39 protein-coding genes and 1 tRNA gene (2 of these 40 only partly in view) are annotated in these 57671 nt (G+C 47.3%); 16 read left to right on the top strand and 24 right to left on the bottom strand.

Features of this window, described 5'->3' with window-relative positions; translation table 11 throughout:
• Positions 1-39, top strand: partial view of an SDR family NAD(P)-dependent oxidoreductase gene (locus tag MYF79_RS25745; protein ID WP_247810757.1) — the 3' portion only. 330 nt of this gene lie to the left of the window's left edge; 39 of the gene's 369 nt are visible here — the last part of the coding sequence; the start codon falls outside the window, past its left edge; it ends in the stop codon at positions 37-39.
• A gap of 548 nt (positions 40-587) precedes the next feature.
• Here MYF79_RS25745 and MYF79_RS25750 read toward each other — a convergent pair.
• Positions 588-672 (bottom strand) — tRNA-Ser (locus MYF79_RS25750).
• 144 nt (positions 673-816) lie between these two features.
• Here MYF79_RS25750 and MYF79_RS25755 point away from each other — a divergent pair.
• Positions 817-2856, top strand: coding sequence for a gliding motility-associated C-terminal domain-containing protein (locus tag MYF79_RS25755; protein ID WP_247810758.1), 2040 nt, complete (start codon positions 817-819; stop codon positions 2854-2856).
• Positions 2857-2872: 16 nt separating this feature from the next.
• Here MYF79_RS25755 and MYF79_RS25760 read toward each other — a convergent pair whose 3' ends face one another.
• From MYF79_RS25760 to MYF79_RS25775, 4 genes are all read right to left on the bottom strand, one after another.
• The gene (locus MYF79_RS25760; RefSeq protein WP_247810759.1) at positions 2873-3541 is read right to left on the bottom strand and encodes a MerC domain-containing protein; all 669 of its coding nucleotides are present in this window, start codon (positions 3539-3541) and stop codon (positions 2873-2875) included.
• A 137-nt stretch (positions 3542-3678) separates the two neighbouring features.
• Entirely contained in the window at positions 3679-4536 is an 858-nt protein-coding gene (locus MYF79_RS25765; protein ID WP_247810760.1) for an SDR family oxidoreductase, read from the bottom strand.
• Between the two features lie 115 nt (positions 4537-4651).
• The gene (locus tag MYF79_RS25770) at positions 4652-5230 is read right to left on the bottom strand and encodes a Crp/Fnr family transcriptional regulator (protein ID WP_247810761.1); all 579 of its coding nucleotides are present in this window, start codon (positions 5228-5230) and stop codon (positions 4652-4654) included.
• Positions 5231-5385: 155 nt separating this feature from the next.
• Positions 5386-6228 carry an alpha/beta fold hydrolase gene (locus tag MYF79_RS25775; protein WP_247810762.1) on the bottom strand — a complete coding sequence of 281 codons (843 nt, stop codon included), beginning with the start codon at positions 6226-6228 and terminating at the stop codon, positions 5386-5388.
• A 145-nt stretch (positions 6229-6373) separates the two neighbouring features.
• Here MYF79_RS25775 and MYF79_RS25780 point away from each other — a divergent pair, with 145 nt between their 5' ends.
• The 3 genes from MYF79_RS25780 to MYF79_RS25790 all read left to right on the top strand — a co-directional run bounded on the left by MYF79_RS25780 (position 6374) and on the right by MYF79_RS25790 (position 10215).
• Positions 6374-7360 (top strand): GlxA family transcriptional regulator, encoded by a 987-nt coding sequence (locus MYF79_RS25780; protein ID WP_247810763.1) that lies wholly within the window; start codon positions 6374-6376, stop codon positions 7358-7360.
• A 251-nt stretch (positions 7361-7611) separates the two neighbouring features.
• Positions 7612-8538 (top strand): S1C family serine protease, encoded by a 927-nt coding sequence (locus tag MYF79_RS25785; protein WP_247810764.1) that lies wholly within the window; start codon positions 7612-7614, stop codon positions 8536-8538.
• A gap of 150 nt (positions 8539-8688) precedes the next feature.
• Positions 8689-10215, top strand: a complete 1527-nt coding sequence (locus MYF79_RS25790) for a TolB family protein (RefSeq protein WP_247810765.1) — start codon at positions 8689-8691, stop codon at positions 10213-10215.
• Between the two features lie 3 nt (positions 10216-10218).
• Here the strand turns inward: MYF79_RS25790 and MYF79_RS25795 are convergent, their stop codons facing one another.
• On the bottom strand, positions 10219-12036 hold the full coding sequence (locus tag MYF79_RS25795; RefSeq protein ID WP_247810766.1) for a glycoside hydrolase family 15 protein: 1818 nt from the start codon (positions 12034-12036) through the stop codon (positions 10219-10221).
• A gap of 117 nt (positions 12037-12153) precedes the next feature.
• On the opposite strand from MYF79_RS25795, the gene MYF79_RS25800 reads away from it, so the two are divergent.
• Entirely contained in the window at positions 12154-12789 is a 636-nt protein-coding gene (locus MYF79_RS25800; protein WP_247810767.1) for a hypothetical protein, read from the top strand.
• Between the two features lie 341 nt (positions 12790-13130).
• Here MYF79_RS25800 and MYF79_RS25805 read toward each other — a convergent pair whose 3' ends face one another.
• Together MYF79_RS25805 and MYF79_RS25810 are read right to left on the bottom strand one after the other, a co-directional pair.
• Complete coding sequence (locus tag MYF79_RS25805; RefSeq protein ID WP_247810768.1) at positions 13131-13898, bottom strand: basic secretory family protein; 768 nt, start codon at positions 13896-13898, stop codon at positions 13131-13133.
• Between the two features lie 130 nt (positions 13899-14028).
• Positions 14029-14814, bottom strand: coding sequence for a patatin-like phospholipase family protein (locus MYF79_RS25810; protein WP_247810769.1), 786 nt, complete (start codon positions 14812-14814; stop codon positions 14029-14031).
• A gap of 62 nt (positions 14815-14876) precedes the next feature.
• Here MYF79_RS25810 and MYF79_RS25815 point away from each other — a divergent pair, with 62 nt between their 5' ends.
• A complete protein-coding gene (locus tag MYF79_RS25815) occupies positions 14877-16634 on the top strand; it encodes an amidohydrolase family protein (protein WP_247810770.1) in 1758 nt (585 codons plus the stop codon).
• Positions 16635-16814: 180 nt separating this feature from the next.
• On the opposite strand, the gene MYF79_RS25820 is transcribed toward MYF79_RS25815, so the two are convergent.
• Complete coding sequence (locus tag MYF79_RS25820; protein WP_247810771.1) at positions 16815-17417, bottom strand: hypothetical protein; 603 nt, start codon at positions 17415-17417, stop codon at positions 16815-16817.
• 302 nt (positions 17418-17719) lie between these two features.
• Here MYF79_RS25820 and MYF79_RS25825 point away from each other — a divergent pair, with 302 nt between their 5' ends.
• Entirely contained in the window at positions 17720-18298 is a 579-nt protein-coding gene (locus MYF79_RS25825) for a hypothetical protein (RefSeq protein WP_247810772.1), read from the top strand.
• A gap of 314 nt (positions 18299-18612) precedes the next feature.
• On the opposite strand, the gene MYF79_RS25830 is transcribed toward MYF79_RS25825, so the two are convergent.
• Positions 18613-19014 carry a hypothetical protein gene (locus MYF79_RS25830; RefSeq protein ID WP_247810773.1) on the bottom strand — a complete coding sequence of 134 codons (402 nt, stop codon included), beginning with the start codon at positions 19012-19014 and terminating at the stop codon, positions 18613-18615.
• A 173-nt stretch (positions 19015-19187) separates the two neighbouring features.
• Here MYF79_RS25830 and MYF79_RS25835 point away from each other — a divergent pair, with 173 nt between their 5' ends.
• Positions 19188-22604, top strand: coding sequence for a glycosyl hydrolase (locus MYF79_RS25835; protein WP_247810774.1), 3417 nt, complete (start codon positions 19188-19190; stop codon positions 22602-22604).
• A 117-nt stretch (positions 22605-22721) separates the two neighbouring features.
• On the opposite strand, the gene MYF79_RS25840 is transcribed toward MYF79_RS25835, so the two are convergent.
• Positions 22722-26675 (bottom strand): caspase family protein, encoded by a 3954-nt coding sequence (locus tag MYF79_RS25840; protein WP_247810775.1) that lies wholly within the window; start codon positions 26673-26675, stop codon positions 22722-22724.
• Between the two features lie 386 nt (positions 26676-27061).
• Here MYF79_RS25840 and MYF79_RS25845 point away from each other — a divergent pair, with 386 nt between their 5' ends.
• Positions 27062-27301, top strand: a complete 240-nt coding sequence (locus MYF79_RS25845) for a hypothetical protein (RefSeq protein ID WP_247810776.1) — start codon at positions 27062-27064, stop codon at positions 27299-27301.
• A 133-nt stretch (positions 27302-27434) separates the two neighbouring features.
• Positions 27435-28967 (top strand): serine hydrolase domain-containing protein, encoded by a 1533-nt coding sequence (locus MYF79_RS25850; protein ID WP_247810777.1) that lies wholly within the window; start codon positions 27435-27437, stop codon positions 28965-28967.
• Positions 28968-29028: 61 nt separating this feature from the next.
• On the opposite strand, the gene MYF79_RS25855 is transcribed toward MYF79_RS25850, so the two are convergent.
• Positions 29029-30120: a hypothetical protein gene (locus MYF79_RS25855; RefSeq protein ID WP_247810778.1), complete on the bottom strand. Its 1092-nt coding sequence runs from the start codon at positions 30118-30120 to the stop codon at positions 29029-29031.
• A gap of 291 nt (positions 30121-30411) precedes the next feature.
• Positions 30412-31335 carry a helix-turn-helix domain-containing protein gene (locus tag MYF79_RS25860; RefSeq protein ID WP_247810779.1) on the bottom strand — a complete coding sequence of 308 codons (924 nt, stop codon included), beginning with the start codon at positions 31333-31335 and terminating at the stop codon, positions 30412-30414.
• A 382-nt stretch (positions 31336-31717) separates the two neighbouring features.
• On the opposite strand from MYF79_RS25860, the gene MYF79_RS25865 reads away from it, so the two are divergent.
• Entirely contained in the window at positions 31718-32605 is an 888-nt protein-coding gene (locus MYF79_RS25865) for an AraC family transcriptional regulator (protein WP_247810780.1), read from the top strand.
• A 335-nt stretch (positions 32606-32940) separates the two neighbouring features.
• On the opposite strand, the gene MYF79_RS25870 is transcribed toward MYF79_RS25865, so the two are convergent.
• The 6 genes from MYF79_RS25870 to MYF79_RS25895 form a co-directional block, all read right to left on the bottom strand.
• Complete coding sequence (locus MYF79_RS25870) at positions 32941-34371, bottom strand: efflux transporter outer membrane subunit (protein ID WP_247810781.1); 1431 nt, start codon at positions 34369-34371, stop codon at positions 32941-32943.
• Between the two features lie 33 nt (positions 34372-34404).
• Complete coding sequence (locus tag MYF79_RS25875) at positions 34405-37575, bottom strand: efflux RND transporter permease subunit (protein WP_247810782.1); 3171 nt, start codon at positions 37573-37575, stop codon at positions 34405-34407.
• A gap of 100 nt (positions 37576-37675) precedes the next feature.
• A complete protein-coding gene (locus MYF79_RS25880; protein ID WP_247810783.1) occupies positions 37676-38860 on the bottom strand; it encodes an efflux RND transporter periplasmic adaptor subunit in 1185 nt (394 codons plus the stop codon).
• A gap of 340 nt (positions 38861-39200) precedes the next feature.
• Complete coding sequence (locus MYF79_RS25885; RefSeq protein WP_247810784.1) at positions 39201-40082, bottom strand: AraC family transcriptional regulator; 882 nt, start codon at positions 40080-40082, stop codon at positions 39201-39203.
• Between the two features lie 282 nt (positions 40083-40364).
• Positions 40365-40805 (bottom strand): MarR family winged helix-turn-helix transcriptional regulator, encoded by a 441-nt coding sequence (locus MYF79_RS25890; protein WP_247810785.1) that lies wholly within the window; start codon positions 40803-40805, stop codon positions 40365-40367.
• Positions 40806-40980: 175 nt separating this feature from the next.
• The gene (locus MYF79_RS25895; RefSeq protein WP_247810786.1) at positions 40981-43104 is read right to left on the bottom strand and encodes an endonuclease MutS2; all 2124 of its coding nucleotides are present in this window, start codon (positions 43102-43104) and stop codon (positions 40981-40983) included.
• A 204-nt stretch (positions 43105-43308) separates the two neighbouring features.
• Here MYF79_RS25895 and msrA point away from each other — a divergent pair, with 204 nt between their 5' ends.
• The 4 genes from msrA to MYF79_RS25915 all read left to right on the top strand — a co-directional run bounded on the left by msrA (position 43309) and on the right by MYF79_RS25915 (position 46607).
• Positions 43309-43959: a peptide-methionine (S)-S-oxide reductase MsrA gene (gene msrA, locus MYF79_RS25900; RefSeq protein WP_317233093.1), complete on the top strand. Its 651-nt coding sequence runs from the start codon at positions 43309-43311 to the stop codon at positions 43957-43959.
• Between the two features lie 161 nt (positions 43960-44120).
• Entirely contained in the window at positions 44121-44873 is a 753-nt protein-coding gene (locus MYF79_RS25905; protein WP_247810787.1) for a hypothetical protein, read from the top strand.
• A gap of 69 nt (positions 44874-44942) precedes the next feature.
• Positions 44943-45824, top strand: coding sequence for a hypothetical protein (locus tag MYF79_RS25910; RefSeq protein ID WP_247810788.1), 882 nt, complete (start codon positions 44943-44945; stop codon positions 45822-45824).
• A gap of 57 nt (positions 45825-45881) precedes the next feature.
• Entirely contained in the window at positions 45882-46607 is a 726-nt protein-coding gene (locus MYF79_RS25915) for a hypothetical protein (protein ID WP_247810789.1), read from the top strand.
• Between the two features lie 139 nt (positions 46608-46746).
• On the opposite strand, the gene MYF79_RS25920 is transcribed toward MYF79_RS25915, so the two are convergent.
• From MYF79_RS25920 to MYF79_RS25940, 5 genes are all read right to left on the bottom strand, one after another.
• Positions 46747-47232: an SMI1/KNR4 family protein gene (locus MYF79_RS25920; protein ID WP_247810790.1), complete on the bottom strand. Its 486-nt coding sequence runs from the start codon at positions 47230-47232 to the stop codon at positions 46747-46749.
• A gap of 122 nt (positions 47233-47354) precedes the next feature.
• Entirely contained in the window at positions 47355-53555 is a 6201-nt protein-coding gene (locus tag MYF79_RS25925) for a fibronectin type III domain-containing protein (protein ID WP_247810791.1), read from the bottom strand.
• A 26-nt stretch (positions 53556-53581) separates the two neighbouring features.
• Positions 53582-55369: a hypothetical protein gene (locus MYF79_RS25930; RefSeq protein WP_247810792.1), complete on the bottom strand. Its 1788-nt coding sequence runs from the start codon at positions 55367-55369 to the stop codon at positions 53582-53584.
• 34 nt (positions 55370-55403) lie between these two features.
• Positions 55404-57476 (bottom strand): fibronectin type III domain-containing protein, encoded by a 2073-nt coding sequence (locus tag MYF79_RS25935; protein WP_247810793.1) that lies wholly within the window; start codon positions 57474-57476, stop codon positions 55404-55406.
• Between the two features lie 5 nt (positions 57477-57481).
• On the bottom strand, positions 57482-57671 hold the 3' portion of the coding sequence (locus MYF79_RS25940) for a hypothetical protein (RefSeq protein ID WP_247810794.1). The gene runs 4223 nt beyond the window's last position; 190 of the gene's 4413 nt are visible here — the last part of the coding sequence; its start codon lies beyond the right edge, outside the window; it ends in the stop codon at positions 57482-57484.

The following is a 57671-nucleotide window of genomic DNA, read 5'->3' on the forward strand; positions in this document are numbered from 1 at the left end:
GGACGTTTGGGTCGCGCACGGAGGATATTGCTAAGGTAGTAGTACTGATTGCTTCCGACGCTACCGGATGGCGGGAGATCGCATTAACGTTTCCGGAGGATTGTTTTTCTAAGCAACAGGCTACTTCAGGCAAGCTACTTACTTGTTGTAAGTGGCGGAAAAGTGACAGGTGTTAGGATCCTTACTTTCAGACAACGAACCTATTTACTTACGATTCCTTTATGAATGAAGACGATGAATGGCCTTCTTACATAAAGAAAGCTGGTATAATTAAGACCACTTTTGCTTAATTATACCAGCTTTTACTCGGATGCGGAGAAAGAGGGATTCGAACCCCCGACCTGTTACAGTCAAAATCATTTCATGCAGAGACTGCGCATCGATCACTCACAAACAAAAAAGCCTTCAGACGTTTTATCTGAAGGCGCGGTTTATTTAGCGGAGGAAGAGGGATTCGAACCCCCGGACCTGTTACAGTCAAAATCATTTCATGCAGAGACTGCGCATCGATCACTCACAAACAAAAAAGCCTTCAGATTATTCATCTGAAGGCTTTTAATTTCTTGCTAAACGCTCGGTTTATTTAGCGGAGAAAGAGGGATTCGAACCCCCGGACCTGTTACAGTCAACAGTTTTCAAGACTGCCGCAATCGACCGCTCTGCCATTTCTCCGCTGCAAAAGTATAAAACTGATTTAATTTTCAAAAAAAAACTTTTCCATACTCGCTTTCATTCCGGTAAAATCCTTTGTGTTGTTGGGTTTGCTCGTAAAAAAAAACTATTTTTAGGTATTACTGATACCCAGTACGGAATAACATGCGATCAAAATTCATCTTCCTGTACCCGCTCCTTTGCCTGATGTTTATACACATTGATACTATTCAGGCGCAGCAATCCACCTGCACTGCGATCGGGCAGAACCCATCCACTGCGTTCCCGGTTTGCGGCACCAAAGTATTCAGCCAGGAGTCAGTGCCCAAATGCGGCGGACGCTCCGTTATAGGTCCCCCTTGTCCGGGAGGACAGGACGGCGGACTTACAGACGTTAACCCCTATTGGTATAAATTCACCTGTTACAAAGCAGGAACATTAGGATTTAAGATCACCCCTAAAGTATTATCTGACGATTATGACTGGCAGCTCTTCGATGTAACGGGTCATTCGCCCGATGATGTATTTACTGACCGCAGCCTTTTTGTTTGCCGGAACTGGTCCGGTGAAGGTGGCGTGACAGGCGCATCCGGGGCAGGAACTTCCCTGCAGGAATGCGGAGGGATGGGAGTCCCCCTGTGGAGCGGCATGCCCAATCTCATACAAGGCCACGAATACCTGCTGTTGCTAAGTCACTTTACACCAGAAGGACAGTCAGGATATGACCTGGAATTTACAGGAGGCACTGCGGACATTACCAGTCCTGGCATCCCCGCTATTCAATCAGCCACTTACAATTGTCTGAACAGCACCATCGGCATAAAACTCACCAAGAAAACACTTTGTAAAACATTGACCTCCCAGGGAACGGAGTTCATTTTCATAAAAGGTACAGGTACCATCACAGGTGCAAGCGGCGTGAATTGCTCCAATGGCTTTGATAGTGATTCACTGCTCGTACAATTAAGCGCACCATTGGCGCCCGGTGATTATACCATCGCCGTCAGGAATGGCTCCGATAGCAATACCGTCCTGGATGTATGTGGTAATGCCCTGGCGGAGGGAGAAAGCGCCAATTTCAGTATTGCAGTCCCTCCTCCGGTAGAACTGCGTGGCGTAGCCCCTGTAGGCTGTGCGCCCGACCAGATCAGGATAGGGCTGTCTGTACCTGTACGTTGCGGCTCTATTGCCGCTAATGGAAGCGATTTCAGGATAACAGGAACGCCACTGGCATCCATCCGCGGAGCTACCGGCAATTGTAATGCAAATAACCTGACCGATACCCTGATCATTCAGCTGTCACAAGCATTGGTAAGGGACGGCAACTATACCATCACACTAACTACCGGCACCGACGGCGATCCGATACTGGGAGAATGCGGCCAGCCAGCCGTTATCGGACAGACAGTCACCTTTCATACAGCCGACACCGTTTCAGCTGATTTTGACTTTGGCCTGAACAGAAACTGTAAGGTGAGTACGCTGGACCTCACACATGATGGCGCCAACGGTGTGAATTACTGGCGCTGGACATTTGATAGCACAGATAACCGTTATACGCAAAGTGCCACTAAAATATATGGCGACTTTGGAATGAAACACGTCTTCCTGTTTGTATCCAATGGCACCTGTACAGATTCTGTTGCCAGGGACATCAATCTTGAACGGACAATGGCCGCATTATTCAATGTGGATCCGGGGCCTTATTGCCCAATGGATGTCATCTCGCCTAAGAATGAGAGTTACGGCAACCTTGTCTCTTATCTGTGGGACTACGGGAACGGGGTTGTCACTGTTGGCCCCGACGCTGTACCTCAACGATATTATCCCACCCGTAAGGAACAGGACTACCGGATCAGGTTAATCGTAGAAGACAATCTTCATTGTATGGATACAGTAGACCATATCATTAAAGCAGTAACAAGCTGTTATATTGATGTGCCCTCTGCATTCTCTCCTAACAATGACGGAGTGAATGACTTCCTCTATCCATTAAGTGCTTATAAGGCAACAGACCTGGAATTTTCCGTATATAACCGCCTGGGCCAACTGGTGTTCCAGACTACGGACTGGACCAAAAAATGGGATGGTACTGTAAAAGGAAAGCCGGCCGATATCGGCACTTATGTGTGGATGCTCCGCTATACTATAAAAGATAGCGGTAAGAAAGTATTCCGTAAAGGAACCGCCGTACTGCTGCGTTAGCAGTACGGCCGCTTATTTATGCAATTGATGAGGTATGAGCTTCACAATCCCGGCAGCCTCTCCAGTTCCTGATGTGCGCGGTGACCAGTAGTATAGCACCGGAAATTTTAAGCGCCATTTCCAAGGATACAATGTTTACAAAATTGCCCCCAATCATCAGCAACAGCCCTGCTGCAAAATATACCAGTACTGCCTTCTGCCGGTGCAGGCGCATATACCCCTTCCAAATGGCCCAGCCGCCCGCTGTCATGGACACCGATACCGTCAAGACTTCCAGGAAGGTATTCTCCAGTATTTCTATCCCAAACAGGCTGAAGGTGGTAAAAATAACAGGCAATAACACACAATGAACAGCACAGGCTAGTGATGCGCCTATGCCGATGGCATCCCATTTTACCTGGTATGCGGGCCTCATTCCGGTAATTCTGTCAGTTTTCTCCATGGTTTCCTCTTTTCTGTCAAAAATTCCTTTATCAACGGGTGTGCATTTACTTTCTCCGGGGAACAAAAGTAAATAATTGAAACAATGCTGCAAAAAGTATTTGGAATAATTAGCGGCTGGATAAACATATTTGGCCTCCCCCTGGCAGGGGTATTCAGATCGGAAGATCATTGGCGGATGATGCTGCTCAGTCACATGTACCTTACAGATATGACGGTCCCGGGCATTATTACCGTGTTCCATGCAAAAAGATATGACCAGAACATGCCTACATTCTTCTGACGTTAAAAGGGAAGAATGTAAGTATATCCTGGTCGTATTACTATGTATTTGAAGGGCGGGCTTACATATATAAGTCACATATTCAGTTCAACTAACGATCAGTTATTATACTTAGCCAGCCATCTTTCCTTTATTTCCGCACGGGCATTGATAAACTCGATATCAGTACCTTGTGCCACGGCATCCAGCGGGAAACGTAAAGGACGGGTACCTGCCTTCATATTCACCAGCTCCAGTATACCGTCAGCAATGGTTTGCGGGTTCATTTTAAACGCCTCCATCTTGCCAAACAGCGCCGCGCCCATGGCATTAAAGTGCTCGGTTGCTACCGGGTCATATTCTTTTGCAATGGCAGCCTTATCTGCATACACGCCGGCTTTACTGCCATTGTTCATTTCTGTAGGATAAACACCCGGCTGAATGGAGACATTCTCAATACCGAATTGTTTCAGTTCATCCTGCACCCCTTCAGTAATACTTTCCACGGCAAATTTGGAAGCCAGATAGGGCACCATAAAAGGCAGGGTATGGCCACTTGCGCCCGATGTAATGTTAATGATCAGGCCACTTTTAGCCTTACGCATGGCAGGCAGTACAGCCTGGTAAGTCCTAATCACCCCATAAAAATTCACTTCAAACATCTGGCGTATCTTGTCTATGCTATATGCTTCCAGCAGCCCGAAGCCCGACACCGCGGCATTATTCACTAGCACATCTATATTTCCATATTTGGCAAGCGTCTGCTCAAAAGCACGTGTTACGGATGCATCGTCGGTCACATCAATCTCTGTCACGTCTACATTAGGCACAGCGGCCAACTCTTTGGCAACATCCGCGTTTTTACCTTTGATATCGCGCATCCCTGCTATTACAGTATGTCCTGCATTTGCTAAAGTGATAGTAGTAAGTTTACCAAAACCTGTGCTTGTTCCTGTAATGAAGATTACTTTGCTCATCGTTTAAGATTTTATGTTATTGATGAAGCAAAGTTACCTCCCTGGGGAGGCCTCTTCCATTGACAAAAACACGAAAAAAAAGCAAACAAATGTCAATGGAATTGACGGAATGATCTCATTTTTTCGCGGCATTCCTTCTGATACGCGTAAGTGTCTCGGGAGTAATACCCAAGTAGGAAGCGATCATATGCTGCGGTACACGGCTGGCAATAAAGGGATATCTATCCAGGAAGTCCTGGTATTTTTCTTCAGCAGATAAGGTGATACTGGCATGGATGCGGTTTTGGGATACAATAAAGCTCTTTTGTATGATGGCATTGACCAGGTCATTCAGCTGGGGTATCTTCCGGCAGAGCTCTTCAAAATTACCCTTGGCGATCAGGATGACCTCTGAATCCTCTATGGCGTCAATATTAAAACGGGAAGGCGTCTCATTGGTAAGACTTTCACGATCGCCCGTCCAGTAGTTCTCGGGTGAGAAGTTCATAATATGCTCCTGCCCTTTGCTGTCAATCGAGAAGGTTTTCAGCAAACCTTTGGCGACAAATGCATTATATCTCCATACATCTCCTTCCTGTTGCAGGAACTGGCGTTTGCGGAGTTTCTTCAAAATACTTACAGAACGGATCATCTCCACTTCTTCCTCAGAAAGCGTGATCTTGTCCCTGAGGTATTGTATAAATACGTCGAACATTTATTGCTGTAGATTATCAGCAAAGATAACATTTTCGACTGCGTTCCTGACTATTTCTATTCGCAGACAGCAATGATCCACAGGAGTCACAGGAAACACAACTTAATGCGGTTTCCGCAGCTCCTGTGGATGAAGGTGCACAGTCCCGGACAGACCTATCCACCGATGGCCATCCTTATCTGCTTTATAGTTTCTTCCGGCTGCTCTTCAGGCACATAATGTCCGCAATCTTTTATCACCACTACCTTTGGCGTTGTGACAGCCTTTAGTGCGTTACCGATCTGTTCTCCCAGTGCATATTGGCCGCCGATGGCCAGCACGGGTATCGACAACCGGTGCTGGATTTCCCTGTTGTGCTGTGCACTCAGGTTAAAAGCCCTGTAGTACTCAAAACCACGACCCAGCCTTTCCTTTCCCCTATAAGCCTGTACATATACATCCCTGTCTTCCTCGTTAATGGCAGATGCAATGAATGACTTGTTCGAGAAGTACCAGTTAAGATATCCTTTTTCCCTGCCCACCACCAGCAACTCCGGTATATCGGCTACTGCATGAAAGTAGAATTGCCATATCTTCTTTGCATTATCCGGCTTAAACACCTCGTCAGACATCAACCCCGGAACAGCAGCATCTATAACTGTCAGGGTATGCAACTGTTCTTCGTGCTGCAATGCAAATGCAACGGCTACCCAGCTGCCCACATCATGAGATACCAGGTGTACCTTCCCTGCTTTCAGTGTAGTGATGAATTTACTGATGATATCTGCCACTGTCCTGGTATCATAACTTTCTGCAGCGCTGCTGTTTCCCAGACCGGGAAGGTCTACCGCAATCACCCTGTTATTTTTTGCCAGCTCCGGCATAACCTTACGCCATACATAAGATGTTTGCGGCCAGCCATGTAACAGGAGTATCACATCCCCCTGCCCTTGCTCATAATAACAAAGCTTTGTACTTTCGATCTGTATGAATTTTGCATCCGGCATTTGTGCTTGCATGTTCTTAGTGAATAGAAAAATAAACAGTGATAATAATATTGTTCTTTGTCTCATGAAAACAAAATTAGTCTCACGACATTTTGCACAGGAAGACAAAAAACAGGTAATTCCTGCCAATGAGGAATTACTCATGCTATCTTAAACTATGTCAAAGGAAGAGAAACACATCGTCATACTGGTGCCGTCCAATTCCGCATTAATGGATATGGCCGGACCACTGGAAGTATTTAACAGGGCCGCCTTACTGGCCCAACGCGGGGAAAGGGACACGCGTTACATCGTACATACGGTATCGGGCGAGCAATCCCGCCAGATCATCACTTCTTCTTTTCTACCTATTCTTTGCGAATCCACTTTTGAAGAAATTGATTACCCGATCGATACGCTCATTCTTTCCGGTATCCCGGCAGATGAACACCAGCCACTGGACAAACACCTGATCCCCTGGATAGCCAGGCAGGCGGAACAGGTACACAGGATCTGCTCTGTATGTTCCGGCACTTTCATGCTGGCACAGGCGGGCGTGCTGAACGGGAAACGCGCCACTACACACTGGCGGCTTTGCCAGCAACTGGCAGACAGGTTCCCGGAAGTGAAAGTGGAGAGCACCCCTGTTTTTGTAAAGGATGGTCACGTCTATACATCTGCCGGCGTAACCACCGGTATGGACATGGCACTGGCACTGGTAGAAGAAGATATGGGCAGATCTTTTGCACTGGATATTGCCCGGCAGATGGTACTTTTCCTCAAACGTCCCGGCAACCAGTCGCAATACAGTACCATGCTTGAAGCACAGGAAACAGACTATGAACCTGTGAAGGCGGCGTTGGCCTGGTTGCACAGGCACCTGCATGAGGAGATCACGGTAGAACGATTGGCACAGCAGGCAGCCATGAGCCCCCGCAATTTTGCCCGGGTATTTGTACAGGAACTAAAGATCACACCTGCCAGGTACGTAGAAAAACTGCGGCTGGAACAGGCCTGCAGGAGCCTCACGGAAAAGAAACTGACACAGAATGAAATAGCCACGCAAACAGGATTCGGTAATGCAGAGAATATGCGAAAAGTATTTCTGAGAACGATGGATGTTACACCATCACAATACCGGAAAAGATTCAGAAGCTCATTTTAAGGTCCGGTTCACATTCCTGCCCAGCCAAACGCTGGTAATATTGCTACAGATGACGATACCATGGTTTCATGTCCCTGCGTCCCATTATTCAGTAACATGGTCAGACGTACATATCATCTGCTCATTTTACAGCCTGATTGACAGCCGGCGATCTTTCTGACAGATTACATCCACCTGCTCCTGCCAGTCTGTCCAGATTCACTTGAGGTAAGGTATTTGATGCATCTAAAAAAATCGATACAATTTTAATTATGGATGCATACTCTCAAGTGATAATTGACGCTGTGGACAAAGCTAGTCCGGCAGTTGTCAAAATAGAAAGACTTAACGCCAGCGGTAACCAGGAAACCGTGTCCGGGACAGGTTCGGGGTTCCTGTTCTCTTCCGACGGCTACCTGTTCACCAACAGTCATGTTGTAAACGGGGCCGACAGCCTGAAAGTAATGTTGCAGGACGGTCGTATATACCCCGCCAGCCTGGCTGGCCAGGACCCCGCTACAGACCTGGCGCTGTTGAAAATCGATGCCCGGGAATTCAGTGCCGTGAAACTGGGCGATTCCGACGAGCTCAGGATCGGCCAGATGGTCATTGCCATCGGTAATCCCCTCGGATTCCAGCATACCGTTACCGCGGGCGTGATCAGTGCTTTGGGCAGATCATTACAGGGACAGGACGGTATGATGATGGATGCTATGATACAGACAGATGCTGCGCTGAATCCCGGCAATTCCGGTGGTCCGCTCATTAACAGCGACGGGGAGGTCATTGGCGTCAATACAGCAGTCATTCGCGGAGCACAGGGTCTTTGTTTCGCTATCAGCATTAATACCGCCAAGGCGATCGCCAACCAGCTGATCCTCTATGGTAAAGTCAAAAGGGCCTATATCGGTGTTGCCATGCAGCAGATCGATCTCGTACCCAGGCTGCGTACCATTCACCAGCTAAAGAACAAACAGGCTTTATTTATTTCCAAAGTAGAACGCAACAGTCCTGCGGCTAAAGCCGGTATACTCAATGGAGACATCATCTACCAGTTCAATGATCAGCCGGTAGAAACCACCGATCAGTTCTTTAAAATGATGACGGCGGATAAAATAGGTCAGTTCCAATATATCAATGTGATACGGAACAATGAAAAGCATGAACTGCGCATCACACCAATAGAAAGAGGAGATTGAGTGCAGTAACATCCGCCATCATTACTATGTAAATTAATAGCGCCTGCTACCAGCTGAAGGCTTTCATTCCCGGGGAAACATCTGTAAATTAGACAGTATAAGATTCCACGGCTCACCTGCCTTCAGTTATTCACGTTATACTATTTACATATGGGCAAGAAATTGCTGTTATTCACCATTAGCCTGCTGGCCTTCTGCCAGCTAACCAGGCTCTCTGCACAGACAGCAGGCATTTTCGACGGACAAACAGATGTGGGGAAGGTAAAACACGCCGGCAGCACCCGGTACGACCCGAAGACGCAGCAATACACCATCAGCGGCGCAGGTAAGAATATGTGGTTTGGCAGTGATGAGTTTCACTTTGCCTGGAAAAAGATGAAAGGAGATTTTATTCTCCGTACCAATGCCCGTTTCATCGGCAAGGGAAAAGAAGCACACCGCAAATGGGGCCTGATGATACGCAGCTCGCTGGATACCAGTGCCACCCACGTGAATGGCGTTGTACATGGTGATGGTTTAACCTCCCTCCAGTTCAGGCGCACTACCGGGGGAAATACAGAAGAAATAAAATCATCGCTCACTGCTGCCGACGTTGTGCAACTGGAGCGGAAGGGAAATACATTCACCTTATCCGTGGCCAGAAACGGACAAACATTCATCAGCGAAAAACTGGATCAGCTTTCACTGGGCGATGAAGTATATGCAGGGTTGTTCGTCTGCTCGCACAATGCTGATGTTGTTGAGAAAGCGGTGTTCAGTAATGTACGCATCACGGTACCTGCACCAGACACACTGGTGCCCTACCGCCAGTATATAGGCAGCCTGCTCGAAATACTGGACATCAACACGCAAAACAGCACTATTGTGTACCAGGTTCCCGGTTCCATACAGGCGCCTAACTGGAACAAAGATGGCAGATCGCTGATCTATAATGCTGACGGATTGCTGTACCAGTTTGACCTGGAAAAGAAAACGCCTTCCCTGATCCACACCGGAGAAGCGAAGAAGAACAATAATGATCATGTATTATCCTTTGACGGAAAGATGCTTGCCATCAGCAGTGGTGACGGGGAAAAAGGCGCTTCAATAGGTTATGTAGTGCCGCGTACGGGAGGCGATCCTACACGGATCAACAAAACAGGTCCCTCTTATATGCATGGCTGGTCGCCGGATGGAAAGTACCTGGTGTTTACCGGACAGCGCAACGGAGAGTTTGATATTTACCGTGTGCCCGCTGCCGGTGGAGAGGAAGTCAGGCTGACCACCGCCACTGGATTGGATGACGGTCCGGAGTACACGCCGGATGGGCAGTACATTTACTTCAACTCCGCGCGTAACGGATTAATGCAGCTGTGGCGGATGAAAGCCGACGGTTCTGAACAGACGCAGATCACGGATGATGGTTTCAATAACTGGTTCCCGCATATTTCCCCGGATGGTAAATGGATCGTATTCCTTTCCTTCCTGAAAGAAGAAGTAGCACCCTCAGATCATCCGTTCTATAAACATGTTTATTTACGGTTGATGCCTGCAACTGGCGGTCCCGCAAAAGTGATTGCCTACCTGTACGGCGGGCAGGGAACGATCAATACGCCTTCCTGGTCGCCCGATAGTAAGCGCATTGCATTTATCAGCAATACCAGTTTGCTGTTTCCTGTATTTCCTTCGGGAAAATGACCTTTACACACGACTCATCTGCTTGTTGAGCTCAACGGCAGCACTAATCAAAGCAAGGTGCGTGAATGCCTGGGGAAAGTTCCCCAGGTGCTCGCCCTTTTTTCCCAGCTCTTCACTAAAAAGCCCCAGGTGATTGGCATAACCGATCATCTTTTCAAAACTCTCTATTGCCAGATCCAGTTCACCGCATTTGGCAAGGGCCTCTATATACCAGAATGAGCACATATTGAAAGTCCCCTCCTCCCCATCCAGTCCGTCAATCTTTTCCAGGTGGTTCCGGTAACGGTAAATGAGTACATCCAGGCGCAGTTCCCTGTCTATCACTTTCATGGTGGAAAGCCATCTCGGTTCCAGGGGAGTGATGAAGTGGGTCAACGGCATCAGCAAAGCGGCGGCATCTACTGTTTTGGCGCCTTTGTACTGTACCCATGCCTGTAGTTCCTCATTCCAGAAATTATGGTAAATGTCGTTATAGATCTCGTCACGAACGGTCTGCCATTCCGTTTCGGGATAGGGAAATGAGCGATGCTGCGCAATTTTAATGGCCCTGTCCATGGCCACCCAGCACATTAAACGGGAATGCAGGAATTCCCGTTTCTCGTTCCTGATTTCCCAGATGCCATGATCAGGCGTTTTCCAGTCACTGATGACACACTCCACCTGTTTCCTGATCAATGCCCAGAATTCGAAGGTAATGGGCTCGTAAGATTTATTGTAGATGTAAACTGTATCGATCAACTCTCCATAGATATCCGTCTGACGCTGCCCCGCCGCAGCATTCCCGATGCGGACAGGTTTGGAGCCCTTATATCCGTCCAGGTGCTTCAGCACCTGTTCACTCCCTGCTTTACCACCATCAATATTGTACAGCAGTTGCAGTTTGTTCTCTGTGCAGAGGTTAAATATCCAGTTCATGAAGGCAGTGGCTTCGTCGTAAAAGCCCAGTTTCAGGAAAGCATACATGGTAAAGGCGGCATCCCTGATCCAGGTGAAACGGTAGTCCCAGTTACGGTTGCCCCCCAACGTTTCGGGAATACCGAAAGTAGGCGCCGCCACTACGGAACCGAACTTCATGGAGGTCAGTAATTTCAATGTGATGGCCGAGCGTTGTATCAACTCCCCATAATGTCCCCTGTAAGTCGATTTCCCTACCCATTCCCGCCATTTCGTGATGGTTTCGTGGTAGATATCCGTATAATACCCAATGCCGGCTAAAGGCTCCTTATTATCTTTTTTAACTGCCTGCAACACGATATGCGCTACTTCCGATTCCCGGAGCGTAAATTCTGCATATCCATTCTTGTGTTTCAGCCGCAGGGGCACATCTGCTATCAGGCGGAGCTGCACATTCCCATCGTTGACAGGGGTAAAAATGATCTCGTTCTTTTTCTTTCCCAATACTGCTTCATGTCTGGCGGCTGCATAATCAAAACGGGGCACACAATTCACCTTGAAAGTGATATCTCCCCGGATGGTTTTGATCTTTCGGACGATCGTACAATCTGTCTCCTTTTTCACGTCAGCAATGGGCATATAATCCGTCAGCTCAGCAATACCCTGGTCGGAGAAATAGCGGGTAAGCAGGATGGCAGTACCGGGGATGTACAGTTGTTTGGAGGTATAATCCTTCAGCTCCGGCTCAACAGAAAAATAACCACCTTTGGTAGCATCCAGCAGGGCGGCAAAGATGGTAGGAGAATCGAACCGGGGAAAACACATGAAGTCAATCGACCCTGTCAGGGAAACCAGGGCGACTGTCTCCAGGTTGCCGATAATACCATAATTTTCAATGCGTTGATATGGTCTTTCCTGATGCTTCATACTGGTATTTATCATGAACCATGCCTAAAGCATCCCGTTTCCGTTACCGCCAGGTGGCGCACAGGGAATTCCGTTACCATCCAGCTTCCGCAGCTCCTGTTCCCTTATCTTTACAGTATGATAGAACTGCCCGTTACCGTCCGTATTCCCTCAGATGAGGAAATAGATTACCGGCCGGACATCGATGAGATCCTCTTTAAAAGAAGGAAAGCGAAGATCGTGGAAGGGTATTCCCTTACCCTTAATGAAAATCCGCGCCTGCCCTACCGCTTCCAGGCCATGATCAATATCAACAACAGCCGTTTATGGGCTTTGTTCCAGGCGCTGGCAGCCACATTGCCGGATAAGGTTTGTTGCGTATATGGCATGTATGAGGAAGACCAGGTTACCACTCCCTTGCTGCAGAAGCAGTTTGTACTCAAAGAACTGGAAAAATACAGGGAGGAGCTCACGCAGGACTGCCAGCTGGAAGCCGGACTGCTGTTCCAGATAAAAGATATACTCATAGAACTCAGCATCAGCGAAAGTAAATACATCCGGTACTGGGGCGCAGAGCTGGAACGATTCCGCTTACTGATGCAATCATTTCAGCTGGCACAGGTAGAAGGACTGGAATTTATTGATGAATATCCGAAGATAGTCACTCCGCTACGTGAGCTGGTACGCACAGCCAAAGCGCCGGAAACGGTGCTTTATTACCTTGACCAGGCCTTTCATATTGACAGGAGAGCACCCGATCCCTTTTTTGACTGATAAAACATGAAGGTGTCAAAGGCATAACACAAGCGGAGGATCATTCAAACCATTGTCCAGCTTCATGGTATCTGAACGTAAAGAGCCTGGAGTAAAAATGGAACTTCACTGAAGTACATAAAAAATGACCCGGGGCAGGAAAGAGGGATATACGCAAATAAGCCCCTGAAAATTACACAAAAACCAGTGTTTTCCGGCAGGTATCCGAATTAAAGAGAGCATGCATCAAAAGCTGATACATGCTCTCTTATTGTACAGCATTGCATGAACGCAGATCTCCGTTCATCCCCTCCCGGTTATTATTCAATTATGGCAATGCTACGAGCGGAATGAATGGACTGCTACAATGCAGGATTAGCGGAATAATCTGCCCACAGCTGGTCAACAGTTTTAGTGGTCAGGCTTACCCAGGTATTGGCCGTGTAGGTCCTGTTACGTAATGCAGTGTTCAGATCTGTCACGATCGTGCTGCGTACGTGCAGTTCCAGCCAAACCAGAAAACGTGCGGTAACACGGTAGGCATCGGTATATGACTGGGAAGACGACCAGTTAGGCAGTGACCATCCGGCAGGGCCGTTATTCACGCCATACTTATAACGGACATAATCAGCAATACCCTCAGTCAGCCAACCGGGAGCGCCGCCGGTATATGCCTGTACCACGTGCATGATCTCATGCGTTACAACATCTACATCCTGCGGATGGCTATGGAACCATGCAGAACTGTAGGTAATGGTAGTACCGGAAGTATAGGCTACGCCGCTATAAGCGGGGTCTATCACGAACGTAACCGATTTAACGGCGCCGGTATTGAACCTGCTTACCAGCTGTGGATAAACACTAAAAAAAATGTCTACAAATTTCTGACGTACAGCGTCATCGAAGGTAGCATCCTTGTTGGTGATGGTCACTTTGTAACCATTACTGGTGTACACAACGGTGCCAACAGGTGTAGTGGCAGCGGCCGTCACATCGCCTGCGATGTTGGCTGTTTCATTGATGGCTTCTCTGGACGGGTCAGGAGTAAGGAGCTCAGATTTGCTACAGGCGGACAGTAAAAAGATACCAAGGGTACCAATAATCATGGAATAATTTAGCGAGTGTCTCATTTTGTGAGTGGGTTTACATAGGAGGCAGATGAACAGTGATCTCATAAAATTAAACGCAATAAGCGCCATTTTCGTACGTCTGTACCTCTACTGTATTTCCCGCTCACATTATTGAATGACAAACAAGGTTTTATACTTCAAGCGGCTCAGGGCTTTCCTGCAGTATCCGGCGGGTGTATTCCAGTCCTACGGTATAAATAGCGTCGAAACGTTTAAAATCGAACATACCGAAGCGCCCTAACTCCTGCGGCTCAATGAAGCGGCTGCACAGCAGTTGATTCTTCAATACCGGTTCGTGGATAGCCATGTGCAGGGTCCGCTCAATATTGGCCCGGAGGCCACTCGCAGGATTGTAAGGTGTGAGGGGATTGACGTGCACACCGATAATAGATGTATATTTTCCCAGCAAAGGTTCTACAGGCAGGTTTCCGGAAATGCCGCCATCCACATACGGAATGCCCTCAATGATCACCGGCGGGAACAGCATGGGGATGCTCGAAGCCGCCAGTATAGCGGGGATCAGGGAGCCTTTGTTGAAAATGGTCTGCTGTCCTGTAGAGAAGTTGGTAGCAGTGACATACAAAGGAATGGGCAATGATTCGAAAGTTGTATGGCGTAAGGTCTGTGTCAGTACCTTTTCCAGGAGCTTCAGGGACAGGAATCCGTTCTTCAGGTTCTTCCAGTCGACCGTCAGGCCCATTTTCGTATGCAGAAAGATCTCTCTTACCTCATCAGTAGTGTACCCATCACAGATGAAGGCTGCTGCTATAGAGCCGGCGCTGGTAGCTGCAATGGCTTCGGGAAAGATGTTGTGTTCTGCAAAGGCTTTTAATACACCAATGTGGGCATAACCACGGGCGCCACCACCGGATAGTACAAAGGGACGCTGTATAGGGACGTTCAACTCCTGATTCATGTGTCTAATATATATAAAGAAAGTAAAATCTACTATCTTTAATACCGATCAAATTTAACCCGATGAAAAAAATCCCACTGTTATGGGCAGCTGCGTTGGTCGCATATGCACTGCCGGGTTACACACAATCCACCACTACACCGCCTGCAAACAATGCGCCTTCTGCCCTGTGCATCACACATGCAAACCTGATAGATGTGAACAGCAATAAGACACTGGCAGATCAGACCATCGTTATTGAGCATGACCGTATACTGGCCACAGGATCTTCAAAGAAACTAAAGGTACCTGCCGGCGCTGTTGTTATAGATGCAACAGGCAAGTATGTTATGCCAGGCATGACGGATGCGCATATCCATTTCTTCCAGACCGGCGGCCTCTATACCCGGCCTGACGGCCTGAACCTCATGGCTGTATATCCTTATGAAAAGGACCAGCAGTGGGCGAAGGAACATCTGGCCGATATGATGGCCCGTTACCTCGCATGCGGTATTACTACTGTAGCAGATGTAGGCGGACCATTCAGCAACTTTGCCATCCGAGATAAAGTGAATGCCGATCCCCTGGCGACCAATGCCTGGGTAACAGGGCCGTTGATATCCACTTATCTTCCTCCTAACCTGGACAAGAAAGACCCTCCTATTGTGAAAGTCACCTCGCCGGAGGAGGCCCGGGAACTGGTACAGAAGCAATTGCCCTATAAACCTGACTTCATCAAGATCTGGTACATCGTAGTACCCGGTATGCCGGCTGAAAGTACTTTACCTATTGTAAAGGCCACAATAGATGAAAGTCATGCACACGGGCTAAAGGTAGCCGTACATGCTACCCAGTATGAAACCGCTAAACTGGCGGTTACCGCGGGCGCAGACATCCTGGTGCATAGTGTGGACGACAAGGTGCTGGACAATGAAATGCTGCAGTTACTGAAAAACAAGCATACGGTGTATATTCCTACCCTGACCGTCATGCATGGTTATAAACGGGCATTTACACAGCAATTCGATTTCCCCGCCCATGACCTGGCCTATGGGGATCCTTTTATGCTGGGCACATTGACAGACCTTCAGCATATCGACAAGAAAGTGACTGGCTTTGATTATAAGAGTTTACGCAGCCGACATGTCATTCCTTCAAAAGAAGATACCGTTATGCGTACTAACCTGCAACTGGCGCAACAGGCCGGTGTGAATGTAGTAGCAGGCACAGATGCAGGTAACATCGGTACACTGCATGCATCTTCCTTTTTTACTGAATTGCAGGCCATGCAACGGGCAGGATTGAGCAACCGGGAGATCATCCGTAGTGCGACTATCAATGCGGCAAAGGGTTTCGGAAAAGACGGGGATTATGGCAGTATAGAGAAAGGAAAGATTGCCGACCTGCTGATACTGGATAAAGACCCTGCACAGGATCTGAACGCACTGGCAGATGTACAAACTGTCATACACCGTGGCATACAACTACAGCCAAAGGAACTGTTGAAGCCTACGCCGGCAATACTGGTACAGCAACAGCTGAACGCTTATAACGCGAGGAATATTGAAGCCTTCCTGGCGCCGTATAGCGATAGCATTGCCATCTATGACCAGGCCAGCGGCAAATTGCTGATGCAGGGCAAAGAACAAATGCGCCAACGGTATGCAGGCATCTTTGACAGGACAAAAGAATTACACTGTCAGCTGGTGAACAGGATGCTGCTGGGTAATACCGTGATAGATCAGGAAAGCATAACAGGTATGGGGGAAAAGCCAGTTGAAGCGATCGCTGTTTATACTATTGAAAACGATAAGATCGTGAAGGTTGCCTTTATCCGTTAACTTATAAATATCCGGAACCTGAAAACGGTACCATGAGCAAACCAATGATCTTCTAACGCCAGGCGGTACTCGAATAAAAGGGGCTGAACGCAAAGATGATACACCTCCTTTCGTACGGATACCGCCTGGAACAGTTGAGTAACTTATAGAAAAAAAATTTAGTCGTTGATATGTCAGTCATTAACGCACGATGCGGATCAGATGCACAACAGGCGGATTCATCATCTTCAGTGTTGTTCGCGTACCCGCAATGGCTATCAGGGCGCCATACACCATTAAAACCTTATTGACGCCCAGCGAAGCAATTCCTAACAGCAGCCCGCCGATACGCCCTCCCGCCATCACGCTTTCGCCCGCATCCAGCCTCAGGGCTACATTCAGGCTGTAGAGGAACAGTACTGCCACAACTGCCAGCGCAATCATTGGCTTCTTAGCTGCCCTGAACCTGGTATAGGTATCTACCAGGTAGGAGGCGCCCGGTAAATGGTCTTTCAGGAAATCAAATACTTCCTGTCTCGTCGCCTCATCCTTAATTTGCAGGTGTTCTTCTGAATCTTTACCGAACATCACCTGGATATAATCATTCCCCTCCTGCAGGCGGATTTCCCTGATATAGTCTGCAGGAATACCAAAGAGGCCAGGCGCCGCAAAATTATTCATCTGCATGTCCCTGACTATATTGTCTATTTCATCCGGTTTAGGGTTTGCCTTGTACAATGTTCCATTTGCGAAAGCTATCAGTTTGTCCCCTTTGTTGTCGTAGTTTGTCCAATGCCTGGTCATAATGCCTGTTAAACAGGCAAGATAGATCACATTATTTTAATTATCAATATAACATATGTGTTAACAGGCGTTGGTGGCCGCAGCCGAGGCAGATAACGCTATGGAGGCACTTAAATCACTCATTACCAATACTTCTTCATAAAGCAGGACAATTGACCGCCGGTTGACCATACCGCTCAGGATGCAGTAAGACCGTTGTTATAAAATAGCGGGTCAACTGAATGGTGAGGAGTACTGATATTGAAAATATTTTTTGTATCTTTCAACGTTATACTTAATCAGCTATCCCTAACCAGACCTACATGAAAACTAAAATGCTATCACTGATAACAAGTGCTGTTATCACCTTTTTCTGTACGGGTTCCACGACCGTACTGGCGCAAAAAAAAGTGCTTAATCCGGGTACCTTTAACATTGAAAAGAATGGCGACGTTATTTCCTCTCACGATATCAGGGGAAATGCCACCATTGGTACCAGTAAAATGGCTATCATGAACCTGGAATGTACACTTCGCGATGGAAACAGGACATTGTCCATTAAATTTGATCTGAAGAAGATCGGGGAATTCAAACCTGTTACAGTTTCACTGGAGGAATCCACAGCTGACGATGGATCGGGCAACTTCGCACAATACCTGAACTATCCGAAAGATGAATCTGCAGAAACTGCAGATGATGCTACAGGTAAAGATGTGTCATGTAATGCACAAAAAGGTAGCTTCACCCTGACAGAGATCAGGTTTGATGATGTGAAAGCCTTCATCTCAGGTCATTTTGAGTTTACGGGCAGCAATGACATTGAATCAGGTACTGAAAAAACGATCAGCCTGAAAGGTACATTCAGCGGTGTACAGATCGTTTGTATGGGACCACATCCATAAATTGCTGAAAAATAATGCTGTTGTTGTGACGCTGCCGGAGCTCCTGATGCAGGGACCTGCTTTGTTGCATCCCGGCATCCTGCCGCTTTATTAGGGCACTGGCAATGATATTCGATGATGTGCAGCTTTTACCTGCGCCTCCATCCATAAGTCATTGAAAAAATAACACTGTTGTTTTCATTTGCCAGGTATCTGCTCACACAATAAAGCGTTGTTGGGCACAAACAATATGCTGATCATAACATGGGAGCAGGAATTATCAGAAAGGAAAACGAGCATCGGGAGCCTTCATTTATGCTGATACATCCCTTTCTTTATAATTCCTGCCCCGTCAGGCAGTAAAACAGGTTCTGCAGCTGATGTACATGCACGACGGGTTGCCCATACGGCACCAACAGTCCCGGGGCGGCAGCCAGGAACTGAAAGGCATAACCTTCGTCCCTCACATACACACTGTCATTGCGGTTATACTTATAGGAGTAAACATTTTCATCTTCTCCATGCGCCCTGTCTCCCCTTACAAATCCAAGGCTGCGCAGGTAGCCTGTGTCTAAAGACAGGGGATGTACATTGGCCAGCGACAACTTACTTTTGGGCAGTGTTGAACTATAGATGAAGCCATCCAGCATCCCCTCCACCTCAAACACCGTTTCATTCATATACAGATCATAATACCATACCAGGTTGCCCGGACGCACATCGTTTGCTTCGATCATAATACAATAATTCTCCTGCAAGTATAACGGTATATTCCTATTATTTGACCTTTACACTGCCCTCAATTTAGTATATTTGAAAGGACAGCGCCCTTATGCCTGGACATTCCACGTTATAGTGTCAACAACTTTTCAGTCGCTTTTTTTTATAAACTCAAAATAACCTGGTAACTATGAAAAGCCTTTACTTGTCAGCATTGCTGCTGGCTGCAAGTGCATTAGAACTGCACGCACAAACGCCCGTTCCCGTTGGCGCCGGAAGTTATGCCTCATTTCCGCCGGCTACAGAAAACACCGTCGATAACAACAAAGATGGTCTGGGAGATCTGTATCAGTTTGTATATGACCGGCCCATTTATGTTGCAGCCGATAAACTGAACAAGCCCATTCCAACCAACGACTGGTGGACAGACCTGGTAGTATCGCAGTATGGCGGCATGATGTGGGCCTATCCACTGGCGGCCGATCCGGAAGATTACGGCGTTAAAATGTATTACCCGAACAGCTTTGTGGCAGATGGTTCCAACATTGCTTACGGCGGTAGTATGATGATCAGGGCCGCAGGATATACTCCTTCCAGGGCCATTGCAAAAGACTGGTCAGACTGGGGAGTGGTCATGTCATTGCCTGACAGCGTTCATAACAGGAACATGGATGTAACAATGGTGCATGGTATTCCTTTTATGTGGCTGGAAACACAGGGTATTAACCCGGAGTTTTCCTTTGAGAAAGGCGCTTCCTATCTCACCCAAAGTGGCGCGGCCGTACAATTTCCTACCACGGGATCTTTTGTGATACAAACTGATGGCCGCTATTTTGGCGTTCATCTTAACGGTTCGAATACAGCAGCTCTACAGGGACAACAATATGTGAGTATTGACCTTGGTACTGTACAAAGCATCACCAAAGTGAAACTAAACTGGGAAACAGCGTTCGCAAAAGGATACTCCATACAGGTATCGGGCAATGGCAGCACCTGGAGCACCGTCGCTTCTGAGGCAAATGGCAATGGCGGACTTGATAGTCTAAGCATTAATACTACTGCCAGATATGTGAAACTGGCGCTCGCAGAAAAAGGTACTATCTATGCCTACTCTCTATGGGAAATGGAGGTATACAACGGCAACACGCTGCTTTCCGGGAACAAACCCGTAGAGGTATCTTCCGTACAGGGCGCATTTACCGGCAACAATGTCAATGACGGCAATACCGGTACCCGCTGGGCGTCTGACGGCAACCAGGCAGAGCGGCTGGTGCTGAACACCAATAATGGTAACGCTTACTTTGTCATTTCTGCACTCCCCTCTCCCGCCGACCTGGGGACCTATGAAAACTATGCATTTAACAAACCATCCAATACGACCGTAACATACGACTATGACGCAGCCCTGGGCAAAGTGTATGTGAACTGGAATATCACCACCGTCAACCTGAAAGGACAGACCGCCGGCAACACCATACAAGGTTTCCTGCCTCACCTGTATCAGAACGCGGCAAATAATATTGCCTTCACTGCGGTTAATTATGTAACGCCGAGAGGATCCATGAAAACAGCAATAGGAAAGTCGTTCTCTTTTACCTACGATTTCAACGGCATATTGCCTACCTACAATGCCCCTTACAGGAACGCAGCGGACGCTAATCCATATGATGCCAATGTGCTGTTTGACCTGCTGACCAGATTCGCCAAGAAACAGGGTTATGGTGGAGATACCTACTGGGGTGGTAAAGACCTGGTGAACTATGCCAAGTATACCCTGATGGCCAAAGAACTGAATCATCAGGCATACCAGTCATTGAAAGCGAAAACACGGGAGGCACTGGTGAACTGGCTCACCTATACGCCTGGTGAACAGGAAAAATTCTTCGCCCGCTATGATCGCTGGGGCGCTATAGTCGGTTTTAATGAATCATACGGTTCTTCCGAGTTTACCGACAACCATTTCCACTATGGTTACCTCATCTATGCCTGTGCGCTTTATGGCATGACCGATCCTGACTTCCTGACCCAGTATGGCCCCATGATCAAACTGGTGGCTAAACAATATGCCAACTGGGATAAAACAGATAATTTCCTGCCTTCATTCAGAACTTTTGACCCCTGGATAGGGCACAGTTACGCCGGCGGCACCAGTTCCTCTACCGGCAACAACCAGGAGTCTACATCTGAAGCCATGCAATCGTGGATAGGTTTATTCCTGTTGGGAGATATGCTGAACGATGAAGCTATCCGCGACGCAGGTGCATTCGGTTATATCAGTGAATCTTACGCCACACTGGAATACTGGTTTGACTGGAAGAACAGGAACCTGCCCCCAGTATATCCGCATAATGTAGTGGGCATCCTCTCTAATCAGGGTTTTGCCTATGGCACTTATTTCAGCGCCAGCCCTGTACACATACACGGCATACAATACCTGCCTGTAAATCCCGGCTTTAAATACCTGGCAAGAGATACGGCCTGGGCAAGACGGGAATACAATGATATGCTGGCAGAATCCGCAGCAATAGACGGACATACCAATGAAACACAGTTTGGCGACGACTGGGCGCATGTAGCACTGGGCTTTAAATACCTGTCCGATCCTAAGTATGCGGCTGCCTTTATGGCCAACAACCTCTTGCTTCCTGTTACCGACAACCGTTATGTCATGGATTATGAGGTGGCGGGCATGACTTATTTCTATACACATGCCAACCAGAACCTGGGCTATTTTTCGTTTAACTTCCGTACTAACTTCCCTTCCAGCAGCGTGTTTGAAAAGAACGGGGCATTCAGCTATGCGGTGGCATATAATCCAGGCGCCAGTGCCAGGACATGTAATGTATATAACAACGCAGGCGTAGTGGTGGCATCTTTTAATGTGCCTGCCAGAACGCTGGTTACGTATCCCACATTGCCGGCCAACGGACAACAGCCCAGCGGCTGTTACGGACTGTTGCCATCTACCGCTACCGCTTCAAGCGGCAATGCAGCAGCGGCTATTGATGGCAATCCGGGCTCCCGCTGGGAAAGCGCTTTCACAGATCCGCAACAGCTCACGGTCGACCTGGGCGTTGTGTCTGCTGTGAACAAGATCACCATCACATGGGAAGTGGCAAATGCAAAAGACTATACCCTGACCGGGTCTGTAGACGGTAATACCTGGCTGCCTATTGCGACGAAGACCAATATGCCTTCCGGCAACAGAACGGATATCATAGACAACCTGAATGCCAGTTACCGCTATATCCGTATGACCGGTACCGCCAGAAATACACAATGGGGATATTCTATCTACGAGTTTGAGGTATGTGGCACTGCCGGCGCTGCAACTGCTCTTGCAATATCCGGCCCCTCGCTGGCAATGAAAGCTGGCGGTACAAACGCTCAACAGGCATTCCTCTATCCGAATCCTGCTAAAAACTGGGTGAAGATACAGTCTGAAGGCAGTGGTCTGTTCTCGATAAGTGACCTGACGGGCAGAGTGATAAAGCATGGAAAACTGGAGGCAGGCGCCAATGTAATCAATATCGGTAGTATACCTGATGGTGTTTACTTTGTTAAGTTCAATGCGCAGGTTTTCAAATTAGTGATCTCCAACAGGTAGATCCTGCTGATAATAAAACAGGCTGTCCTCCCTGTGAAGTGCCCCAAAAGTCAGACTCTTTTGGGGCTTCACCTTAAAGGAGGACAGCCTTCTTTTATTCTGAACGGATAGTTACAATCAGGAGCGGGCAGACATTACCGGCGCTTCCGCAAATGGCTTAAGATCAGCTTTCAGCTGCTCGATGACATCCACAAATTTGTCGGCCACCAGCTTGAAGCCTGCATTGGTAGGATGTATTTCATCATACCAGCTGCCCCGGTCTACGATCTCCCTTACATTGATGTAATAAACCACTCCAGGGAAAGCTGCGGTGACTTTTTCCAGGCGTTTGTTGAATTCATCTACCATAAAACGGATCAGGGATTCTCTCACCGCCTGCTGATGAATATTCTTCCGGATCATGTACTTACCCAGCCAGCTGGTCTTACGGGGATAGAGGTCTGTATCGACCGGTATGATATAATCGTAACTATGCACCAGCATACGCAGGTTAGGAAACCTGTTATGCAGCTCAGTGAACATATCGGTATACCACGTTTCCAGGCGGTCCAGTTTATCGAAGAAGGTCTTATTAAGATAGCGTGCCGGCGTCATATCGTCTTCTGCGGGCGTATCGCGCAAAGAACCCTGGAACTGCTCTCCCAGTATATCATTACCGCCACCGCTGACCAGGAAGATCTGCGCTTCCTCCTCTTTGATCCCTTTCAGGTATTCCCGGTCCTTCATGTAGTTCTCCAGCGTATCTCCTGCTTCAGCAAAGCTGCGGATCGCATAGAGCTTGTACAGATGGTCAATGGTATCGAGCACACGGATAGGATACTGGAACCAGGAATCCCCTTCTGCAACGATCCTTAACCTGTTTGTTTCTTTCAGGCGTCTGTATAATCTCCTGCGCTGCCGGCTCTCTATTGCGTTGGCTGCCCACAGTACCACATCTCCCCAGAGCCCTTTTTCACCTTCCGGGACCTTGATCTCCGGTTTCAGCTTCAGGCGGGTAGGTTGCCCGTTTTCGTCCGTTACCAGATCATAATACAGTCCGGCGGCATAATAAGCCGTCTCGTCGTATTCCATCAGTTCCCTGAGCGTTTTACGGTCTATGTTGTTGAAATCCGGGTTGTTGAAGACGAGGTATAAGGTCTGGGTGATCCAGCCTTTAAATTCTGCTGGAGTATCATTATCGTCCATGACTGCCGCCCTGGCAATCTCGGTTCGGCCCCTTACCAATCCCTTTTCGCGATCGGCCAGCACATAAGGAGCCGCCAGGTTACCCAGGGAAAGCGCCTTTACATTGAACTCGTCTGTACTGACAATAAGCTTCAGCGTTTCCATGCTTAATGGCCAGTTATATTCCCTTACGAAATCGTCCTGGCGTATAATGATCCTGTCTTTGCCTTTCCGGGCCAGCACAATCTCTTTTCCAGGATCCAGCAGCCAGGGTGATTGTGACAGGTAATCGAGGTAACTGCTGAACTGGATACCCAGGTACAGGGCCGCTACATATACCGGCTGTTGTGTAGTATTGGTGAGCTTTATTTCCATGGCGCCGTTCCAGCCGCCCTGACCAGGCTCAAAATCAAAGGTGGCGGTTCCGCTACCGGTGTTGATGCTTTTCCTGCTGTCATCAGGATAGATCCTGGTAACATCTATCTGTACCGGCTTTTCAGGGAAGCCTTCGGGGATAACGCTGTTCTGCAGCTGCCTGATAAAGTGCCACTGAGAGATGTGTTTCAGGGTTTCCACCAGTTCAACATCGCCCTTCTCTTTTGTCAGATCCAGCGGGCGCACTACCGGCCGGTAAGGATCATTGGCCCGGGTAATCACCGCTTCACCTGCCCTGATATGTAGTGTATAGTCGGCAGTGTGGCCATTTTCCGCAACACCCGACTGGAATTCAAAATGACCTCCAGCCTTGCTCTCAATATCGTCCAGCAGCCGGGCCATTTCTGCAGGATTGCCGTTGCTGTTGTTTAGCTCCAGCAATATTTTCCCACTCATCAGTCCCTCTGCAAATACCTTATGGGCTTTAGCCTGGTCGGGCGCGCCGTCAATGGTAATGCCACTGTAGTCAATGAACACACTGTCTATGCCGGCATTCCATTTCTGGCTGGCATCAGTGGCATTTACAATAGTCAGCTTCGTGTTTTTATCCACACCATGGATAGCTCCTATATTCAGCTGCCAGCCATTTTTACCGTAAGTAGCTTCAGCAATGGTGACATTGTCGCTAAGGCTGCGATTCAGGAAACCGGTATAGAGCAGCCTGTCAGTATCGCCTGATACATAGATGCGTGGCGTCTGTTCAAAACTGAAACGCAGGTACTGCCTGATCCTGCTACCCAGGTCGTTGTAGGAAACATTGCCTGTGCAGGCGTCCAGAGCGCCCAGCAGTTTTTTGGTGAATACCCCTTCCCCGTTCACTTCAACGGCAGACTGATTACTTTCGCAGGCAGCCATCTGGATATGGACGCCCTCAGGCAGGAATTCGTCCACCTTCTTGTCTTTGATGTCTTCTTCTTTGATCTCAGTACTGAACACGAATTCGCTCCATTCACGTTGCGGGAAAGCGCCGGAGTAACGTGTTTTGTCGTAGATCATGCGTTTGATCACCTTGTCTTTGCTGAAGGCGGCATTGATCAGCTGACCACGGGTATTATCGCCGGAGTGACAGCAGTCGAAGATCACGACGATGTGCGCGCCCGTCTTTTCATACAGTTTAGCGATCATGTAGCGCAGCTCCTTGTCTGTCAGCAGGAACTCAGCTGCTTTGCTGGTCCCGCCGTCGTAACACACGATACATTCCAGTTTGCCGTCTGTCTCATCCCACAGCGGAGCGGCGTCTTCCTGTGTGCCATGACCTGAAAAATAGAACAGGATAGTATCTTCTTTCTTTGCCCGTCCCAGGTGCTCTTCAAATGCTTTCACCACATTGGACCTTGTTACCTCAGCGTCTGTTATCTTTTTGATCTTACAATCAAACACTGTACGGTTCTTCAGGTAGTCTTCCACCTGCTGCAGGTCGTGCAGGCAACCGCTTAGTTTACGCACCTGGTCATATTCGTTGATACCTGCCAGCAGGGCATATACTTTTCCACTGGAGGGCGCCAGCTCTTTTGCGGTACCGTCTTCATAGTCGTTGGGATTATATCCTTCATTGTCAGTTGCTTCGGGTGCACCTTCTTCACTACTGCTCTCATCAACAAACTGCGCAGCGATACCGCCTTCGGTGGTCAGTCCGATAGACAGTTCACGGGAGGCAAAGTTCAATGAACGTACAGTAGCTACCGGGGTAAATTCAGTAGCAGTAACCCCATTGATCAGGGTGTCCCAGTCAAAGGCAGGCCCGATGTCCCATTTACCGGAGGGGCGGTAATTGATGTGAGACACGATGCCTTTGAACGTCAGTACTTCATCGGTCGTTATGTATCTTTTATCTTCCGGCAGGAACTGGCGGGGAATATTATATTTAGCGGTCAGATACCTGAGCAGGATGATCGTGCTTTCGATCTGTTCCTGTGTATAGGAAGCATAATAGGATTGCTCCCTGAAAGGTTTGTCGATCTTCAGGTAAGCGGCGGTATTGCTTAATGAACAATACTCGTCAACGGGGCCGGGCTTACCATTTTGGGGCGCACGTGAGTAAATGGTTTCCAAATTCCCGTCGCGGGGAACGAGATACGCGTAATTAGAAAGCTCGATGCCGATAGTGACCTTATCCTGCGCATTGTTTGTACCCTGATTTCCAAGTCCGGGCCCCAGATGGCCTGACCAGTTACCTGAAGGGAATAACTGGTAGATGGTGCCATCCCTGGCAATGACAAAAGGTACGGAGACGTGTCTTCCCTGGGTGGTCAGGCTCTGCATATCGGACTTCAGATTGCCGGCCGTAAAATGTAGTACTATCCTTTCCTTCGTATGCGTGTCCGGATAGAAATAATTGCTGCGGTCTGGCTTGTACAATTGTCCTTTAAGGATCAGCTGTTCATCAGGAACCTGCAGGGAAAATGGCGTCAGGAATGGAGCCGCTTCACTCCTGAAACGAGCTTCGATCTGGGGTAAAGAATCGTATCTCATGTAGAGTCTGAATTTAAATATTGGGGTATTAATAAAATCAGTTGATGGTACTTATCTCAGGCTATTGCGCCGTGTAACGTGTGATGTTTTAAATAAACGATTTTTCAATTTAGCAACAAACTGCGTTGTCTATTCCCAAATGTATGAAATTAAGTTCATAATCAGCACCTTACCATCATTTTCCACGATTCGCCTATGGCCGGGCTTGTATATTTATTTACCCCCTTTTTATCTACAAGTCTACAGTAACATACCATTTCATTTCAATAGTTAAATATTCCGGAGGTATAATGATTTGGTATATAACAATATTGACCTAACAACTCAAATAAGCAGGATTTTAGTGATAAGGGATATTTATTAATTCCTCTTTAAAATTCTCAGTCATGAAAAAGCATCTTGTAACACTCAGCCTGCTCATCGCATCTGGTGTGTTTGTTTATTTCCAAAGCCTGCCTGCCCCATCTTTTGCTGCCAGGACTGGTACGGATAAATCATACACTACTTATAACGATCAATTCAGACAGGACACCACGCCTCGTTCTGACACTTCCAAATATAAGATGAAGATGAAGCATAAAATGAAGAAAGACAGTACCTGGCGTAAAGACAGCATTCCCCAGTAAGACCAGACCAATATAAAGCCTTTTGCCCTGTGCAGAAGGCTTTTTTGCTTTATCACTTATCCTGTGCGTTTCGTCACATTTGTCCCATCTGCATCGCGTTCTTCCTTAGTATTGCGATCAAATCGACACCACTATGAGACGCATATTTTTCCTCTCTGTCATCGTGCTGAGCGGGACATTTTCCTTAGCACAGAACAGGCTCGGGAATCTGAATACCTTTTTTAACAACATTGCGAGAGAGGAAAACATGAACGGGAATATATTCCTGGCTGAGAACGGACGGCCCGTTTATGTAAGGTCTTTCGGTTATGCAGACTTTCCGTCCGCCACCCAAAATGACATCAACGTACGCTATAACCTGGCTTCCATATCTAAAATTTTCACATCGACAGCTATTCTCCAGTTAAAGGAAAAAGGAATGCTCCGGTTAGAAGATACCTTTCAGCATTACTTCCCGGCATTCCCATATTCTGGTATTACGATCAGGCATTTGCTGACGCACACTTCCGGCCTGCCTGACCTGGAACTGTATGAGCCCCTTGTAAAACAGTTTCCGGATACCATTATTACGAATGAGATTATTATTCCCACACTGGTAAAGGAAGGCAAAGCACTGTATTTCCAGCCAGGCGATAAATTCAGTTACTGCAATGTAAACTATTGCCTGCTGGCTATGCTGGTGGAAAAGCTCAGCGGCCTCTCGTACAGCGCATATCTTCAGCAATATATTTTTGGGCCGGCCAGGATGTTGCTGACCTATTGTGTAAAGACATCCTATCAGCAATCACAGCGGGGAATAGCCACGCCGAATGTATGGGCCGCGTACTATGACACAACGTACACGCCTGTTTTCCAGGTACAACGTTATCGCTATACCAGTTACAATAACAGCGCCCCTGCGGGTGCATCCAATATCATCACCAATACCAGCGATCTGCAACGGTTTGACCGGGCTTTCTTCGACGGCAAATTATTAAGTGCTGCCTCCATAGCAGAAGCATTGACACCTGTCCGCCTCAATAGTGGTGAAATTTACTGGGACCATATGGATACCATGCTGGGGGAAGGCAAAGGCAGTTACGGCCTTGGCTGGGAGATCTTTGAGCAACCCGGATATGGGAGATCTGTGGGACATGGCGGCTTCCAGTTTGGCTTAGCCACCTTTTATTTCAGGAACATTGACAGGAAGCAAACCATTATAGCATTCGATAATGTTGCAGGGCCAGCCTTCGGAAATGTAATTACATCGGCCTTCTACATCATGAATCATCAGCCGCCCTTACAGCTGAAAATAAAGTCGTCCCTTGTGAGGTTGTTTGCGCGTACCATGGTAGGGTACGGTGTGGATGAAGCCCGGAACTGTCTTACTTTACTAAAAAGCGACACCGCTAAATACTATCTCAGCGAACAGGAGATGAACCAGCTGGGCTATGAGTTGTTGTACTTCTCTTCATTCCCTGACCATTTGCAATTTGCAATAGCCACCTTTAAGATCAATATGCAGCTGTTTCCCGAAAGCTATAACACATACGACAGTTATGCGGAAGCGCTTGCACAGGCGGGCAAAAAACAGGAAGCCATCCTTATGTATCAGAAGTCCATTGCGTTAAACCCGGACAACCAGGGCGGCATAAAAGCGTTGAAACAGTTACTCAGCCAGCTGTAGCGACTTATCCGTCCTGTTATGTAAATAGTGTGGCTTTACACAGCCACACTATTTGTTTTTATTACCTGTTATTCAATTCTGCTATCATTGCCAAAAGATCGCTACCTGACACAGGTTGCAGATCAAAGGACACAGGAGAATAGTTTGCACCCGGCGCAGGTGCGTCAATTACCACATCTTTCAATTCAGCATAGAACTGCCCGTTGAGTGCTGTAATGGCCAGGAACGTGCCCTCCTGTCCTACCGGAACAACATTCTGATAACTCAGGAAGCCTTTGAAACCATCAGGGGCATCCAGGATGAGATTATAGAACTTGATAACGGAATTGATGTTCCTGGGTTTGAAGAAGAGCATGCTTGGCTGCTCAGGAGAAGAGCCCGGGGTCTCGTTATTGAACACATTAAAATATCCCAGTACGGTTGTTCTTGGTCCGCTAACCGTGTTAAAGGCATCGCAGTTGCTCCAGGTAAGCAGGTCTGTCAGCTGGAAATCGAGCGTGCCTGTGGATGGGTTAAACAATGCATAGCTGGGCGTCTGTGACCAATCAACGCCGGGATTCTCTGAAACAGCCTGCGCTACAGTAATGGGCTGATTCCGGTAATCAAAACCATCGAAAGTTTGCAGCACGCTGGTGTCGCCATCCCACATGGGGACACCGTTCCCCGGACGGTATTCTCCCCTGGGCACTACCCTTACTGTAATGGGGGTTGCCAGGGTCAGGTCAGCACCGGCTTCGGTAGCGCGTACAAAGTATTCACCAAAGGAAAGCAGGTAATCGCCGGCATTGGCGGTAGGTTTGTCTGCCAGCACAAAATCTTTCGGGGTCAGTACTTCCCTGATGGCAACAGTCACCAGGCCGGCCGGGAATGAACCATCCCGTCTGCGGAAAGCGCCCGCAGGGATGATGTATTTGCTGCCATTTCGGGTCGTAATGGTACTGTTCTCGCGGGACTGAACAGTGAAAAACTGGGTTTGGGGAGCCTCTTTTTTAAAGAGATCGGCCAGCAACAAAGCATCCTTACTGGGAGCAGGTGCTACAGCAGTGTTCTTGTTTAACTTCAGTTTTTGTTCTGCAGATTGTTTTTTACAGGCAGTAAAAACAGCAGCGATGGTTATTAGCAAAGCGAGTGCTTTGGCTGAAAGGGCTTTCATATTTATTGGTTTTGATTAGGAAATTTTCAGGGTATATTTTCTGCCGCTATGTATAGGTGGTGTGTCTTTGTACAATAATACATACAGCGACATGAAATGTCGCCGCAGCGGATAACACAAAAGCATCCGCGGGAAATAATGGGTCAATAAACATTACGGCAGGCCTGCCTTGTAAGCAAAGCCATTGACGACATCAGTCAATTCCTGCCACAGGTATCCTCATAAGAGGGGCAACTATCCGGGTTTGGATACAAACGCATCACAGATCATTCATCTAACTTCCGGACCTGGCTACATGCTCAGGTATTGCTGCATGGCTTCTTTCTTATAATCTGTAAAACTTCTCCCTGAAAAATTCTTGAAGAACTTACTGAAGTGTGCAATATCATCAAAGCCCAGGCTGTACGCAATCTCTTTCATGCTTGACCCGGAATAGGTAGCTTGTCTTTTAGCCTCCAGTACTACGCGCTGGCGAATGTGATGACTGGCTGGGAAGCCGGATACCTTTTTCACCATTTCATTCAGGTGATTGGGCGTCACCGCCAATTCATCAGCATAGTCGGCCACCAGTTTATAGACCATATATTTCTGTTCAACAATAGAAAAGAACCTGTTTACAAGCGACCTGTTCCCCTGTTTGGGGGCAGGTTGGGCAACGGGATTATACTGCCGGGTGAGATAGATCATGAAAATATTCAGGAGGCCTTTCAATATTTCGGCACGCAGCAGGAAAAAGTTGTCGTACTCCTTCAGCATCTTAACTACCAGATCTTCCATTTCCGTCCGCAGGTCTTCCGTCAGGCGGATCACCGTCGTACCGGCCAGCTGGTGAAAGGAATTTGGATGAAAGATCAGGGACGCATTATCTTTCGGCATAAGCAGGAATTCCTGGCTGAAGGTGATAACATAACCTTTTATGTTCCTGTTCAGTTTAAACTGGTGGATTTGTCCCGGAGTAAGGCAATATACCTGGTTAGGACCTACTTCCTGTTGTTCACCATCCACCCGGTACTGACCGTTTCCTTCCAATACCCATATCAGCTTAAAGCTGTTATGCTGGTGGGGGATATTGTTCATAAGATGATTGCTGGCCGCCCCCTCGTCCAGTTTATGGATCTTAAACAGCAAATCAGCTTTCTCAAGCTGCAAAGGAGGCTGTTCTGAGTGAGGATCCAGCGCGGTTTGCATATTACAGTAGTGAGTAGTTCTTGGCATAATGTGTGGTTAATGGTTCCGAATGAATGACAATGTAATCACGTGTATAGAAAAACAAATCATATACCACTCACCTAATCATATGATATACAGCGAATTGATATTTTTTCTTCAATTGACAATTAACTATATTTAGCGATTTCACTGTTTTTATTCGCTTTATTTGGCGAAAATTGCCTCCGTTCTCTCAGCCCCGCATCGGGCGCCGCGTCAAAGCAGGCGACATTCCCCCGATCAGTAGTACGACATTTCGCCCCGGAAATGGTGATATAACGAAATATCGTGTTTCCTCTTTTCTTTCAAATAGGATAAAATACTGATTATCAGCATAAAATAATCGGGCACATATTTGGAAACATCCTGGACATAAACCCACTGTATTATGAAGTTTCCGGAATATAGCTCCCTGCTGAAGAGTGAAAGTACTGACGCTGCCCTGCCTTTCAGGATTCATGCTATCCATAAAATGGGAGCGGATATAGCAGCTCACAATATGATCCCGCACAAACAGCAATATGTCGAGATCATCTGGATCATTAAAGGTGGCGGCACCCTGGTTATGGACCTCGAGAAATTTACTTTGCAGGATAACAGTATCTTCTGTGTTACGCCGGGGCAACTGCATCAACTGAAAGTTGATGAACTAACGGAAGGATATGTGATCTCTTTTACAGAAGCCTTCCTGCACATGGGGGAACAGGAATTTGACCTGATGTATAATTCGGGACTGTTCCAGTCATTCTCCCGGTCCGCGGGCATCAGGCTGGATAGTGATATTGCGGGAGAGATGCAGGAGATAGCACTTAAAATGCTGAAGGAAAGTAATAATGCGTACCTGTTCAAAACAGAGATGCTGCGCCGCTACCTGAAGATATTCCTGATATATGTTGCCAGGCAGTTCCAGGCCCCCTTACAAACGCTCATGCAGACCAGGAATATCGAGCTGGCGGAAAAATTCAAGTCGCTGGTGGAACTGCATTTTAAAACACACCGGAAGGTGGCGGATTATGCGAAACTGCTGGCGGTGACGCCTAACTACCTGAATGAGATCATTAAGAAGATCACCGCTTATCCGGCGAGCCATCATATCCGTCAGCGTATTATTCTGGAAGCCAAGAGAAGGGTGGCGTACGCTGATGAGTGTATGAAAGAAGTAGCGTGGTACCTGGGCTTTTCAGATATTGCACATTTCAGCAAGTTCTTTAAGAATGCAACGGGCACCACTTTTACTGAGTTCAGGAGGGAATGCCTTGTGCTGACAAGCAGCTGAGTGTCTTTGCCGGCGCCATTCCCGGGCATTCACTGTTTACTGCGTGGGATTGCCGGCACAACAACATTCCATGATTAATACAAGTTAAACCTCTATTCCTGCATTGTTGTAAAAGGTTTGATTTTTCATCTTTGCAGTGTTATCAACAAGATATCGGATCATCAGCGAAAATTTAACCTGATATTTTTATCAAGTTGGCATTGGTTACCAAACGGCTGTTTCTATTCAGGAACAGCTTTTTTATTGATGATAAAAAATAATAGCGCCACAGGGCTGTGGCGCTATCGGGTTACAAACATTATATCTACCTATTACAACTGTTTCTGATCTTTTGTCTATTTCCAACCACCTCCCAGGCTCCTGTACAGTTCAACGGAAGCGCTGAGCTGCTGACGGATAATATCTGCCTGCGTCAGTGAAGCTTCCAGTGATTTGCCCTGCGCGGTGACCACTTCCAGGTAATTGGCCATTCCACTGCGGAACAGCATTCTTGCCTGTACTACTGCCAGCTGGGTTGTATTCACCTGTTCCGATGCAATTTGCTGCTGGGTTTTCAGCTTATCCAGCTTTACAAGCGAATTAGACACCTCTCCTATTGCATCCAGTGTTATCTGGCGGAACCGGATCACGGCCTCTTCGCGTTGTACCTTTGCCACTTCCAGGTTAGTTTTCAACTGTCCCCGTTGAAAGATGGGTTGTGTAATACTACCTGCTACGGTACCGAACAGGGAAGCAGGCAGCGTGAACCAGTCGCTGGCTTTGAAAGCATTTACGCCACCGCTTGCGGTGATATTCAGCGAAGGGTACATGCTGGCCTGCGCCACGCCTACTTCCGCATTGGCGGCTTTCAATGCCATTTCCTGCGCCCTTACATCGGGGCGGTTGCTGAGCAGAGCCGCCGGTACGCCGGTGGGCAACAGTTCGCGCAACGGTGTACCTGTCAGGGTGGTGTTGTATGCTATGGTACCGGGCAGCTCACCTGCCAGTATGCGCAGGGTATTCTGCTCGATGGCCTTAGCCTGTTCCAGCTGCGGTATCAGCAGCGCAGCGGTTTGCCGTTGTGCAACTGCCTGTTGTACCGCCAGTTCAGTGGCTTCACCGGCTGTCTTTTGCAGCCGTATCATCTGTACAATGGTATCGCTCAGGGAGACATTGCTGCGGGCGATATTCAGCTGGGCGTCCAGCATGAGCAGGTTGTAGTAACTGTTGGCAATATCGGCCACCAGTCCTGTCTGCACTGCATGCATGCCTTCATACGTTTCCAGGTAGCTGGCCAGTGCGGCTTCCTTGCGACGTTTTATTTTTCCCCATACGTCTATCTCCCAGGACAGGCCTCCGCTGAGACTGTAGTCTTCAATATGATCTGTACCGAGGAAAGTATTGAGGCTGGTACCGTTTAAACTGTTCTTCGAAGGGATGGAAGTAGACGCTGCAGCCTGGAGATTCACAGCAGGCAGCCAGCCTAATTTTGCCTGTTTCAGATATGCCTGTGCCGTTTCTATTCGTTTCAATGCCAGCTGCAGATCATAGTTCCCGCTCAGCGCCCTTCCTATTAATCCCTGAAGAGTGGTATCTGTAAAAAACTGTTTCCATTCTATTGTTGCAATACTGCTGTCTGCCGTCGTAGTAGCGGCAAGGACAGTGTCGCTGTACTGGTTCGGCAGCGCCAGTGCGGGCCGTTCATAATTACGGCCCACCCGGCACGCTGCAAATCCTGCAACTATAAAGAAAGAGACGATTTGAATCCTGATATATTTTAGTGTCATCCTGTTTTTCTTTATGCTTTAATATTAAATGCGCTATACTGTTGCATCTCCTGCCAATTCAGGCGAAGCAGCTTTCAGCGGTTTGCCGCTGATCTTCTCCTGCAAATACTGGAAAACGATGAACAGCACCGGGATCGCAAAGACACCCAGTATTACGCCCGTCAGCATACCTCCGGCAGCGCCGGTACTGATGGAACGGTTACCCAGCGCGGAAGATCCTGTTGCACGCATCAATGGTGTCAGACCCGCCACAAAGGCGAAAGACGTCATCAGGATAGGACGTAAACGCAGGCGTGATGCTTCCAGCGCGGCCGCCAGCAGTCCCATACCATTACGGCGCCGCTGCACGGCATATTCCACGATCAGGATGGCGTTCTTCGCCAGCAACCCTATCAGCATGATCAAACCTACCTGTACATATATGTTATTGTCGATACCAAACATGTTAATGAACAGGAATACGCCGAAAATACCCAGCGGGATAGACAATATCACTGAGAATGGCAGGATATAACTTTCATACTGTGCTGACAGCAGGAAGTATACGAACACAAGACACAGGAGGAAGATGATACCTGCCTGTCCGCCCGCCGCAATCTCTTCTTTGGTCATACCTACCCATTCATAGGAATATCCTCTTGGCAGGTATTGCTGTGCCACTTCTTCCACTGCCTTGATGGCATCACCGGAACTGTAACCAGGTTTAGGCTGTCCGTTGATGGTCACTGCATTGAACAGGTTATTGCGGGTCACAGTTTCAGGACCATACACCCTTTCCAGTTTCACAACAGCATTCAGTGGTACCATTTCCCCTCCATTGTTCTTCACATAGATGCCGTTCAGCGATTCCGGTTGTGCACGGGAAGGCGCCTCTGCCTGTACGATGACACGATAGTATTTACCAAAGCGGTTAAAATCAGATGCGAAGGTACTACCATAGTATACCTGCATCGTTTGCAGCACATCTGACACAGATACGCCTAATTGTTTCGCCTTTGTTTCATCTATCTCCAGGTTATATTGCGGGTTGCCGGCATTGAAAGTGGTAAATGCAAAAGCGATCTCCTTACGTTTCATCAGCTCACCGATGAAACCATACGCAGTATTGGCCAGTTTATCCAGCGGACCACCGGTACGGTCCTGCAGGATCACCTCAAAACCATCCACGTTACTGAAACCAGGTACTGTTGGCATGTTGAACATAAAGATGCTGGCTTCCTTGATATTGGCAAGCCTTGCCTGCATCATGCCCATCACATCTTTCAGATCTTTTGCCTGTCCGCGGTCCTCATGCTTTTTCAGTTTCACGAAACCAATTGCATAGGCAGAGCTGTTGGAGTTGGTGAGCAGGTTGAAGCCGGAAACACTCAGGTAAGTATTCACCGCTTCCATTGCCTTCATTTCCTTCTCTACCTTGTTCACCACTTCCTGTGTACGTTGCAGGGAAGTACCCGGAGGCATGGTCACAGAGTATACTACGAAACCGTTATCTTCTGTCGGTATGAACCCGGTAGGTGTTCTCTTCACTAACCATGCAGTCACACCCAATATCAGTAACAGTGCCCCGATAGGTATCCACTTACGTTTCACCAGGAAGCGTATACTGTTGATATATTTATTGGTCACTGCTTCAAAACCTGTATTGAAAGCCTTGAAGAAGCGGCTGCCGAAGCCTTTGGTATAAGCGGCGCCATGTACATCTTTGCTGTGATTGTTTTTTAGCAACAGGGCGCACAATGCAGGGCTCAATGTCAGGGCGTTCAGCGCCGAGATCAGGATCGCGATGGCCAGTGTGAAGGCAAACTGCCGGTAGAACACCCCTGCCGGTCCCTGCATGAAACCAACCGGAATGAACACGGCGGCCATTACCAGGGTAATGGAGATGATCGCCCCGGAGATCTCCTGCATACTGGTGATCGTTGCAGTACGCGGCGTCATATTGATATGCTCCATCTTCGTATGGACGGCTTCCACGACCACAATGGCATCGTCCACCACAATACCAATGGCCAGTACCAACGCAAACAGCGTCAGCAGGTTGATCGTAAAGCCGAACAGCTGCATGAAGAAGAAGGTACCAATAATGGCGACAGGTACGGCTATGGCCGGGATCAGCGTAGAGCGGAAGTCCTGCAGGAAGATGAACACCACAATAAATACCAGTATGAAGGCTTCTATGAGCGTATGTTTCACCTGGTCGATCGATTCATCCAGGTATTCTTTGGTGCTATAGATATTGAAGTAGTCGACGCCCTGTGGGAAAAGGCCTGCCGCCTTTTTCATCAGTTCGTTCACCTGTGTCTGGATCTCATTGGCGTTTGAACCGGCGGTCTGATAGATGGCGATACCGATACCATACTTACCATTCACGTGTGTATCACTGCTGTAAGTAAAGGAACCGAATTCAACACGGGCCACATCTTTCAATCGCAGGAGAGAACCGTCAGCATTTGCTTTCAGCACGATGTCCTCATATTGTTCATTCTGGTTACGTTTACCTTTATATTTTATCACATATTCGAATGCTTCCTTGCTGCTTTCGCCAAAGCGGCCGGGCGCGGCTTCCAGGTTCTGTTCCCTGATAGCGGTCAATACGTCCTGCGGGGACAGGTTGTTGGCAGCGAGGCGGTCGGGGCGCAACCATATACGCATGGAATAGTCTTTGGCGCCAAACACCATTGCCTGTCCTACCCCGGTTACACGCTGTATTTCCGGGATGATGTTGATCTTCGCATAGTTCTGCAGGAATTTCTCATCATATTCTTCCTGATCGCTGATCAGGTTCACCACCATGATCATACTGTTCTGTTGTTTCTGCGTGGTGATACCGGCGTTCACTACTTCTACAGGAAGCAGGCTGGTAGCCTTGGAAACGCGGTTCTGCACGTTTACTGCCGCCAGATCGGGATCTGTACCTAATTTGAAATATACGGTCAGCGTCATGGAGCCGTCGTTGTTGGAAGTGGAGGTCATGTAGGTCATGTTTTCCACACCATTCACCGCTTCTTCAATAGGGGTAGCTACAGAACGGGCTACGACTTCTGCGTTCGCACCAGGGTAAGAGGCTGTAACAGCCACGCTGGGCGGCGCGATATCGGGGAACTGTGTAACTGGCAAGGTGGCCAGGGACAATAATCCCAGTAACACCAGTATGATGGAAACCACCGTTGCCAGTACGGGCCTTTCTATAAATTTTCTTAACATAATCTTGTTGCATTAGTTGTTGATCCGGATGTCTGAAGCGTAATTGCCCTATATGGCCGTTATGCGCCATTTAAAGGGCTCCGATGCTGTCTGCGATCGCTTAGAGCGGTCTTGCTTTCAGCAGACTATCCAGTGATATTGGTTGTGGCTGTATAACAACGCCATCGCGGAGACGATCCAGGCCTGTATAGACGATCGCTTCTCCGGGCGCCACACCTTTTTCCACGAAATAATAAGCGTTACTCTTACCTGATACTTTGATAGGTTTGCTGACTACCTTATTACTGTCGCCAACAGTAAAAATGAATACTTTGTCCTGCAACTCGAATGTAGCTTCCTGTGGCACCACCAATGCAGCAGGAAACGATTCAGAGATCTTCACTTTACCGGTATTACCGGAGCGCAGCAATCCGTTAGGATTTGGAAATACTGCACGGAAGCTGACAGCGCCCATTGTTTTGTCGAACTGACCTTCCATGGTTTCAATACGGCCTTTCTCAGGATAGATGGAGTTGTCGGGCATGACCAGTTCCACAGGAGGTAATTGTTTTACTTTTTCTGCGATGGTGTTGCCTTTCACTTTGTCTTTGAACTGGAGGAAGTCAACTTCACTCATGGAGAAGTAAGCATACACTTCGTTCACATCGGAAAGCAATGTGAGTGGTTGTGTTTCGCTACGTCCTACGAGGCTGCCTATTTTATAAGGGATGCGGCCAATGTATCCGTTCACCGGTGCGGTGATCACTGTATATCCGACGTTGATACGTGCATTGCTGACCATCGCCTGTGCCTGTGCGACATTCGCTTTTGCGGCCTGTAAAGCAGCGGTAGCGGTTTTCAGTTGTACGTCAGAAACAACGTTATTGTCTACCAGCGGCGTAAGCCTGGATACTTCGAGTGCAGCTTTCTGTTCGTTAGCTTCTGCAGCAGCGAGGCTGGCAGCTGCATTGCTGAGCTGCTCACGGTAAGGACGATCATTGATGCGGAAGAGCGGCTGGCCTGCTTTCACATAAGCGCCTTCATCCACAAAGATCTTGTCGAGATAGCCATCTACCTGTGCGCGGATCTCCACGTTCACCCGGCCTTCGAGTGCGGCGTTATATTCACGATAGGTAGTAGCAGGCACTGCTGCAGCCTTGAATACAGGCAATGCAGTGGGAGGAGGAGGAGCTCCATCTGATCTGGCGGAAGAAGAGGTGCAACCTGATAATACTGCCATAACAATTAAGCTATAGAGAAAGCCCGCAGGCTTTTGTTTGTAAATGAGCTGAAATAAATGGTTCATACGGTTTGTTTTTCTTGATAATTGACAATAGCATTCCATGCTGCAATCCTTATTGGCGATTTCAGATACATTGTGGAGCTATGGGCAAATCCTGCCTAGCCCTTTCCAAGGTGGAAGGAAAGGAAACAGTAGTTGTCACGTAGTAAGCACTACGGGGTAGATTTACACTTTAAAATTTTAAAAACTGCTAAGAGAAATAGTTTCCGGCGGTTAGCAGAAAGAGAATTTGAACTTCATGAGCTTGCGGTTTTAGTTTGACGGTTGCTAAAACAGTTTATTCCTATCGATAACTACAAAAATAGAACGTATGGTTTTGAAAATCGTTTAACAAATTACGGTATTAGTTGTACTTTTCCCGGATGCTTCTCTGAAAAGACGCTGGTGTTGCGCCTGTATGTTTTTTAAAGAAACGGTTGAAATATCCGTCATCTTCAAAGTTCAGTTGTCCTGCTATTTCCTTGATGCTATGCTCGCCCCAGTACAGTAACCGTTTTGCTTCGGTTATACGTTTCTCATCTATGATCTGTTTGGCTGTTTTTCCCATGGCAGATTTGATGGTATCGTTCAGGTGCCCTGGTGTTACGAACATCATATCTGCATAGTGTGCTACCTGCGTTTTATCTTTATAGTGAATGTCGGACAGCTCGTTGAACTGCCGTACGATACGGTTAGGCAATGTATCTGACTGAATAGATGCGATGTCGAGCTGTGGCAATCTTGCCGTTGCGGCCATAAAAGATTTCAGCTGACTACGGATGATCAGTTCACTCAGCGGCTGAGGGTTCTCTATTTCTCTCAGCATCAGGCGGGCGAAACTCATTAACTCTTTTAACTGGCCATCCGTCAGTTCAATCACTGCTTTTTCAAACAGGCATCCCCAGCATATCATACCACTGGCAGACGTCTCTGGTATCAGGAATTCCTGTGAAAAAGAGATGTTCACAATTTCTGACAGGCTATCTCCGCTATGCTGATGTATCTGGTCGGGTGCGAGCAAGATCAGCGCAGGTGCTTTCACAGTATATTTTTCGAAATCAATATATTGTACGCTTTCGCCTGACAACAGCAGGGTAAGGCTATAGTTAGAGCGTCTGTGGGGCTCTGACATATCCCCAGGTTGTACCAGATATGTAGTACGGTCAATATGAAATCCTCTCACCGGATTACCAGGCCTGTTAACGTCGGCATAGTTGTAAACGGGTATCAATACATTATTCCTCATAACACTTGGCGATTTGTTATTAATAATGGTTCTAACAGTAAATAAGGTGATCAGACAGACTGATTAGACTAATTGATCGGACAGAAGCAGGTGGTAACAAGTAGTATTAACGTATAGTACAAATATGGTGGTACAAAAGTATAAATTCCACTCACATTTTCTAGCAATCCATTGAATTTTAATTTGGCTTGATAATTTAATACTATACGATTCTTGCTACATTTCAATACCATATTTAATTAGCCGGCTAAATAATATGGCAAAAAAAAGGAAAAAATGACCCTATTCTTCCTCTTCGATGTTATCCAACACCTGCATTAATAGTCGCCTGAGCAACACCTTTTCTTCCGTGCTCATATTTTTTACAATCTGTTGTTCCAGTTTATTCCAGGTAGTATCTATGATCTCAGTTGCAGCTTCTGTTCCTTTTTCAGTGAGTTTTACCCTGACCACGCGCTGATCCGCACAGCATTTTTCCCTTGTCAGGAAGCCGTTCTTTTCCAGTCTTTCGGCCATTCTTGTTACTGTAGCGGGGGTAACGTCCAGGTTTTCCGTGAGTTCGTTCATTGTCATCTGTCCTCCGCATAATAGCTGTGCCAGGAAGTGTTCCTGACCGGCATGGAGGTTGTAGGCGGCCAGCATCTGGTTGCCCTTGTTCCTGTGTACCTTGCAGATCTGCACAAGCAGGTGGCTGATGGTACTGCACATCATCGGTCTGTTCATGGAACAAATATAATAATTAGCCGGCTAAATAAAATCAAATTGTTCTTTTGTATGTCTTTTTATTGTCATCTGTTAAATAAAAATCGGGTGTACCAAGTTGCGCTGGTACACCCGATTTTTATTCTTTTAACGCTAAGTAGCTTCGGTTTCAGTATGGGATGGCGGTCGGTAGCAATTACTTTGCTGTTTCCTTCGCTTCCTTGGGTCGCTCTTTTACCAGTACCAGGTCGGCCATAGGTACGTTCATCGGGATGTTCCCCAGCTTGACGATGCCACGTTTGTCGCGGATCTCCATCAGCTTTCCTACCTGGCCATTACTTTTTATTTTCACCTGGTCGCCCAGTTTGAGGTCCCCTCCTACTACTTCAAGGAATTTCTCCTGCACTTTCTTTTCGAAGCGCTCGTTGATCTGCTTTTCCTTTTTACGGAATAACAATGCCTCGGCCTGCTTGAGCACTTTCTGCTTGTCGTCGGTACGCTTCCACTCTATCACGATCTGCTTCATCTTGCGCTCCATATCCTTCAGGTATTGCAGTTCCTCTTCCTTGATCTTATTCTGGAGCTTGAGGGTGGTGAATTGCTGTGTTTTCCTTTCCTTGTCGGAGAGGATCTCATATTCACGCTTCAGCTTTTCATTTTCTTTCAGGAGCTTCTGCAGTTCCTTCTCCTTGGCCTCAATCTTCTGGAGGTCCTGTTCGGCTTTATTCAGCAGTTTATCCAGCTGGAAATGCCCTTCATCCACCAGGTTCTTGGCGCGGGATATCAGCGCAGGATGTAAACCGATACGCTGTGCAATGGAGAACGTATAGGAACTACCCGGCTTACCGACGATCAGTTTATACATGGGCAGCAGGTTCTCTTCGTCAAAGCCCATTGCCCCGTTGATGATACCTTTTACCTTATTGGCCATGACCTTCAGGTTCAGATAGTGGGTGGTTACGATCCCAAAAGCGTGTTTCTTGGCCATTTCCTCCATGATCACCTCAGCAAAGGCGCCCCCCAGGTTAGGGTCGGAACCACTTCCCAGTTCATCGATAAAGAACAGGGTCTTGCCATTGGCATTTTCCATGAAATATTTCATGTTCCTCAGGTGGGAGCTGTATGTACTCAATTCAAACTCCAGCGACTGCGTGTCACCGATGTGGATCATCAGCTGCCGGAAGATGCCTAGTTGTGAGCTGGGATGTACCGGCACCAGCAGGCCGGCCTGCAACATAAGCTGGATCAGGCCCACCGTTTTCATGGTGACCGTTTTACCACCGGCGTTAGGACCACTGATCACCAGGATATGGTTGTCCTTGTCCAGGGTGAGGTTCACCGGGATAGTCGGTTTCTGATTACGACGGTTGTATAACAACAGCAGGGGGTGATAGGCTTCTACCAGGTGCAGTTGCGCATGCGGCGAGAGCATGGGGTAATTACCGTCCATGTCCAGCGCCAGTTTGGCCTTTGCCCTGATAAAGTCGTACAGTCCGAGGATCTCGTGATAATTGTTGAGCAGCTGTGCATGCTGGCTGAGTGCAGCAGTCAGTGTACGCAGGATCTTGTAGACCTCCTTGCTTTCCTCTCTTTCAAGGGACATTACGTCGTTGTTCAGCTCAATCGTTTCTTCCGGCTCTATGAAAGTAGTACGGCGGGTATCAGACTCTCCGTGCTGGATACCTTTCACCATACGCTTGTTTTCAGCGTAGACGGCCACTACCCTTCTGCCATTGAGGAAGGCCTCCTCGGTATCGGCCAGGTAACCCAGTTTGCTGAGTTTACTGAGCACACGGTCGAATGCGCGGCGCAGTTCATTCCTTTTACGGAAGAGGCTCATACGGATCTTCGCCAGTTCGGGAGTGGCATTATCGCGCACATCTCCGTTCTCGTCGAGCACTTCGTCAATCAGGGCAGTGATCTTCTTTTCATAGTGGGTATGCGTGATCACGCTGAACAAGCCGGCGTACTGTACGCGCCTGTCGTGATCAAAGAAACGTACGATACTGTGCATACTTTCTGCCAGTTTGCGCAGCAGCATGATCTGTTCTCCACTGAGTACCGCACCCTGAATGCCCAGCATCCGAAGCTCATTTTTCAGGTTCAGTACATAATCGTTGGGAAAATGCTCCTGCAGCAAAGTAAGCTGCTTGTATTCATGGGCCTGTTGAAGGGCCGTTCTGACGTAATCAATATGGGTGTGCAAACGCAGGTCATCTGCCATCTGTTTACCCAACTCGGTTTTACAATGCTCCTTTAACAAAGCCTGTACCTTGTCAAATTCCAGCTGAACCAGTGCTGAATCGGGAAAATATTTCATCTTACTTATCCATACAAAGCCTGTAAACCCTTTGTTTACAGACGGTTAAAATTGGCCATTGCCGTACCGTAGCTTTACGGTCCGGGCAAAAGGAATGTTAAAGTTACTTAACTTGGTGATCTAATCCGTTATTCTTGTCGTAATTTAACTTGTTGAGGGTATCTGAGCCCTTGACTTCAAATGCCATCATCAACAATTTAAATCATGCGAAGATACTCATTATTAAGCTGTTTACTGGCACTAACTATCAGTGCCTGTGCACAGGGCGGAAAATCAAAAGACAAAGTACCAGGAGATATGGAAGTCAGCAACAACGTTAAAACTGAAAAAGCGACATTCGGGGGCGGCTGTTTCTGGTGCACGGAAGCACAGTTCCAGTACCTGGATGGGGTAACAAAAGTAGAATCCGGTTACGCCGGCGGCACGGTTCCGAATCCGACCTACGAAGAAGTAAGCAGCGGTACTACCGGTCACGCAGAAGTGATACAGGTAACCTACGATCCTTCCAAGATCAGCTATGAAGAGCTGTTGCAGGCATTCTGGCAGAGCCATGACCCTACCCAGTTGAACAGGCAGGGCAATGATGTAGGCACACAATACCGTTCCGTTATCTTTTATCACAATGAAGATCAGCACAAACTGGCGGAACTGTACAAGGAAAAACTGCAGCATTCGGGCGCCTATGACAAGCCGGTGGTAACGGAAATAGCACCTATGACCGCTTTTTACAAGGCCGAGGACTATCACCAGAACTACTACAATGAAAATGGCTCCCAGCCTTATTGCCACTTTGTGATCCAGCCGAAACTGGAGAAATTCAAAAAGGTGTTTAAAGATAAGTTAAAGAAGAACTAACTTATTGTAATACAACATTTTTCAAAGCGAATGGCCTGCCGGTCATTCGCTTTGTGTTTTACTCCTTATCTGAGAGTTTTACATATCTTAAAATAAAGGTATATTGCAGCAGGACAAGACATTATCCCTACGAACTGTTAAGCTCTATATACCACATACCCATGAAATATGAACCATCTGCAGGTGCGAACATCTCCGAACAGGAGAAGGCATTTCGTTCCTTTATCAGCAACGACCCTGCGCTGACTTTTTTCCTCGAAACGGGCAGTATGCGTAAGAACGGAAAATTCTCCAAAGAAGAGATCTATAAGGATCCCGCGTTCCTCGCATTTATTTCCCCTTATTTCCAGGATGTCTATGTGAAGGCCATACTAAGGGCCTTTGATCTGAAAGACACGAACCTGATGAGTGATGTGGCAGCAAACCCTATCCTGCTGGATGATGCGTATAAAAAACAGGCTTTTGATCAGATCCTGGCATACCTGGAAGAACAGAAAATGAAACTGATATCACTGAGCAATAAACTACATTTAGGAGAGGCTATTGCGCTGCTTGATCTGTCGGAATACGCCGGCATCATGACCATTGCGAACCTGAACTACCTGCCTGCCGAATTCCAGGACTTCCGTTCTGCCTATGCCAGGGAAATACTCAAAGTAATACGCTGGCAGGTAAACCGCGATTTCCAGGCCGCATTGAACATGGCAACCGACCTGCGCCAGCTGAAATGTGATGCCCAGACTACATACGATGCTGATGCCCTGTATCAGCAACTGGAGAATGCAAGTCAGAAGGCGAGCGCCGTGGAAGGTCTTTCCGGCGGCGGTGGTGAGATGAGTACAGGTAAAATAGTAATGACAATCATCGGGATTATCATTTTTATCATTAAGCTGATACTGATATTCTCAAATTAAGATATCGTTTGCAGGATTGTGCCATCCGCCAATCCTGCAAACTGCTACCTGCTATATAACCCATGACCCATGAAATACAAGCAATCCGCGGCAGCAAATATATCCGAACAGGAGAAGACGTACCGCACCGCTATCAGCAATGACCCTGCGCTGAGCAATTTCCTCGAAACCGGTTTCATACGCCCCAATGCGAAATTCGCAAAAGAGGCGATCTACAGGGATCCCACATTCCTGGCTTTCATCTCCCCTTATTTCCACGAAGTGTATGTAAATGCTATTATCAGGGCCTTTGATCAGAAAGATACCATCCTGATGAGTGACATAGCAGTGAATACTATTTTACTGGACGATGCCTACAGGAAACAGGCTTTTGATGATATCCTGGTTTACCTGGAACAAAGGAAATCGGTATTGACATTGTTTCACGCTACGCTGCAGATGCAGGGAGCCGTTGACGACGTTATCCTGACTGAGCATACCGGCACATCAACTATCTGTAATCTCAATTACCTGCCGGGCGAATTCCTGGAATTCCGTTCCAACTATGCGCAGGTGATCATGAAGGTGATTAACGCACTGGTTGAACAGAACCTGCTGACCTCAATGAAGATCGTTATAGATCTGCGTCAACTCAGGGTTGATATACAAACATCAAAGGAGGTGAAGGCGCTGTATCAGCATCTCCACGCAAACCGGCCGGAAAGCATTGTTAAACAAGACGCTGATGATGCCCGTCCTTACAGAGAGCCTGACAGATCTCACAATTCCGGTAACTCCGGTAATTCCAGCGAATCCGGCGGCTTCAGCCGGATCATTCGTAATATAGTAATAGGCATCATCGTCTTCATCGTTATCATCATCAGGATGCTATTCGGCTGGAATGACAGAGGGTACCGCAGCCGCTCTTATCATTCACCTTCTTACTATTCTTATCCCCGTTATCGTCGTTAACCTTGTAAAGGCATACACGATACGTTTCGAAGATACAAACTCTTACATCCAATACCCATGAAATACGAACCATCCGCAACTGCGGATATCTCTGAACAGGAGAAAGCATTCCGCGCAGCTATCAATAATGACGCTACACTGAGTCATTTCCTCGAAACGGGCTCCATACAAGAAAACGCAAGATTCGCAAAGGAAGCGATCTATACAGATCCTGTGTTCTTGGCGTTTATTTCACCCTACTTCCGGGAAGTGTACATTGCAGCTATATGTAAGGCATTTGAGCAGAAAGACACCAACCTGATGGGTGGTATAGCGGCGAATCCGGTCCTGCTTAACAGCGGGCACAGAATGCAGGCCAATGATGAGATCCTCCTTTACCTGGAAGAAATGAGGACGAAACTGGCAGCGCTGCATCATAAACTGGTGATGTACGACCCCTTCGAATTTACCGACCTCTTAGCATATACGGACGTATCGACAATCAGTAACATGAACTATCTGCCGGGCGAATTCCTGGAATTCCGTTCCAGCTATGCGGCATTGGTGGTGAAGGTCATCAAGGCACTGGTCAACCGGGACTTACCGACATCATTGACGATGGTCTGCGATCTCTGTGAGCTAACGGTCGATATGCCGACCCAACAGGATGTTCATGCGCTGTGTACGCTGATTCATGATGCAGACCAAGAGCAAAGGGGGATGGAGCGTGACAAGGAGCGTCTGTACAAATTCCTGACCACTCCTCGCAGACGTCATGGGTATGATGATTTATGGCCGTTCTGATTGATGTTGTTGTTTTACAGTGATGTTTTATTCGCTGAAAAAGGTATAAATGCCCGGAAGGGGAAAAATAAAAGCTGACTGAAGGGAAATGGTAAGGCCATTGGCTTCAGTCAGCTTTTTTATTAGTAGAAAATTCTTGTTACGTCCTTCCGGATTCCTTATCTTTTTTTATAAGAAGATAGCCTTTATACCAGGCCTGCGCCTCGACAAAAGATGAAAAACTGTTTGCAAGCAATTCATAATCTTTGACTCCTCCCTGGTACCAATATACGGGGGGATCATCGCCTTCATCTAGTTTAAAGAAATAAACAATTGCATTATCCAGAAAACAACCAAAGACAAACATATTCTTGTCCAGCACAAAATCGGTTTTGTTTCGTGCAATGATGTTTTCTGCACCCGCCCTCATTTCTTCAAACTGCGGAAATTGATAACTGTTATCATCAATAAAATTGAATCCCCACCATTCACCAAGAATAAGATATACTTCACGATAGCTTTGGGGGAATTTAACTCCCAATTTTTCTTCTATTTTCCTTACCTCCTCTTCGGTACAGGCATCTTCTTCTTCAGCATGCTCCTTATACCCCAGGAGGAAGTTCATATATCGATATTCTGCAGCCATTATCTTCTCATATATTTACTTTTCTAAATTATTATTTTTTCCCCGAATCTTAGTCTTGCCATCACCTCAAATACATTTTGCATAAGAGGGGCAACCCACCATCCGTTAATTTATTGCATCACCTATTTGCCTACTGCATACTTCCCTTCATAAACTGTCATTTTCTCAGTCGGAAGCTTAAACTTCTTTTTAAACATCCCGAGTACATTATAGCACGACGGACATACTGGCCTATCACTAATAAATTCTATTGATTCTATGTCACCCTCCTCTATTTTCGTCGCAGGGCCTGAATAGTTCTTATCCGTTCTCCACAAATACCATTCAGCGACCTTAGATTCGGTATCCTGAATACGCAGTCCCTTCCCTTCGCCTACCTCAATTTGATGGTAACTCCTAACGCCTTCCCGCACGTCCATAACTACTATACCATCAAATCCATCCTTTTCTTTACTAAGTCCACTAAGTACCTTAGCCTCAAGTCCATCCGTTTCGCTATTACGTCCACTAACTGCAATTAAGAATTCGGGGTCTTGCTTACCTTTTATATTAACACGCGTAATAAGAATATTCTTATCCGCAGAAATTCCTAGCTGTGTCCTCACCTTAGTGATCAAGTTTATTTGTTCCTCAGTAAGAGGAAGATGATTTGTTATGCCATTATTGAAGAGTCCATAAACACCAAAGCTGACATTAACATCCTTATGCTTCTTGAATAACTTGGTTAATTCCTTTCTTGCGGTCACCATTTTTGTTGCGAGTTCGTCCGCGGATTCTCCGGTGTTTAAAAGTTTCCTTGCCTCCTCCGCATATGTTTCTGCCTCCTTCATTTTATTATAAACGTTCCCGAAAAGTTCCTCGTCATCAGCGAATTTTTGCAATAAAATAGTTCTCGCTTTAGTCGTCTCTCCGGCTTCTTCTACTGCACGCTGTAACCTAACCATGAAGTTTCCACCCGGCTTCATAAAGCCATCATCTGCACGTTGTATGGCTCTATATGCACTTACAAATGCGTTATTAGCGGCCAATTTCTCTGCAACTTCGGCAGTTACACCAAAGTTCTCAATAATTTCCGCCGCTGATCCCGTTCTGGGCATGGCTGGACCAAGTCGGATCGGCCTTTTACCGGCTGGCTTCTGTTCTCCAACCAATACCTTCCTATTTTTATCAATATTGCCATTTTTATCTATATACTTAAATCCATTTTCAGCCTCTATTACTCCATTATCGTACACTTTCACAACTCCATCATTCGCAACAATCGAAACTTTCGCATTACGTGCTACGTCCTGCGCTGTTTCAATATCACCACATGAAAGCAACACCAGTTGTTTGTCTTCAGGGAATCCTTGTTTTTTAATCCATCTGGCGAGGGATCTATGATCCATTTCTATCTCCGTACCCTGGTGGATGATATTAAACTTATTTCCCTTTCCATGTACTACTATGTAGATATTATTATCAATCGCCCCCCTGTCCAGGCGTTTCTTCACCAGCTCAATATCCGCCGGCCTATCCATCGATACTGCTCTTTTTCCAATTTGTTTCCCATCTGATATAATATCCATAACCCCGGCGGATTCACTCAGTCCCGACCCTATTCTTTCCAACTCCATCAGTTCCCTCATCGTTGCATTATGAGCCCTTCTGGCATCAAGCAATAAATCAAGGTCTTCTACATATCTTTGAACTTTTGGAGCCGCTTTTGCCATGCTGGGAATGGACAAGGCAAAACTTGCTACCTGCAGTGTTGTTCTCCATTCCGGCGACAGCGCATCATAGTTTATCAGTTGCAATGTAAGGTTTCCAGCAGACCCTACCATATCAGCAACGGCAATGACCTTTTGTATATATTTCCCCGCATCGAGGAAGACAGACATCTCACCCATTCCAATTACCATCATACCAAGATCAACCGCCAGGGTGACTTGCTTTTCTGTCTTCCTCGTGTCGGCAATAGTTGCCATTAATGCAACCTGTATAGCCGGCATTTGCAGCAATTGTCCTTTCGGAATCATTTGGCCTCCCATTTGAAAGGAGCCCACAACTTCTACTGAAACGTAGTCGTTATAGTTATACAGTTTGTTGTTTATAAAAAGCTTGTTCTTTGTTTCAAATTCGATGTCCGCATTTGAGAACTGTAACAGATCTGCTTCTACTTTGGCAACCAGCTCGGGTTTATTTAGTTGATCACCTATCTCCTCTTCAAGATAGTTGAAGTGTTTTGACAATGTTATCATGTTACTCAATGCCATCAGGACATCCATTTGAGATGCTTCCGGCTTACCATTGTCCACAAACAGGTCGTAAATGGCCCTGACAGTAATACTATCCTCGATATATTTCAGCATTGCGCCGGCTTGTTTATCCGCGACGAAACTGCTTAGTAAGCGTATGTATGACTGATCTTTCCCTTCAAAAAAATCCAGATCACGATTCTCGTAATCTTGTGTCATCATCTTCAGTGCCAGTCCACGTTTGTCTACTGAAATTGTTTGCAGGTGGAATATAGGATCATTCTTCAGTTGTATAAATATGTCCTTAACCGGCGTGTTTCTGTTAAATTTATCCCAAAAGTCCTGGTCCTCCACCAGCGAAGTATTGATATACTTAATAAACTCAGCATAGAAAGTCTTAAAGAATAAGATATCATCCTTTCCATATGCTGACTTAATATCAGGATGGTCAATCAAATATTTGCCCCACGGATACTGATAATCATACACCGTTCTGTCGGCACCAGGAATACCTGGATCTCCTGATGGAACATATGCAGTTATAGTCTCTGGTACTTCCCAGTTTCCTAATTTGGTTACAACATTATTCGCAAGCGTTGATCCAAATTTGACTGTATAAGGCTGTGTAAAACGTTCGAAATAGTCAGGATAAACATTCCTCATCTGCGCCAACTTATCTATCCAGATATATTCACTCTCGCGACAATGCTTCGCCGTCATACTAACTGTGACATCCGTAATACAATACAGACACCCAAGGGTCCTTCCTGCAGTTACTTCCTGTTCAATTACCTCTGAAGCGTGGGTAATAGGATTTTCATGATGCATTGGCATCTGCGTTTGATCCTTGAATGGCGTGAACCTTTCTGCCATCTCGCTAAACGTCAGCTTCAAATCTCCTTTTTTGTAAAAAGGCAGATCCCTTCTGCTAAATTTCAGCAATTTGTACACAGCACCACATTGAACAGGATAAACAAAACCTTCCACCTTTGCAGGGTTTTCAACATTTTGTTTAAACTCATCACCTACCGCATTTTTATATACACCATCTGCAACAACAAATTCATAATTCAGGAACATAGGATCGCCGGTCTTCAATCTAAAACTCTTGACAGCACCTACCGTTATTTCAGGATCAAACTGGTCCTTCCCGTCCTTAATCTTGATGGCACCGTACTGGAACTCTACATTGCTCAAATTATCAAATGGTACTACCAGTATGGTACCCGCCGGTGTCAGGAAAGATACCGTCGTGCTATCTGCATTGAGAAAGTCCCGGGCGATATATATCGCGGTATAGTTATCCCCCGCATCATCATCTTCAAACACGCCCCATACACTTCCCGGATCATGCAACACATCCCACTGATACTTGATCAACCCATAGCCAGTGCCATAATCCATCAGGTTATCTGTCGCACTCTTCTCCAGCCCCACATTGGTACTAAACGTATGCTCCAGCGTATAATCGCCATGCCCGATCTCATGCACCACCGTACGAACAATAGTCGCTTCTGATGCCTGTTTCGTGAATATGAAACCATACTGGCTGCCCCGAGGCATTTTACCTGTCAGGTCACCATCAGACAATGCTGCTTCATTCACCAGGAACAGATATACAGCATTATCATCTATCTTGGTCGCCTTCTTATACGCTTTCTTCAGCGCCTTCTCCTCACCGGTGAAATCATTGCTCAGGAATGCACTTCCCTTATCCTGCAGCACGCTGTCGCCGTTCTTATCCCATGTCCTGTTATAGCGGAAGCTTTCATCTACCTGTACGGTATATGTAATACCCAGTTTGCCATAGGTATCCTTCAGGGCAGTTTTTATCTGCTCTGCAGCTACAGGGGTCTGTGCACCTATTGGCACCAGCACCAGTGTTTTCTGTATTGGCTTGTAGCTTGGTACCAGCAGTTTACCCAGGCTGATGTAGCCACCATTACCATCCGGATGAGCAGCGTATATTTCCTGTGCATCACCACCAGGACCACCGGTCAGGTTAATGGTGAAGGTATTATTACCATTATCTTTCGCTGTCAGTACGATGCCTTTACCTGTAATGAACTTCAGTTTGGAAGCAGTGATACCGCTGGCTGCATTCGTCAATGTAGCGATCACTTCCTCCTGTGCATCCGGCACAATAGCCTTAGCGCTTACATGGTATTTACCACCTGCCAGCGATTCATATTCGCGCTCTACATTGGTTTTACCGGCATAGCTGCTCTTCCAGGTATCAAATGCATACACGTTGCCTGTACCCGGTGTAAAGGTTACAGTGCCTTTATCGGGCTGTAAGGTTTTCAGGGATTCGAGTACTGCAGAAGTGATGGTATTATCGCGCTTACCGATGGAAGTTACCTTACCACCTTTGTCGATATTATACATGTTACCATCTGCATCTTCCAATACCAGCGGCAAGGTCTTACCCTTGTCTTTGTAGTTGATCACTTCTTCCTGGCCGGTATTACTGTCGGTGAGCGTAATAGTACCGGCATCAGTATTTACCTTGATATTGGCTGGTGAGAAGATCTTCAGTTTGGTAGTGATATCCGGTATGAGATCGCCATTCACGACACCACCTACATCATTACCGCCATGCTGCTCATCCAGTTTATCGCTTACAAACTTGTCGATACTTTCTGTTACAGCCGTTACCTGGCCTGCTATTACTTTCAGGTCGGTATTGACAGTGATGTCTTTAAATTCCATCTGCAGCCCGATACCAAATCCCAGTGTGATCACACGGCCTTTACCGGTAAACTTGCCATTACCGCCACTTACTTCGGTCAGGATGATATCAAAATTGCCTACACGGACGATCTTGCCAGGGCTTAATGAAGCCTGTGGCGTCTGATTGTCCAGCGCAGCGAGTAAGCTGACATCTCCGCATACAAAGGCCTTCGCCGAATCAGTTTTAATGGTCACAACATCACTAAAAGGCCCGTACACACCCCCAATCTTCCATTGCAGTCTGCCTTCGTATGCACGGTTAGGTTCCAGGCTGTTGACCGTGAATGCGGTATCTGACTGCTTTTCTTCCGTCTGCCAGTCAAATTCTGTATCGCCCATTTTGGCAGCACGGTATTGCAGGCGATAAGCTTCTACCTGGTAGTTGGCATCCGCCAGCGGCCAGCTGAAACGCAGACTGCGTTCGCCTGTAGCGCGGCCTTTCAGTACCGGTTTAGGTACATTATTCTGTGTGAATGGATTTTTTCCAAGATAAGTGAAGGTACAGCTCAGGCTCAGCCCCTGGTTGCTGAACATGTCCCTGCCACTTTTATCGCGGGCCTGTACTGTCCACACGTATTGCATACTGTCCCTGAGCTGAGGTTCCCCAGGGCCGTATACGATCGTATTGGTCTCGGTAACTAATGTATAAATGGGTTTGGCGCTGCGTACAATATAATCAGGATTGCTGCCGGCAGGCCTTACTTCATACAGCGAGAATACATATTCAGTACCGCTTCCCAGTATAGGATTAGGGGAATTGCGGCTGCTCCAGTTAAAGGTGAGGAACTGCGGATCCAGTTTCTCCACACGGCTGTTACAGATAGGCAGGTTTAACAATGGCGGATCGCTCTTCCGGAAGAAGAAGACGTTGGAGCCCATATTACTCACCTGTACCTGCGGACGGCTATAGTCATATGCAGTGAAGGAAATGCGGTATGCACCTTCAGGCAGGGAACGGGTCTTTTCATACTCGTTCCGGCTGAATCCTCCACTGTATTCAATATTGGCGGGGTTAAGATAATCGGCCAGATCTATTCCACCTATAATAGTAGGAATACCCGGGCTCAGGGAAAGCGGTCTGGGGTTGAACGCAGTGGCTGTCCGCATAATGACAGTTCCATTCTGTTCTACCGTCATCCGCAGCCTTACATTATAGCTGGGCAGCGTCAGGTCATTCTGCACCAGTATCACACGCAGCTTGTCGCTGCCCGCTACGGCATAGTCGGGCAGGTAAACGCTGTAAGGCGGTATGATCTGTGTACTGGCAGTAACAGGATATTGCTGGGCTTTCACGTTTGTTATACCTGCAGCCAACAGCAGCAGGCACAGAACGTAACGGTATATATGGGACATCCTCAGGATATGATTAAACATCGTTGTCAAAATGAATAGGTATAGTTGATCGTGCTTGTCAGTTCGTTATAACCCGGCTGGTTGGTGGTAGCGCCGCGCAATACCCAGGAAATGGTAGCGCCAAATGTATGTGTCTGTTTGCTGAAGAACTTCCGCTTACCCTCCCCATCTGCAACCGCTTCCGATTGTTTGCTCCTGGGACTGTAATTGATATTCAGTCCTGTATTGAACAGGGTACTATTGGTGGTGGTGGTCAGCCCCTCTCCTGTTGTGTTTTTGGCGGACGTCACGTTGTATACCGCAGAAACACCTGTACGCAATGTTTTTTCCAGGAACTGCTTATTGACATTCACACCGGGCCCCATGAAGGTGGTGCTCAATCCGGCTGCGGAGTTCTTATAATAGTTCACCGAAGCGCTCATAGTAAGATCTTTCGGTGGCAGGCTATAGGAATAGCTGACATTCGAAGTAAAGAATTTACTAAGTATAGCGGTAGTATCTGCACTGCTTCTGTCGCTGGCATACTGGTAGGAGGAGTTCAGCGTAATAGCCTGTTGCCGCTCCTTATCGCCGGCATGATACATCACCATGCCATTGTAGGTATTGTTCACCTGGTAGAAATCCAGGGTATCCATCGGGTTGTTAAAATACGGATCTATCTGTGGCCTTACACGGGTATAGTTGCTGAAGTTGGAATAACCGCCGTTCAGCACCCAGTGTTCACCCGCCGCGACGCTCGCGTTTCCGTTCACCACCCAGCGTTTGGCGTCACTGCTCTTGCTCTTGTCCAGGTTATTGACCTGCATACCCGCATTGGCAGAGAGGTTCACTTTACCGTTGAACAGCTTGAATGAAGGTGCCACGGTGATGTTACGCATATCGTTCACCACATTATAGGCGCCCAGGGTAACGTAATCGGGCGCTACTCTTTCATAGCGCAGCTGTACGGTGTAGAAGGAACCATTGTATCCGAGGCCTGCCTGGATAGCATCGAAGTAACGGGTATTGTTGGTGGGCGACAAAAAATGCTTCAACAGGTTGGAAGTACCCCTGCTGCTGTCAAATGCATTCTTTTCTCCACGTACATCGCGGTTAATGGCAGACACGGAATATTCCATATCTACAAAGATGTGCTGCACGATGCTCTGCCGCACAGTGAAAGCCACTGCGACGTTCTCTCTCGGCGTGATGGTAGCATCATCGGGTATAAAAGGCAGGGAGGCAGGATCGTCTTTAGCGCGGAAGAGTGATATGCCATAGGCATTACCGGCGTTTTCATACGCCACTTTCAGACCAGCGCCCTTACGTTCAAATGAGGCCCTGCTGTAGCTTTCCGGGGCCAGCACATCAAATGGAACCGCCTTCAGCAAGGTACCGTACATAGCTGAGATATGCCATTTCCGGGGCGTCAGCTCTACACCTACCCCATTGAACATATGACCTGCCAGTGTATAGTTACTGAAGTTCATACTGGTACTGCCCACATACAGGCGCGCCCACTTATAGCTTGGTGCAAAGCGGAACTGGTTAAAGGGTTGGGAATAGTTCTTTCCCTGGTTGCTATAGCTAAAAGAGAAAGGCATATCATACCCGAACATATTGATATTGATATTACCGTTGAGATACCAGGCAAACGGATCTCTCCGGCTCGCGATGCCACTGGCTGTATAAGCGGTGGTGCTGGCATTGACAGACCCGTTCATGGTCACACCTTTCTTCACTCCAAACTGATCAAGCGCCTGGCCTTTTACGGTGCCGGCGCCGCTCAGCAGGGCGCCGATCATTGTAATAAAAAATATCTGGCGATGCTTCATAACGCAATGCTTTTATCGGTAGATAATAACCGGATTAATATTTAACTTCCACTACCCTGCTCATCTCAGCTTTCACATCGCCCTTCATCACTGCGGTAATTTTATACTTATAGATATTGCCGAGGAAGACCTCGTTATCTACCCATTGCGGCTTAGTACCATCTACTGTACTGTACAGAATAAAAGGATTATCATTCTTTGCACGATAGATCCGGAACTGTTTTACTTCCGGCTGATTATACTGCCAGCTTAACTCTATCTGCTTCTTTTCCGTGTTTACCATTCCTTTGAGGCCTTTCACCGCAGGACGTTTACCTGTTTCAAACCAGATATCGCTGCTGATTTCCTTTGCACGATTGCCGGCATCATCATATACCTCCAGCTCGTAGTAGTACGTATTACCCATTACCAATGCGGTATCTGTATAGCTTTCCCGTTTGGAGGCAGTGTCCCATGCGGCCACCTGCCTGCGGCTGCTATCTTTTGTATTGATGCTGTAGAGGGCATATTTCACTACATCATGGCTGGAGCTGTTGATCCATTCCAGCACGATGGCGCGCAGGCTGTCAGATCTGTAAGCTTTTGTAATAAGCGGACGGGAAGGCGCTATAGTATCTGGCCTTCTCAGCATCACGTAGGGCGAATATTCTGATGGGTTGAAGTTCTTGTCTACCGCGATCACTTTATAAAATACATGCGGGGTAAGTGTGTGCAGGGTTACGGTATCAGTGAAGCCAGGACGTTTTAATATTTCACGGGTTACCTCCACAAACTCCTCTTTTGTACTGTTAGCCCTGAACACCCTGTACCCCTGGAGATCCTTCTCGGTGTTGTTTGTCCAGGTCAGCGTGACGATACCAAGGGAATCTACTTTACCGGCCAGGCCTACCGGAACGGCAGGCGGCATGCTGTCTATGAGCTGTGCCAGGTAGGGGAATGAATAGATGGCTTTACCACTCTTCGTGATCCCTTTTATGCGGTAGTAGTTGGAGACAAACGGCTTTTCATCTGTGAAGGTGGTAGCGGGCGATTTCAACGTTGCCAGCGGCAGGAATGGCCCCTTGCTGTTCTCTGCACGGGTGATGATCAGTTTATCCAGCTGACGGGATAATTTACCCGGCAGGGACCATTGCAGTGTGATCTTTTTGTTGTCCACCACGATCATGGTATCCATAATGGGCCTGTCTGATACTGTTGGTACGCCGATACCTTCTACGGTCGATGAGTAAGGACCATATTCTCCAAAGGGAGTGATCCCCCTTACGCGATAGGTATATTTATTGTCATTGTCGGGCAGAGAGTCCTGGTAATAGGAGAACCCGTTCTTATCCGGCGAGGTGGGCAGGATAGGCAGTTCCGACACAGGTTTAAAGTTTTTGCCATCCGCAGCGCGTTCCACCATATAGGCGCTGTACATGCTACGGTTAAATTTGGTGAGCCAGCCTAAGGTAGCGGTACTGTCTGCGCAGACAATAGCCATTTCAAGTGGCTTTGCCAGCACAACTGGTTCATCTAGCGATGCTACCACATAGGCGGTATCTATCAACAGGTTCTGTGGTTGCTGCGCCGGTGCGATGCGATATACATAACGCTCTCCTTTTTTCACATCACTATCTTCCAGGTACAGGCCCGCGCTCTGTGCTGCGGCAATTGAAAGGTCGCAGTTCAGCAAGGCCATTCCCATCCGCCAGTTGTTGGTGTTCTGGCTTTCCATATAAGCACCGATGCCCTGCTCCGGCGTCACTTTTTTGGCGCCTTCCCCGTAGATCAGCTCTGCGATCATAGCGATACGGTCATCCTTTTCTGCAAGGGCTTCCATGCGTTGCAGGGTATAGGGTTTTAATGGCTGAGGGGTCAGTATTACCGGTTTAGGCCGATTGATCAGCGCACCGTTTGCAGCCACTGTGAAACGTTCAACCGTATAACCGTATTTATTACCGATCTCCCAGGCTATATAGCTGGCGGGCGACCAGCGCAGGCGAACCTTCCCGTTCTTTGGATCGGCCACGCCCACTATTTTATGTTCATTATCCTGTCCATAGGAAATACCTGTGCCGCAACATAACAAGGTCACTGAAGTCAAAAGGGTTAAGAGGATACGACGCATGTAGTTTATAATTTATAATAGATACTCTTTGTAACTGTTGATGTGACTTTGTTGATACCTGGCAAACGATACTGCAGTTCTACCGGATAATAAATATTACCCTGCAGATCCGGGAAGGTGTGCAGCAGGAGATTACCTGCCGGTGTAGTGCTGGTACCGTTGGTATACAGCCTGCCCGCTTTCGCATTCAGGTCC

This window comes from Chitinophaga filiformis (assembly GCF_023100805.1).
GTDB classification, from domain to species: domain Bacteria; phylum Bacteroidota; class Bacteroidia; order Chitinophagales; family Chitinophagaceae; genus Chitinophaga; species Chitinophaga filiformis_B.

Excerpts from the sequence above, each read along its gene's own strand:
- MYF79_RS25755 (WP_247810758.1), top strand. The coding sequence starts at position 817 with ATGCGATCAAAATTCATCTTCCTGTACCCGCTCCTTTGCCTGATGTTT.
- MYF79_RS25760 (WP_247810759.1), bottom strand. The coding sequence starts at position 3,541 with ATGGAACACGGTAATAATGCCCGGGACCGTCATATCTGTAAGGTACAT.
- MYF79_RS25765 (WP_247810760.1), bottom strand. The coding sequence starts at position 4,536 with ATGAGCAAAGTAATCTTCATTACAGGAACAAGCACAGGTTTTGGTAAA.
- MYF79_RS25770 (WP_247810761.1), bottom strand. The coding sequence starts at position 5,230 with ATGTTCGACGTATTTATACAATACCTCAGGGACAAGATCACGCTTTCT.
- MYF79_RS25775 (WP_247810762.1), bottom strand. The coding sequence starts at position 6,228 with ATGCAAGCACAAATGCCGGATGCAAAATTCATACAGATCGAAAGTACA.
- MYF79_RS25780 (WP_247810763.1), top strand. The coding sequence starts at position 6,374 with ATGTCAAAGGAAGAGAAACACATCGTCATACTGGTGCCGTCCAATTCC.
- MYF79_RS25785 (WP_247810764.1), top strand. The coding sequence starts at position 7,612 with ATGGATGCATACTCTCAAGTGATAATTGACGCTGTGGACAAAGCTAGT.
- MYF79_RS25790 (WP_247810765.1), top strand. The coding sequence starts at position 8,689 with ATGGGCAAGAAATTGCTGTTATTCACCATTAGCCTGCTGGCCTTCTGC.
- MYF79_RS25795 (WP_247810766.1), bottom strand. The coding sequence starts at position 12,036 with ATGAAGCATCAGGAAAGACCATATCAACGCATTGAAAATTATGGTATT.
- MYF79_RS25800 (WP_247810767.1), top strand. The coding sequence starts at position 12,154 with ATGATAGAACTGCCCGTTACCGTCCGTATTCCCTCAGATGAGGAAATA.
- MYF79_RS25805 (WP_247810768.1), bottom strand. The coding sequence starts at position 13,898 with ATGAGACACTCGCTAAATTATTCCATGATTATTGGTACCCTTGGTATC.
- MYF79_RS25810 (WP_247810769.1), bottom strand. The coding sequence starts at position 14,814 with ATGAATCAGGAGTTGAACGTCCCTATACAGCGTCCCTTTGTACTATCC.
- MYF79_RS25815 (WP_247810770.1), top strand. The coding sequence starts at position 14,877 with ATGAAAAAAATCCCACTGTTATGGGCAGCTGCGTTGGTCGCATATGCA.
- MYF79_RS25820 (WP_247810771.1), bottom strand. The coding sequence starts at position 17,417 with ATGACCAGGCATTGGACAAACTACGACAACAAAGGGGACAAACTGATA.
- MYF79_RS25825 (WP_247810772.1), top strand. The coding sequence starts at position 17,720 with ATGAAAACTAAAATGCTATCACTGATAACAAGTGCTGTTATCACCTTT.
- MYF79_RS25830 (WP_247810773.1), bottom strand. The coding sequence starts at position 19,014 with ATGATCGAAGCAAACGATGTGCGTCCGGGCAACCTGGTATGGTATTAT.
- MYF79_RS25835 (WP_247810774.1), top strand. The coding sequence starts at position 19,188 with ATGAAAAGCCTTTACTTGTCAGCATTGCTGCTGGCTGCAAGTGCATTA.
- MYF79_RS25840 (WP_247810775.1), bottom strand. The coding sequence starts at position 26,675 with ATGAGATACGATTCTTTACCCCAGATCGAAGCTCGTTTCAGGAGTGAA.
- MYF79_RS25845 (WP_247810776.1), top strand. The coding sequence starts at position 27,062 with ATGAAAAAGCATCTTGTAACACTCAGCCTGCTCATCGCATCTGGTGTG.
- MYF79_RS25850 (WP_247810777.1), top strand. The coding sequence starts at position 27,435 with ATGAGACGCATATTTTTCCTCTCTGTCATCGTGCTGAGCGGGACATTT.
- MYF79_RS25855 (WP_247810778.1), bottom strand. The coding sequence starts at position 30,120 with ATGAAAGCCCTTTCAGCCAAAGCACTCGCTTTGCTAATAACCATCGCT.
- MYF79_RS25860 (WP_247810779.1), bottom strand. The coding sequence starts at position 31,335 with ATGCCAAGAACTACTCACTACTGTAATATGCAAACCGCGCTGGATCCT.
- MYF79_RS25865 (WP_247810780.1), top strand. The coding sequence starts at position 31,718 with ATGAAGTTTCCGGAATATAGCTCCCTGCTGAAGAGTGAAAGTACTGAC.
- MYF79_RS25870 (WP_247810781.1), bottom strand. The coding sequence starts at position 34,371 with ATGACACTAAAATATATCAGGATTCAAATCGTCTCTTTCTTTATAGTT.
- MYF79_RS25875 (WP_247810782.1), bottom strand. The coding sequence starts at position 37,575 with ATGTTAAGAAAATTTATAGAAAGGCCCGTACTGGCAACGGTGGTTTCC.
- MYF79_RS25880 (WP_247810783.1), bottom strand. The coding sequence starts at position 38,860 with ATGAACCATTTATTTCAGCTCATTTACAAACAAAAGCCTGCGGGCTTT.
- MYF79_RS25885 (WP_247810784.1), bottom strand. The coding sequence starts at position 40,082 with ATGAGGAATAATGTATTGATACCCGTTTACAACTATGCCGACGTTAAC.
- MYF79_RS25890 (WP_247810785.1), bottom strand. The coding sequence starts at position 40,805 with ATGAACAGACCGATGATGTGCAGTACCATCAGCCACCTGCTTGTGCAG.
- MYF79_RS25895 (WP_247810786.1), bottom strand. The coding sequence starts at position 43,104 with ATGAAATATTTTCCCGATTCAGCACTGGTTCAGCTGGAATTTGACAAG.
- msrA (WP_317233093.1), top strand. The coding sequence starts at position 43,309 with ATGCGAAGATACTCATTATTAAGCTGTTTACTGGCACTAACTATCAGT.
- MYF79_RS25905 (WP_247810787.1), top strand. The coding sequence starts at position 44,121 with ATGAAATATGAACCATCTGCAGGTGCGAACATCTCCGAACAGGAGAAG.
- MYF79_RS25910 (WP_247810788.1), top strand. The coding sequence starts at position 44,943 with ATGAAATACAAGCAATCCGCGGCAGCAAATATATCCGAACAGGAGAAG.
- MYF79_RS25915 (WP_247810789.1), top strand. The coding sequence starts at position 45,882 with ATGAAATACGAACCATCCGCAACTGCGGATATCTCTGAACAGGAGAAA.
- MYF79_RS25920 (WP_247810790.1), bottom strand. The coding sequence starts at position 47,232 with ATGGCTGCAGAATATCGATATATGAACTTCCTCCTGGGGTATAAGGAG.
- MYF79_RS25925 (WP_247810791.1), bottom strand. The coding sequence starts at position 53,555 with ATGTCCCATATATACCGTTACGTTCTGTGCCTGCTGCTGTTGGCTGCA.
- MYF79_RS25930 (WP_247810792.1), bottom strand. The coding sequence starts at position 55,369 with ATGAAGCATCGCCAGATATTTTTTATTACAATGATCGGCGCCCTGCTG.
- MYF79_RS25935 (WP_247810793.1), bottom strand. The coding sequence starts at position 57,476 with ATGCGTCGTATCCTCTTAACCCTTTTGACTTCAGTGACCTTGTTATGT.